Below are 41,216 nucleotides of genomic sequence, written 5' to 3' on the forward strand. Positions count from 1 at the left end.
GAACACGTCCTTTTAAATGATGATTGTATTATAAGCTAAATCTCATTTTTACGTATCCACTTTTTAGACTAACCTCAAGTTTGCTCGATTTTCCTTTGTGAGTTGTCCTTTACTAGCCTTCTTATGGACATTTTGCTTCATTTTCCTAGGTGAGTTGTCCTTTATAAGGATTCCTAAGGACACTTTGCTCGATTTTCCTTTGTGAGTTGTCCATTACAAGTCTTCTTATGGACACTTTGCTTCATTTTCCTATGTGAGTTGTCCTTAAAGGCATTATTTCTATATCCGAATATGTAAAGTCCTTTTAAATTGCCTTAATTTTCCCCCCGTCTACAAGAAAACTGCTTCCCGTCATATAGGAGTTTGCTTCCGATATAAGGAAGATAACGACATTAGCGAATTCTTCCGGTTTTCCATATCTTTGCAATGGAATTGTTTGCTTTTCCATGTTTTCTACTTCTTCAAGTGAATAGCCTGTCTTTGAAGCATTTAACTCATCCAGATGCTTCACGCGATCAGTAGCAATTCTTCCCGGGCCTACCGTATTAATCAAAATATTAAATGGCGCTAATTCGGAAGCTAAGGTTTTTGATAATCCGACAATACCGGTTCTAAAAGTATTCGAAAGAATCAAGCCTGGAATTGGCTCTTTTATGGAGGAGGAAGCGATATTTATAATTTTCCCACCATTCACTTTTAATAAAGGTAAAGCTTCACGAATAATTCTTATGTATGATAAAAGGTTCAGTTCAAATGCGTTTTTCCAATGTTCATCTGTCATTTCTTCAAAACTGCCTGCAGGAGGTCCACCGGCATTATTGATTAAAATATCTAGACGGCCGAATACTGCTTTTGTTTTTTCCACCATTTTTCGTATATCCTCAGGATTTGTTATATCACAGCGAATATGACTTACTTTTCCTTTTTCAAGTGCAGCTAATTCCTGTTCCACACTTTTCAATTGTTCTACGTTTCGACTTGCAAGCATAACATTTACCCCTTCACTTACCAATGAAGCAGCAATTGCTTTTCCCAATCCTTGACTTGAAGCGACAACGAGTGCGGTCTTTCCCTTTAAACCTAATTCCATCTTGAAACCTCCTTTAAATAGTTTGTCTCGACTTTATTATAAATGAATCTCTAAATTGGTTTCATTATTATTGCTCCAAAAACAAAAAAAAGCCGGATGAATTCATCCGGAAAAATAAAGGGGGAAAAATAGGAAATAAATAGTTAGCTCAAGTTTGTAACAGTCTTAGCTATTAACTATCCACGTGTTACTTGAGATTACTTATCTTTTCCACCATTCTCCCCTCTTCAAACCTAAACTTATATTACAGTTTTATGACATAGTTGCTTTTTTTACAGCTTCTATTACTTCTTCAGTTGTTTGAAGCTGAAGAACCTGCTCCGCAAGCTTTTCCATTTCAGCCTTGGAAAGATTTTTGATTTGTGCTCTTGCTTTAAGAATAGATGATGCACTCATAGAGAACTCATCTAGACCAAGTCCAAGTAAAATTGGTATTGCTACCTCATCCCCGGCCATTTCACCGCACATACCTGTCCATTTTCCTTCTTTATGAGATGCATCGATTACCATTTTCACTAATCGCAATATTGCTGGATTATATGGTTGATATAAATAGGATACACGCTCATTCATACGGTCAGCAGCCATTGTATATTGGATTAAGTCATTTGTTCCAATACTAAAGAAATCAACCTCTTTAGCAAATTGGTCTGCCAATACTGCAGTAGAAGGGATTTCCACCATAATTCCGAGCTCAATATTATTAGAAACTGAGACACCGTTACTTACTAACTGATCTTTTTCTTCCAATAAAATTTGTTTCGCTTGACGGAACTCATTTAAGGTTGAAATCATTGGGAACATAATCTTTAAATTGCCGTAAACACTTGCTCGAAGTAGTGCACGAAGTTGTGTACGGAACACATCTTGTTCTTCAAGACATAATCTTATCGCACGGAATCCTAAGAATGGATTCATTTCCTCTGGAAGATTTAAGTACGGAAGCTTTTTGTCGCCGCCAATATCAAGAGTACGAACAACTACAGGCTTTCCATTCATACCTTCTAAAACTGCTTTATATGATTCAAATTGTTCATCTTCAGTAGGAAGTTGATCTCTTCCCATATACAAAAATTCTGTACGATAGAGACCAATTGCTTCACCGCCATTGTCTAATGCACCTTTTAAATCATTAGGCGTACCAATGTTGGCACCAAGTTCTACATGTCGACCATCTTTTGAAATAGTTTTTTCATTCAAAAGCTTGGACAATTCGGCTTTTTGCGTTTCGTATTTTTCTTGTTCTATTTTATATTGATCAACAATTTCTGGAGTAGGATTAATATGTACTTCCCCATTTTGACCATCAACAATGATTAAGTCCCCATTTTGAATGTCCTCTGTAGCTGATTTAGTTCCAACAATTGCAGGAATTTCAAGGGACCTTGCCATGATAGCAGAATGTGATGTTCGTCCACCAATATTAGTAGTGAAGCCTTTTACAAAATCTCGATTTAATTGGGCTGTATCTGAAGGTGTTAAATCCTCTGCCACAATAATGACTTCTTCTGAAATCATGCTTGGATTAGGAATTTTCACTCCTAATAAATGAGATAGTACACGTTTTGTTACATCACGAATATCAGCAGCGCGTTCTCTCATATATTCATTATCCATTTGTTCAAACATCGTAATGAACATATCTGTTGTCTCTTTTAAGGAGCTTTCAGCGTCTAGTTTATTGTTATTGATATTATCTTCGATGGGTGTGATAAGTTCTGGATCGCTTAAAACCAAAAGATGCGCATCAAAAATAGCAGCTTTATCCTCCCCTAATTCAGATCCAGCACGCTCTCGAATAACTTCCAATTCAGCTTTAGCTGCGGACATAGCTGCTTGAAAACGGGCAATTTCCCCCTCTACATCTTCAATGGTTTTCTTGGAAAATGTCAAATCAGGCTCTACTAATCGATATGCTTTTGCAATAGCAATACCGCTTGATGCTGCAATCCCTTTTAAAATGGTTGACATTACTCTGCCAAACCTTCTTTTTTCAATAATTCTTCTAGACTATTTAATGCATCTTGCTCATCGCTGCCAGTTGCGCTAATGTTAATTTGTGCATTCATACCGATACCTAAAGACATTACACCCATAATTGATTTTAGATTTACTTGTTTACCGTTATAACCTAGTTGAATTTCTGAATCAAATTTACTAGCTGTTTGTACTAGCAATGTTGCTGGGCGAGCATGAATTCCTGTATCTGCAACTACTTTAAATTGTTTTTCTACCATTTGAATTACTCCTTTACATTAATAATAAATTAAAGTGTCTTCTTCATATAAAAATAATCCACCTTGCCTCATTCGTCAATTATTTAGCAACAAAAAAAAGTTAAAAAAGCAAGATTTCGTATTTTAAAAAAATTCTCTCCGTTTTCGAAAACCGATCAAATTTATAGAGGACTCAATAAACAGAATATCATCCAAAATAGTGGAAGACAATTCTATTGCTTAAGGTTAATATTTCCTGCTTAATATAAGTTATGAACGAACTAGTAAAAAATATTAATTTTTATGGTACTCTTTCATTTTATGTTTTATTTTTTTCATTTCAAAGCCAAATTGTTCTACGTCTTGCTGCGTGGCGTGGATTGACCCATATCGTACATTTTCATATATAGATATCCATTTCTCTGAAACCTGTATATTTAGTCGGTTTAACCAATCTCTTACAGATTCAGCGCCCCGTCTTTCCAATGAATGTTTGGTTGCGAAATGTTCCAATTCATGGACATATTTACGGATTTGCTGTGTGGATTTTGAGTAATAGCTTGCATGATTTTCTTTTCTATTTTGTTTATCGATTAGCTTGTGAAAAATGCTTTGCGAGATCTCATTTCCTACTTCCACATTTTTGAACTTTCTTTTCCTAAAATGTAAAATAAGCGAAATGACGATTACAACTATTATTACAATTCCTAGTATGATATAGATATTCTCATAGTGGTTTTGCAGGTTTTGTACGTTATTTCCTTCATTATTATCCTGTAACCTAAGCTCAGACGCTTTTTTCGAATAATCCATTAAACGTTTATTTTGTTTGGCAACTCCATATTCAAAGTAATGATTTATAAGATTTATTAGAGGACTTAATAAAGTAAGAATGAACCAATATATTTTATCAAAAACTACTGATAGTCCATTTTTAATAGCACTAGATATTAATGAAGCAGCTAATGAAATGACAATAGGTACAATGATAAGCAAACTACTAAAAGTTACTAAGTTTCTTTTGGAAAAAGACGAACTTTGAATAAATCTTTTTAAAAACGTACCATATGAAAAAAGGAATAATTGAAGCATCGGGAAAATGATCAATAAAGGTCTTGATTTCATGCCCGAAATAAATCCTACAAAATACAGGAAAATAAAAACTAGAATAGTAGCTAATAAGCGGCTACTCAGGAAATTTTCGGAGTCCTCATCCCCCTCCTCAGCGAATAAAACCTTCAATCTCCAAAGAGAAAAGAGAAACAATAGAAAAATTTCAAAGATAGGTATTTGTCCTAACCATGTCCAAAGCACAATGATTGGTATAGAACAGAAATAGAATGCCCGTGAAAATCGCTTTATTTCTCCATTTGAAACTAACAATGTAGTTAAGGAAACCAAAAATAATATTCCTAAAAGACTCCAGCTTATTGATCCTTTTCCATATGTAAATGGAATAGAATACTGAACAAGAGAAAAAATAATCGCTTCACTAAGAAAAAGCCGCTCAACTTCAAAAATTTTCAGAATATCCATTTGGATTTTTGCCGATGATTTTACTTCCATAATTCCATTGCCCCTTGATCTTCTATTGATTTCACAGAAAAAACCATTGAGCCTTTTTTTCCAAATTCCAAAAGGGATGCATAAGCAGAAGACTCGATTTCACCAACATGAATAACATATGGATAGTAGATTCCCTTTTGTGAAATATCCTTGATCATTAAATGATATGGAATGGTAAAGGAAGCAACAGATAAATGAGCTAATAAGTCAAATGCTTTTTGACGTTGTCCTCTGCCTTCTCCTTCATTTAAAAAATAATACAAGGATTTCCCAAAGGTTGTAACATTTATAGCTAATGCAAAAGGAATGTTTTCTCTTACTGCATAATCCACTAGATATGCACAATGACTTATACTTGTTTCCAAACTATCTCTCTTTCCAACTACATTCAAAAACAGCAGCCATGTTTTGGCACCAATAGGAGAAAAAACCTTTGTTTGTAATTGCTGTGTACGGGCACTTGCCTTCCAATGAATGTATTGAAAAGGATCACCATTTTGATATTCCCTTGTCCCAATCGGTTGCAAAGGATCAAAAAAGATGGAGGTTTGATTATATTGATTACCTTGTAAAAAATTGTATTCCTTATTAGAAGTTTGAACTGTCTTTCTTTTAGGAAAAACTAGCTTTTTTACCCCTAACATTTTTTTGTTTTGAAGAATCACTAATCCTGTTCCAAACAAATGCGGAATTTTCACTTCAATATTATGGATTCTGGAAACGCCTCTCCTTACTGCTTTCACAGGGATGATTACTTCCACTTGTTCATTTTTCCAAGCCCTAAATGGAATATTGACTTCTACAATGGAACTAACATCAATAAAAGGATGATTAACTGGTTCCACCTTATTTGAAAAACTAATTTGCAGGTTCCCATTTAAAATTGGTAATCCTTTATTCACAAGTGTAAATTTCCATTCATCAGTATCTTCAACATTTAACCGCACTGTAGACCTATCGTTTTGTAATATTAAGTTGTTTCCCACTAGTTTTAAATACAAATGATATCCAAGTGACATGATACAACCAAAAATAAACAAAAATATTATAGGAGTTGAACCGAAAACAAACGAAAGAATAGCAAATACTCCCATTAATTGTCCTAAGAATAGAACATTTTTTTCCTGGATGATCTCTTTATTCCAAATCATTTAGTATGCTCCATTTCAACCGGGGCTGAAACGGAGTTAAGTACATCGGCTAGTATTTCATCCACGGTTTTTGTTAATGATGCCTCTATTGTAAGATGGAGCCTATGTTTGATGATATTTGGTGCTACAGCTTTTACATCATCCGGAGTGACAAAATTTCTGCCATTGATAAAAGCATATCCTTGGCTTGCTCTTAATAAGGCAAGACTTGCTCTTGGACTCATACCAAATTCTATAGTCGGATGTTCCCTTGTTTCTTTAGCAATTAAAATTATGTATTTCTCAATATCCTCGTGAACCTGAACATTTTTAACCTCTTTTTGCATTTGTCTCAATTGTTCAGGCTGCAAGACAGTCATAAGTTTTTCTAAACCATTATCAGCAGCATGCTTTCTTAGAATTTCTCGTTCTTCCTCGAAAGAAGGAAAATCAATAGTCAGTTTCATAAAAAAACGGTCAAGTTGTGCGGCGGGTAATGGAAAAGTACCTTGTTGGGATTCTACTGGATTTTGCGTGGCTATAACCATAAAAGGCTCTGCAATCGATAATGTTTCTCCATCAATCGTAACTTGCCTTTCCTCCATGGCCTCGAGTAAACTCGATTGTGTTCTAGGGGTTGCACGGTTAATCTCATCTGCAAGTAATATATTTGTCATAACAGGACCTGATTTTAATTCAAATTCCTGAGATTTAGGATTAAAAAAATGAATTCCTGTTACATCGGTTGGTAACACGTCAGGTGTAAACTGAATACGTTTAAATTCAACATTTAAGCAACTAGAAAATGCTTTTGCCAATAATGTTTTTCCCGTTCCTGGAACACTCTCTAGTAAAATATGCCCGCCTTGCAATAAAGCAACGATCATCAAATCAACTTCTTTATCTCTCCCAATGATGACCTTTGCAATTTCACTTTTTAAGTTATTTATGTATTCTTTCAAAATAATTTCCCCCTACTTTGTAATCAAGTTGCATTTAAAATATAACAAATAAAACAAAAATTGTCACCTTTATGAATTTTCTATCATGAATATAGAATATTTTTCTAATAAAATATCTTGAATTTTTCTGAAAAATGGTGCAAACTGTTAACTAAGTAAATTGAAAATTATAAAATTACCTTTTAGATAGGAGAGATGGCATTGAAAAAAGCCGATGTGGGCAATCTGATTGAATTCCGGGATGGATTACAGGGGATTGTTGAAAAGGTAAATGAAAATTCCGTTATTGTAGATTTAACGTATATGGAAAATTACCGTGATCTAGAACTGGAAGAAAAAACAGTTGTGAATCATAAAAACTATAAAATTATAGCCACATCTCTAAAGTGAATAAAAAGAACCAAAGAAATGGAAGCCGTTTCTTTGGTTCTTTTTATTAAATTGCCCTTTTATTTGACTTAAACCATAGAAGAAATATAAATAGTAAGCTAAAATACCCAAATAGAGGATATAAATAGGATAACAAGGTGCCGTAATGGAAATAGCTCAAACAATAGATAATGATTAATACAAACGTAATTATCCAAGCCCGGTGTACGGAGATGTATTTACTAAATTGTTTTTCCAACCCGTAAATATTGCCAATCAATGAAGTAAAAATTTCACCGAATATAATTAATACATATATAATGTAGATTCCGATAAAGGAGTTTTTAATGACTGCAGCCATTGGAATTTCATAAAGCTGTACATTAGGTAATGTGATGAGAGTAAAATGACTTGAAACCAAAATCAATGTTAAAAGGATGCCTCCAATGATTCCCCCTAATTTTACGATTTTTTTGTCCTTTACCTCCGTTGCTATTGGTACAAGAACAGCTTGTGCTAACGACAAATTAAACGCCGCATAGGAGAATGGAGAAACAACCGCTTTCCATAAATGCAGATCCTCCGGAATATTAATAAAATATTGAATAAATTGCAAATGCGTAATCGATTTAGTCATTACGATAAAATTAAATAACAGCATAATGGGTACAACGAAGGTATTCACCGCAAAAATTCCCTTTGATCCAACAGCCATCACTAAAATTGTTAGTCCAATAGTGAAATATACCCCCACCCATTTTCCTAAAGCTAATTCCTGCTGAAAAACTGCACCAGCACCAGATAACATCACAGCGCAAACACCTAATAGCATGATCATCATAAAGATATTCATAAATTTAGCTAATACTGGTCCAAACAAATATTCATTTAACTCTTCATATGAATTTGCCTTTAATTCAATTGCTTTCACCATTAATTTTGAGCCTAAAAGGATAAATAAATACCCTGCAGCTAATATTGCCATAAACCCAACAAAACCGTATTTAGTAAAAAATTCAACAATTTCTTTACCAGTCGCAAATCCAGCTCCAATAACTGTTCCAACATAGACAGCCGCAACTTGAAAAGCACCAACCCATTTATTCACATTACATCTCCTTTCAAATAAACGACACTATTAAATGCTCTTTTCTTAAACTTTGTTCCTCTTGTATACGAAAACACTAGACTACAACCTTATTTCTTTTAAAAACGAATAAACTTTATTAGAAAAGATGCCCCGAAGCCAAGTACTATTTAGGAACTAAAACAAATTGCGCAAAACATCAATTTTTCCAAAACATCACTATTAAAAGATATGTACAAGCAAGCTAAAATAAGACAGGCAGTCTGAAATAATAATAGCAATTATCAGATGGAAAATTTTTTCAGTCAAAAATAGTCAATGTCAGTTTACAAATTTATTAGAGTGATGTATACTTAGTTCACAAGGTCAGATTTAGTCAAACAATTCCTTGTTAAATACAATAATCTGTTAGAAAGGTTTGTTTTTTAAAACCTTTTTCTTTTAATTAATTAGTCAAAGTTAGTCAACGTCAAATTCGTTGCATTTCTTTTCTTTAAGGAGGAATGATGTGAATGCTATGTCAAAAATGTAATCAAAACGAATCCAATATTCAATTACATGTAAATGTTAATGGAAACGGGCAAGATATATATTTATGCTCAACTTGTTATCAACAAGAAAAAGCGAAAATTGGTAATTCCCTTGGAGGCGCGCCTATGATGAATGGATTTAACGGCTTCGGTTCTCTAGAGGACCTTTTTAAAGGCATGTCCATACCTGAAAATCAATCAAATTCCACTGTGAAAACGCAGCATCAAAATGGCGGGGGCGGTTTCTTAGACCAGTATGGTCGTAATTTAACAAATATGGCGAATGCAGGACTAATTGACCCAGTCATTGGCCGTGATAAAGAGATTAAACGTGTCGTCGAGATTTTAAATCGGAGAAATAAAAACAATCCTGTATTAATTGGGGAGCCTGGTGTCGGTAAAACAGCTATTGCCGAAGGGCTTGCATTAAAAATTACAGAAAATGATGTACCTGCAAAATTAAAAAATAAAGAGGTATATTTATTAGATGTTGCTTCATTAGTAGCTAATACAGGAATACGCGGACAATTTGAACAAAGAATGAAACAGCTTATAGCAGAGCTTCAAAGAAGAAAAAATATATTATTATTTATCGATGAGGTTCATTTACTTGTCGGTGCAGGTTCTGCGGAAGGATCCATGGATGCAGGTAACATCTTAAAGCCGGCTCTTGCACGTGGTGAGCTGCAAGTTATTGGCGCAACTACTTTAAAAGAATATCGACAAATTGAAAAGGATGCAGCATTAGAAAGAAGATTTCAGCCTGTTCAAGTAAATGAGCCTACTTTAGAAGAAACAATGCAAATATTAAATGGTTTAAAAGCTAAATATGAACAATATCATCAAGTTACGTTTACAGATGAAGCCATTAATGCCTGCGTCGATTTATCACATCGCTATATTCAAGACCGTCACTTACCTGACAAGGCGATTGATTTAATGGATGAAGCCGGTGCCAAATTAAACTTATCCATTGATGTTATGAATAAAGAAGAAATTCATGCTCGATTAAATGAAATTCATCATGAAAAACAAGTAGCACTTGAAAACGAGAAGTATGAAGTAGCTGCAAAATTACGTGATGAGGAAGCAAAATTAGAAAAACAAATTACTACTAATGTTGAAGTTGAAAACCCAGTTGTAGAAGCAGTCCATATACAAGAAATTATTGAAAAGAAGACTGGCATTCCTGTAGGGAAACTTCAAGCTAATGAACAAGCAAAAATGAAAAATCTTGAAGAACATTTAGCTGGTAAGGTAATTGGTCAAGAAGAAGCCGTTTGTAAGGTTGCAAAAGCAATTCGCCGCAGCCGGGCCGGACTTAAAGCTAAAAATCGTCCAATCGGTTCCTTTTTATTCGTTGGTCCGACAGGTGTTGGTAAAACAGAGTTAACGAAAACACTTGCGGAAGAACTATTTGGCACAAAGGATGCCATGATTCGACTCGATATGAGTGAATACATGGAAAAACACAGTGTTTCTAAATTAATCGGTTCGCCACCTGGATATGTTGGTCATGAAGAAGCTGGACAATTAACAGAAAAAGTACGCCATAACCCATACAGCATTATTTTATTAGATGAGGTTGAAAAGGCACACCCTGATGTTCAGCATATGTTCTTGCAAATCTTAGAGGATGGTCGTTTAACAGACAGCCAAGGCAGAACAGTAAGCTTTAAAGATACTGTGATCATAATGACAAGTAATGCAGGTGCTGGCGTGAAGCCTATCCACGTTGGATTTGGAAATAATGAAGCAATGAAAGAAGCAAGTATTCTTGAATCATTAGGAAGCTTCTTCAAACCAGAGTTCCTAAACCGTTTCGACGGTATTATCGAATTTAAAGCATTAGAAAACGAACATTTATTAAAAATCGTAGATATCATGCTTGCTGAGTTGCAAGTAACATTGAAGGAGCAACAATTATCTCTTGAAGTTATGCACGAGGTGAAAGAAAAAATTGCGATTATGGGCTATCATCCTGCTTTCGGTGCTAGACCATTACGCAGAGTTATTCAAGAACAGCTTGAAGACAGCATTACTGATTATATTCTTGATCATCCAGAACAAAAATCATTAATCGCTAAGATGAATGAAGATAAAATTACAGTTGTTGCAAACTAAATACTAAGTTCAGAATACACAAATAGGTTCCAACCATATAAATAGTGGTTGGAACCTATTATTTTTTATATAATCTATGGTATCTCTGGTTAAACTGCACGAATTTTTGCTCGAATCGACCGAAAACGGTAATGAACGGCACGAAAGTCCCCTCGAACGGACCGAAATCAACGATGAACGGACCGTTTTAGGTATTTAGCACTATATTTTCAAATAAAAACCACCCACGAATGGGCGGTTTTTATTTTTTTATAGTTTTTTATCATCCACTTGATCAAGCCAGCTTTGAATCGTGTCAACCACTGATTCTACACAGCCGTCATCAAATGGTGAAATAAGATTTGCTTCTGCAACAAGGCCAGTGAAAGATTTGCTTCCCCCTTGTTGACATAAATGAAGATAGTCTTTCCATGCTTCCTCGTGATTTTCTTGTGACTTTTTCCAGAATTGGAATGCACAAATTTGTGCCAAAGTATAGTCGATATAATAGAATGGCGAATTATAAATATGACCTTGTCTTTGCCAGAATCCACCTCGATTTAAATAATCGTTATCATCATAATCACGGTGCGGCAAATATTTTTCTTCAATATTTTTCCAAGCTGTTTTTCTTTCAGCAGGTGTAGCATTTGGATTTTCGTACACAAAATGCTGGAATTCATCTACTGCAACACCATATGGCAAGAATTGAAGTGCTCCACCTAAATGGGAGAATTTATACTTCTCTGTATCCTCTTTAAAGAATAGCTCCATCCATGGCCATGTAAAGAACTCCATACTCATGGAATGAATTTCACATGCTTCATATGTTGGCCAATTGTATTCTGGAATCTCGTAATGACGACTTGAGTAAACCTGGAATGCATGGCCAGCCTCATGAGTTAATACATCGATGTCTCCAGATGTACCGTTAAAGTTTGAGAAAATATATGGAGATTGATAATTTTCAATGTAAGTACAGTACCCTCCGCCTGCTTTGCCTTTTTTCGCTACTAAATCCATTAAATTCTTTTCATTCATAAATGTAAAGAATTCATCTGTTTCCGGAGATAGCTCTGCATACATTTTCTTGCCGTTATCAATAATCCATTCTGGTGATCCTTTTGGAGTAGCATTTCCAGAAGTATATTCAAAGCCTTCATCATAAAATTTCAATGCATCTACACCAATTCGTTCCTGTTGACGTTTTCTAAGCTTCGTTGTTAACGGTACAATATAATCCTTCACTTGATCACGGAATTTAGCTACCATTTCTGCATTATAATCCGTACGTGCCATACGGTAATATCCAAGTTCGACGAAATTTTTATATCCGAGTGTCTTTGCGATTTCATCTCTTACTTTTACTAATTGATCATAAATAGAATCAAATTCTTCCTCATGCTCAGCGTAGAATCCAAATCTAGCCTCATTTGCTTTTTTACGCATATCACGGTCTTTTGATTCCGTAAATGGTTGCATCTGTGCCAGTGTTCTTTCTTCCCCTTCAAACATGATTTTCGCTGATGCTACAAGCTTCGTATACTCAGAAGAAAGCTTGTTTTCCTTTTGCAAAAGCGGAATGATATCAGGAGAAAATGTTTTTAACTGTGCCTCTGCTAATGCAAAAAGCTGAGTTCCCCATTTTTCTTCTAGCTCTGTACGGAATTTAGAGGAAACGAGTGCTTGATAATATTTTGAAATAAACCCTTCTACAATAGGAGCAATTTCATCCATATAATCATTTTCAGCTTTGTAGAATTCGTCATTTGTATCTACAGTATGACGAATGGAGCAAAGATTAAACATTGTTCCCAATTCGTTGCGAATTTGATTAATACGATTCATCGCTTCACTTTGCTCTGCGCTGCTTGCAGCATTTTCAAACTTTTCAATCTCAGATTGAAATGCAGCTTCTACCTCTTCCATGTTTGGTCTTTCATATTTATAATCTTCGAATTTCATATGTATAAACACTCCTTGATAATAGAATACTCTCATAATATTCGCTATCCTTGTACAAAAGTCCTCTATTATTGAAAAAAACTATTATCTTAATTTGGTTATTTTCAAATATAAAAAGCATCTCATAATGAGACGCCACCGCTAAACTAAGTTTCGCGTATTATATCCAATCTTTTTTAATAGCTTGATGGCCATCTCTTTTTCTTCTGAGTCCAAGACAGACATCATTTTCTCAATTCTACTCTGATGTTCTGGAAAAATGGATGCGATTAATTCCTTCCCCTTTTCTGTTATATGTGCGAATGTTACACGCCGATCATCCGGACAGGACACTCGCATTATTAACCCTCGTTTTTCTAATTTGTCGACTACATAAGTAATACTCCCACTTGCAAGAAGAATCTTCTCACCAATTTGTTGCAGCGGCTGTTCTCCTTTATGAAATAGTAATTCTAATACTGCAAATTCTGTTGGATGGAGCCCACATTCCTGTATAAATTGATTAGAATATTCATTTAACGCACGAAAAGCTCGTGATAAAACAATAAATAATTTTAAATCTTGTTGTTCGTCTTTTTCCATATCATCAATTCCTTTATATCACAACATAAAATTATTGATATTATAAAGATTTTAGAAATAAATGTCAATTTTTTTCTTGTCAAGTAAACTAGTATTTTCAAGTAAAAGTACTAGTATGTGGAAGTTATCATAATTCTTCCAATAATAATGAAAGGTTACCCTCATATGGGATAACCTTTGTTAATAGTTTTGGAATAGATGGTTGTATTGAAGTTATTACATGTGAGGTTATATTCCTTAGGATTTCATTACCGTTGGAGGTTTTTCGTAAGTTGTTTAAACATAAACCATCATTATTTGTCTATGATTTTTCACCTTAATACATTCTTTTTACTTGACTACGATTAATAGATTGACCTGTTTTGCAATATATGATGAACGACATTTCTCTCACAATAACTTTTGCTTGTATATCATTTCCTACTTGAAATAAATAATGATATTCATTTAGAAGTACATCTAATTGTTGACTGCAAGCTATCGTTTTTTTGTCCGTTAATCCATAACATTGTCCAAGGTCAATCATTTCTTCCCGTTTCTGTTGAATCTGAAATAAAAAACTATCTTCTGTTACCGTATCACTATACACAATTACTGTCTCCTTCAACTGCAATATTATTCTATTACCGAAATATTAATTCCCTTGAGAATTATCGCAGGTATTGACGAAAAAGTAAATAGATTCGCAATAATAGACAAAGGTTCTAAAAAACATTGAAATTTCTACATTGTTCACATATATATTCGACAAAAATAGCTATTTTCGTCTTTTTCAACTCTATCAGCAAATACTATCATTACGAGGGATTAGATGTTTTTTAGAATCTTTTAGAAGAAATGGCATATAAGCTCATTTATTAAAAAGAAAAAAATGCCTTCATGATAAAAAGAACCAAGAATAAAATTACTCTTGGTAGTTGTTTGTATAATAATTTATGCTTCTATTTCATCTTTCTCGTAAATAGGAACCCATCCCGCTTCTGTAACAAATATTCTTACTGCAACCACTTTGCGGTCTTCAGATAATGTAAAGTAATGACGAACATTTTCTGGGACAGAGATTAAATCGCCAGGATTTAGATGTACTTCAAAGAAATTATCATCAGATCCTTGAATAATAAAAACACCATGGCCGCTTACAATAAACCGCACCTCATCATCTGTATGATGATGCTCTTGTTGGAAATTTTGTAATAATTGTTCTAAATTTGGTGTATGCTTTGCCAAAGAAATAATGTCATGAGCTTGATATCCTCTTCTTGCGGAAATATCAGCAATCTCTTCTTTAAATACAGCTAGTATTTCTTGTTTTTCTTCCTCGGAAAGAATGAATTTTTCTTGAAGATGTTCAGGCAGCTTTGTAATATTCCAGCTTTCATAAATTACGTCTTGATCTTGCAAGTATTTCACTACTTCCTCTTGGTTATCAATCACTCTGTTAGTACCTTGTATCTTAATCGTTGTCATAATTTAGTTCCTCCTATTTTACTATTTTCTAATTGCAGAATGGTAAGATGATATTGAAATAAAAATTCAGCAGCCTCTAGCAACTTCTTAGCTTCAAATCCATTTTTACCCCATACAGTAATACCATGATTTTGAATTAAAACTGCCCCTTTATCTTCGTGTACATATTGAGAAAACTCCCTAGCTAATTCAGGAATATCGGAGTGATTTCGAATAATAGGAATTTTCAAAACAGATTTTTCATCCCATAAATCAAATGCTTTTATTAGCTCTTGACCTTTGAACACCACCTCTTTCTCTGAAGAATACAACTCTGAAATAACATTATTGGCTACTGTATGTACATGCAGACTGCACCCAGCACCTGTTCTTTGATAAATTTCACAATGAAGCAATGTTTCAGCAGAAGGTTTTAAATCTGTTGCCTGTACTGATTCTCCATATTGATTCACTAATAAGAAATCTTCAGTAGTTCTTTTTCTTTTATCCTTCCCGCTTGCCGTTACTAGAAACTGGACTGGATTCTCCTGAACCTTAATAGCGAGATTTCCACTAGTACCCATGAACCAATCCCTTGCTGCTAATTCATCCTTTATATCAGCCAGTTCATTCCATCTTTCATCTTGGATGGTCATACCCTCACCTCCAATTCTTTTTCTAAAATATCTATACAATCGTTGAAGGTTTGGAATGGATAATAATGAAGTCCAAATTCTTTACATTTATCCGCGAGAAAATCCCTTGCCAAAATAATATCAGCGACTTTAGCAGCTTCTAAGTCTGTTATCGAGTCACCTATTACAATTTTTAATTGTTCCTCATTAGTAAGCTTTCGAATGATAGAAGTTTTACAGCATCCGCATCCATTGGAACAATACTCGTCACATGGATTTGGCCACTGAATTTGTATCTTATCACTGCTGAAATCGCCATGATTGCAATAAACATCTTGAAATGGTCCGAATGACTCTAGCATTGGATATACAAAGAAGTCAATTCCACCGCTTACAATATAAAAAGGAATTTGTTTTGAATCTGCATAATGCACAAAATCTTGAAAGCCATCCCTAATCGTTGCATTTTCTCTAACAAATTGAATAATTTTCTCCTTATTTGCAGAGGGCAATAAGGAAAACATTTTGCCAACACCCTCTTGAATCGTGATCGTTTGAGAAAGTACTTGGTCCTTAATTTGCTCCCAGCCAATAGGAGCAAAATGCTTCATAATGGAAATGATATTATCTGAATTTGTTATTGTCCCGTCGAAATCGCAAAAAATTACCGGCTGCTTCACTTCGCTGCCCCCCATAATGCAAGTGCTGTCTTTAACTCAGGAAATTGGGATGCTGCATCGTCTAACGGCTGATTTTGCATGACTGCATGGATAGCCTGCCTAAATGCTTTTGCACCGCCAATAGCACCCTTAGGATGTCCGTGAACTCCTCCACCTGCATTAATAACACTATCTATACCAAAATCTTTATAAAGAAGCGGCACCAGGCCAGGATGAATCCCTGCGGAAGGAACAGGGAAAGCTGGTTTTACAAAGCTTTCTTCTGTTAAAGCTTTACCTATCCCCAGTGCAGCGTTTTTTTCCAATGCTACACTTCCATATGGAGATGGAAAAAGCGAGAAATCCGCCCCAGCTAAACGGAGCAATTTACCTAATAGCAAGGAATGGGAAACACCGTATTCTTTTGATTGTGTTATCGCCCCACTAAAGGATGGATGTGCCATTAACGGCAAACTAATCTCATCATCTTCTCGTAATTCCTGTAAAACATCTAAGCCATAGGTGAAAACATTAAATAATAATACATCTGCACCTAATTCTTTGGCTCTTCTCGCTTTCTTAGTTAGCTCAAAAGTTCTGCCAGTTAAGTTAACTGCATATAGGGTTCGATGTCCCGTTTCTTGAAACACAGTATCCAAAACTCTTCGTCCCATTTCGATCCGCTTTTCAAAAGGTGCGGTTTCGTTATCAAATAAAATCTCATCATCTTTAACTAAATCAACACCACCAAGTGCTTGTAAGCGAAGCTGACTAGCTAAAAATGGGATATCCCTGCCGATTACACCTTTAAAAATACTCATAAGCAGTGGACGTTCAAATATATTAAGCTTTTCACGAATGCCTTGTATTCCAAAACGCGGGCCCGGAAAATACTTTGCAATATCACCTTCAAACTCTAAATCTACTAATCTTACTTTCCCATCTAACGAGAGTTTTCCAAAAACCGTCGTCAAAATAGCTGGTATATCCGCACTAAAGTTTGCCGATGGATATGCGATTTTTATGATAGCTTTCGCTTCTTTTTCAGAAACCGTGTTAACCTCTTCCACAGATATGACTCTGCCTTTGTGCTTTATTAACTGTTCCTGTTCAAGGATCGGCAAATTTGTCCATGATCCAATGGTTAATCCTAATGCAATATCTTCCGCCTTTTTATCAAAAGTGTTCGGTTCTCCGTATATGGAGTAGTATGCGATTACTTCACTCAAGTTATTTTCCCTCCACATTAAAAATTGAAAAAACCTCTTCAAAAGAAGAGGTTTTACAGGAAAACTTCTTCTTATCTCTCAGCCTATAGCTGCAAGAATTAGCACCGTGTCTAAAACTATTAGATCGGTTGCCGGGCTTCAAAGGGCTTGTCCCTCCACCTGCTCTTGATAAGAATCAATTTATTTTTTGTTTTATATTGATGAATTACTTTTCACTTCAAATTATTATGAATTATGCCACCACTTTTTGGCCTTGTCAATTAAAAAATATTTAATTTTTCTATACGATTTACTGCTTCTATCAATCTTGATTCGGTCGTTAAAAGACCTACTCTTACGTAACCTTCCCCATATTCTCCAAAACCGATACCAGGTGCAACTGCAACATGGGCCTTCTCCAATAACAAATCCGAAAATTCAATCGAAGAATATCCTTCAGGAACCTTTAACCATGCAAAAAAAGATCCCTTTGGTGCTTTAACGTCCCATCCAATGTTTTGCAGCCTATCAATAAAAGCATTTCTCCGGCTCTCATACATCGTAGTTAATTTATCGACGCATTCTTGTGATTCTAATAACGCAGTAGCAGCAGCTTCTTGAATTGCTCCAAATAAGCTGACATACAAATGATCTTGCAATAAATTGATTGCTTCGATCACACTAGCGTTTCCTACAGCAAAGCCTACTCGCCAACCTGCCATATTATACGTTTTGGATAATGTATAAATTTCTATTCCCGTATTTTTTGCTCCTTCGGCTTGCAAGAAGCTCACAGGCTTTTTACCATCAAATCCTATTGCACCATAAGCAAAATCGTGAACCACACAAATATTATGCTCTTCCGCAAATTGAACAGTTTCATCAAAGAAAGACAAATCAGCACATACACCTGTTGGGTTATTTGGATAGTTTAAAAACATCAATTTTCCCGAATCAGCTACTTCTTTTGGAATCGAATTAAATTTTGGCAAGAAATGATTTTCCGCAAGCAAAGGCATATTATACATGGCGGCTTGAGCTAACGCTACCCCAGACATATAATCTGGATAACCAGGGTCCGGTACAAGAACAGTATCACCGGGATTCAGCAAGCATTGGGAAATCTCTACAAGACCTGCTTTTCCGCCAAATAAAACTGCCACTTCAGTTTCCGCATCAATTGTTACCCCGTATTCACGTTTGTAGAATGTTGCTACCGCTTCTTTTAAATAACTATATCCTCTAAAAGGGGAATATTTATGATTATTAGGATTTGAAGCTGCCTCCTGTAATCGCTGAACAATAAGGTCCGGTGTAGGCTGATCCGGATTTCCCTGCCCAAGATTTATCACATCATGCCCCTTCGCTTTCTCCTTCTCCACCTTTGAAACTAAGGAGGCAAAAAATTGCTTTGGTAAGTGGGTCAGAATATCGGATGTCGGAAACGTTTTCATAGAATCACCCTTTTAATATATATTTATCAAGTTTTGAACAGTAATTGTATTGAATATTTAATTGCTTTTAAATTTTTCTTTCAAAATCTAATTACAAATGTTATAACGAAAACAAGACGATGTAAAGGAATTTTTCGAGGAGTGGTATTGATGAAGTGGAAGATTGCCTGCATTCAAATGGATATTGAGTATGGCTGCCCAGATAAAAATTACACAACAGTTAGAAAATGGATTCAAAAAGCTGCAGAGGAAAAATGTGATATTGCCGTACTGCCCGAACTATGGACTACTGGATATGATTTAACTCGATTATCCGAAATTGGCGATGAAAATGCAGCAGAATCTTTGAGTTTTCTGCAAAATGCAGCGAAGGAATATAAAATACACCTAATTGGAGGATCCGTTGCGAAAAAAACAGACGATGGAATCTTCAATACGATGCTAATTGTGGATCGTAATGGACAATTGGTTAAAGAATACGATAAGCTGCATCTTTTTAAATTGATGGATGAGCACCTGTATCTTCAAGGTGGGAAAGGAGACGGATTATTCGAACTGGAAAATGAAACATTTGGCACAGTTATTTGCTACGATATTCGTTTTCCGGAGTGGATTCGCAAGCATGCGTTAAATGGAGCAAAGGCGATCTTCGTTTCAGCCGAATGGCCAAATCCTAGGTTACATCACTGGAAAAGCTTATTGATAGCTAGAGCTATTGAAAATCAATGCTACGTTATTGCCTGCAATCGTGTTGGCAGTGACCCTAAGAACCATTTTTTTGGACATTCGCTTATTATCGATCCATGGGGGGAAATCATTTCAGAAGGAACAGAAAACGAAGATCTAGTCATGGGAGAAATTGATATAGAAACCGTTTCAAAAGTCCGGAACACAATCCCTGTTTTTACTGATAGATTGCCAGAATTCTATTAAATTTATTTTTTTTATTGACAAATAGAATTTCATGTTTGTAAAATAGCTTTAATTGAATATTTGATTATTACCTAATTTTCTCTTATCAAGAGCAGGCTGAGGGATTTGGCCCTATGAAGCCCAGCAACCGACCGTAATACCGTTGTAAAACGGGGCGCTATGTTTTTGCGCCGGGATTTTCCCACGAAGGCACGGTGCTAATTCCAACAGAAGAATTTCCTTCTGGCAGATAAGAGGTGCGAAGATGACTTCAAGCCTCTTTCTATGTGGAAAGAGGCTTTTCTTATTGTTGAAAAGCCTCCTAAACAGAAAATTTCTAAATAGCATTAATGCTTTTATCAGGAGGAGGAATTAAAATGGCAATAGCAAAGGAAAATACATACACGCCATTAACGGTGGAATCAGTGATTGATTTAGCTATCCATTTACAATTATTCAATAATAAAGAAAACTTGATTTGTAAAGAAATAGGTGATGGAAATTTAAATCTAGTTTTTCATATTTTTGATAATGAAAGTCAAAAAGGAATTATCGTAAAACAAGCACTGCCATATGCTAAAGTTGTAGGTGAAAGCTGGCCACTAACCATCCATCGCTCAGAGATCGAGGCCAATGCCTTAAAAATTCATGGTGAATTTGTGCCGCATCTTGTACCAAAGGTTTATCATACGGACAAAGCTTTAGCGATTACTGTTATGGAAGATCTATCTCATTTAACAATCGTACGTACTGGCTTACTAGATGGACAAAATTATCCACTTCTTTCTTCGCATGTCGGTGAATATTTAGCAAAGACATTGTTCTATACATCAGACTATGCTCTTCACCCATTCAAGAAGAAGGACTTGGTGACACAATTTTCCAACCCAGAGTTGCGTAAAATTACTGAAGACTTAGTCTTTACAGATCCATTTTTCGATATAGATACAAATGATTATGAAGAAGAACTTAAGGAGTCCGTCCATGAGATTTGGAAAGATTCATCGTTAAAATTCGAGGTTGCCAAGTTAAAGAAACAATTTTTAACTGAAACGGAGGCACTTCTACATGGAGATTTACATACAGGCAGCATTTTTGCCAGCAAAAAAGAAACAAAGGTCATTGATCCTGAGTTTGCTTTTTATGGCCCATTCGGCTTCGATGTAGGACAATTCTTAGCGAATTTAATTTTTCAAGTTATCATAAGAAAAGGTGAGCAAAGAGAAATAATTCTTGATCATATTGAAAAAACATGGGAGACATTTCAATCTATTTTTATCAGTTCATGGCAGAAGGATTGCCTTGAACCATTTGCAGAAGTTGATAGCTACTTGCCTTATATCCTTGAAAAAATATTCACTGATTCCATCGGTTTTGCAGGATGTGAATTAATTCGCAGAACAATTGGACTTTCACATGTTAAGGATTTAGATGAAATTACGGAGAAAGATGTACGAATTGCCGCCAAAAAGAAAGCATTGAAACTGGGCAGTGTATGTATTCATAATCGTAATTCGATAAATAGCATCCAGGATTTTATTCCACTTATAAAACATAACATCAAAGAAATATAACACAAAAGGAGTATATACATGGTTCACACATTACGGATTCCCATTTCTGTAGAATGGAAAGAAGATCATATTAAGCTTCTAAATCAACAGAATCTTCCCCATCAAACAGATTATATTGACTTATTAACAATTGAAGATGTGTATGATGCAATCGTTACGCTTAAAGTTCGTGGTGCGCCAGCCATCGGAATTGTGGCGGCATATGGACTTGCGATGTCTGCTCAAAAATATGACACTGCAACAATAGAACAATTTAAATTGAAGGTCGAAACAGAAAAAAAATATTTAGCTAGCTCAAGACCTACTGCAGTCAATCTATTTTGGGCACTTAATCGTATGAATAAATCGCTAGAAAATGTTCGCTCCATAAATGAAGCAAAAACAACGCTTCTTCATGAGGCTTTTCAAATTCAAGCAGAGGATGAGGAAATGTGCAGACAAATTGGTGAGAACGCCTTAACTTTGCTAAATCCTGGTGATTCAGTTATGACCATTTGCAATGCCGGTTCTATTGCTACTGCAAAATACGGAACAGCACTTGCTCCCTTTCACCTTGCAAGGGAAAAAGGAAAACAATTTCATGTATACATTTGTGAAACCCGACCTGTTTTACAAGGTGCAAGATTAACTGCCTGGGAATTACAGCAATCTGGTGTGGAAACTACCTTAATTACTGATAATATGGCAGCACATACAATGAAATCAAAAGATATAAAAGCAGTAATTGTTGGAGCAGATCGAATAGCTGCTAATGGGGACACAGCTAATAAAATTGGAACGTTCGGGCTTGCACTTATAGCAAAAGCACTTGACATACCATTCTATATTGCGGCACCTTCATCAAGTTTTGATTTATCCATTAACACTGGTGATGAAATTACGATTGAGGAACGACACGCAAACGAAGTCCTTCAAATAGCCAATACGACCATTGCTCCGGAAAATACAAATGTGTTTAATCCAGCATTTGATGTTACTCCGAATCATTTAATATCTGCGATTATTACGGAAAAAGGGATACTTTATCCTGATTATACTGAACAAATCCGCAAAAATATCGTATAAAATAGAAACTAGCCTACCGCTAGTTTCTTTTAATTGGGATATATAGATGAAATTTGGTGCCAACTCCAACTTTACTTTCAACCTCTACTTTCCCTTTATGTTCTTTGATAATTTTATAGCTCACCATTAATCCTAATCCTGTCCCGCGATCCTTCGTTGTATAAAAAGGTTCCCCTAGTCGTTTTATCTTCTTTTCGGGTATTCCTTCGCCTTCATCTTCGATAACTATATGTATATACTGATTTGGCTTGTTATCAATCTTTATCGTAACAAATCCACCTGAAGGCATTACTTCAATGGCATTTTTGATGATATTAATGAAAACCTGCTTCATTTGATTGGGCTCACAAAATACCTCTGGAAGTTCTTCTTCATATTCGTTCTTAAATTGAATATTATTCATTAATGCCTGACCATTCAATAGCTCCAATGTATCATTCATTATCATTCTCATATCATGGTATCTAAATTGGATAGCTTGCGGCTTGGCAAGGATTAAAAACTCCGTTATGGTAGATTCAATTCTCCTTAACTCAGACATAATGACCTTAAAATACATGGAATGATCTTCCTTCATACTCATTTCCAGTAACTGAATAAATCCTTTTAGAGCAGTCATTGGGTTTCGTATTTCATGGGCAATACCAGCGGCTAATTCGCCTACTACACTTAGTGTATCCGATTTTTGTAATTGCTCCTGCAACCCTATTTTTTCGGTGACATTTCTAATGACAGTTAAGCTTAAGTTAGAGGTAACATTTCCTTTAGAGCTAAATTCGAAATACATGTTACCATTTCTAGTCGGAATAGTTACCATAGAATCCGCAGTTCCTTGTCTTTCTAACTCTGCGATATGTGCCTCAATTTCAACTTTAATCCTCGGATTAATAATTTCCCAAATATCTTTTCCAATAATATCTTCTCTTTTAGAATTTAGAATATCTGCAGCTACAGGATTTACATCCACGATTTTCTTTTGTAGATTCCATAGAATCATCCCATCAAATGCCTCTTCAAAAAGACTTCTATATAGCTTATCACTTTTCTTTAAATCGAAGTTTTTTTCATTATCAAATGCTAATTGACTCTCCTTTATTAGCTCATCACTAATATCCATTCACACTCTCTCCTAATTATTCGTCTATACATGAAATTTCTATATTTACATGCTAAAATTCCCAAAAAACATTTATTATAGTTTGTTATATCCAATACTTTCGGTACCTTACCAAAAATTCCTGCGTATTTAACCATTTTTTTAAAATAATATCAGACATTGAGGTTTTTGCGGACATTCGTTAAAATAAATTGATTGGGCTGTTTTTGTATAAATTGTTGCTTTTCGCTCTTTGAGCAAAATACTAAAAAACGAAAGTTCCGGTGCATCTTTTCTTAAATAACATCTATTTTAAAATAAGCTGGGAAATTTATGAGGTTTTGATTAAAATAAACGCCAAAGTATAAGAAAAGAGCAATTGATCACAAACAATTATTTTATTTACCATTAAACAATCGCCCACCGAATAGGAAAGTAGAGGAAGATTAAAAAAAGATGAACATTATTGTTAGTACATTAAACGCAAAATATATCCATACTAATTTAGCGATTCGCTATCTAAAAGCATATGCAGAACCTGAATTCAATGTAAAAATAACTGAGTATACTATTAAAGATCCTATAATGAATATTGTATCAGATTTATTTTCAAAAAAACCAGATATATTAGGATTCAGCTGCTATATTTGGAATATAGAAGAAACGATACAAGTTATTAAAGTGATCAAAAAAATTATGCCACAGTTAAAAATTGTGCTTGGCGGTCCGGAAGTAACCTATGATTTTACCTACTGGTTAAAACGATTGCCCGAGGTTGATTATATAGTAGTAGGCGAAGGGGAAGAAACATTTAAACAACTACTGAAAGCACTTGATGGACAAATGAGTATAGAAAATGTCCAAGGCATTTCCTTTATGAAAGATGAAAAAATAGTCATAAATCCAGCTCCAAGTAAAATTGACTTAAAACAACTCCCATCCCCATTTCGCTTTGATGAAGATTTATCACATCTTTCTAAACGCGTTATATATGTAGAAACTAGCCGTGGTTGTCCATTTAACTGTCAGTTTTGTCTATCTTCCATTGAAGTGGGAGTCCGTTATTTTAACAGAGATAGAATTAAAGATGACATTCGTTTCTTAATGGATCACGGTGCAAAGACCATTAAATTTGTCGACCGAACTTTTAATATTAGCCGCAGCTATGCTATGGAGATGTTCCAATTCTTAATTGATGAGCATAAACCAGGTACTGTTTTTCAGTTTGAAATCACTGGTGATATTATGAGGCCAGAGGTTATTAGCTTTTTGAATGAAAATGCTCCAGAAGGTTTATTCCGATTTGAAATTGGAGTTCAATCAACAAATGACCTTACTAATGATCTAGTAAAGAGGAGACAGAATTTTGAAAAACTAACTAGAACCGTTACGATGGTGAAGGAAGGCAAAAAGATTGACCAGCATCTTGATCTTATAGCCGGTTTACCAGAAGAAGATTATCAATCCTTTCGAAAAACATTTAATGATGTCTTTGCATTACGACCAGAAGAATTACAGCTTGGATTTTTAAAAATGTTAAGAGGTACTGGGGTAAGAATTAGAGCAAAGGAACATGGCTATGTCTATATGGATCATGCTCCATATGAAATTCTCGAAAATAATGTCTTATCATTTGAAGATGTAGTCAAAATAAAGCAAGTAGAAGATGTATTAGAAAAATATTGGAATGATCACCGAATGGATGAAACAATTGAGTATTTGGTGACCCAAATATTTGAAACACCATTTGATTTTTTTCAAGAGTTTGGGACTTTTTGGGAGGAACAAGGCTGGGGCCGTATTGGACATCAATTAGAGGATTTATTTAAAAGGTTAAGTCAATTTCTAAAGAGTATTCATGCGTCCGAGTTTGAATTAGTGCAAGGACTGATGAAATACGATTACTTAAAACAACATCGTTATAAGCCTAGAAAGTCATGGTGGGAACAAAAAATAGGCAAAGAGGAAAGTACACAAGTTTATAATTATATAAAAAACCATCCAGAACATTTAGGAGATTCATTTCAAGCTTTGTCACTTTCTGAAAAAGACCTATTGAAGCATACCATTATTGAAGAAGTTCCATTTGAAAGTAGTTCATTTTTACATTCAAAAATACTGGAAGCAAATCCTTCATATATACTTATTTACTTTGATCCTTTTTCAGGTAAGTCAACAATTTTCCCGGTAAAGAAACAATAATGCCATTTATTTGGCACTATTGTTTCTTTTTTCATTGTCTTTCTTTCTATCCTTGTTTTTGGTAGCTTGACTCAGTTCAAAGAATTTCACAGCATTGATATCTCCAACTTCAGAACCAAGCTCCTCATTTGTCATAATTTCCTGTTCCCTTTTATCCATTGTTTTTTCCTTTCCTACCTTGCTTAGAATTCCGATTTCCATGTTTCGCTGTTTCTTCGCCACTTGAATATTCTGTAGCAAATTCAGACTCAGCTAGGTTTTTTTTTGGTGTTTTATTATTTTTTTCAGCTGCGTTTGCCTCAGCTTTTCTTTTTACCATAATCAAATCCTCTTCTCTTTTGTATTGTAATACTCATTGTTATGTTTTCCAAAAGCAGTGAATTTAATTAAAAGAAGACTTTGTAATTATTATTTCATTCAACAATTTTCCACTTATGTTTCTCATTTTTTATTTCATACTATTACTACACAGCAACACCATTTATATTTTTGAAGGGAGAAAGGATTTATGACAAGAAGCAGTAATAAATTATTAGTTCCAGGTGTCGAACAATATTTAGACCAGATAAAATACGAAATTGCACAGGAATTTGGTGTTAATCTTGGATCTGACACCGTTTCGAGATCAAATGGCTCTGTAGGAGGAGAAATAACAAAGCGCTTAGTAAAACAAGCACAATCAGAACTATCTGGTTTTAATAAATAAAAAAACGGAAAGGGAATTAAAATTATTTCCCTTTCCTTTCATTTTTGCTTTTAATATGATTGCTATGGCCATGGTTATGGTTATGGTTATGGTTATGGTTATGGTTATGGTTATGGTTTTTATCCTCATGTTTGAACTTAAAATGTTTATTCGAATGATGAGTCCGATGATGGTTTTCTTTAATAGCTTTAATTTTTTTATTCTTTTTATAATGTTTTTTCTTTTCGATTTGATTCTGATGACTATATTTTTTCTTTGGTAATATCTTCGTTTTATTTTGTGTTTCTTTTATTTTTTGTTTTTTTTCAGCTTTAACATTCGTGATGTTCAAATTTTGTGAAGGATTTACATGTTGTAATTCGTTGTTCATGGAGCTTTTGCTCTTAACATTTTTTTTGTTTTTTTTCTTCATCATATATTGACCAGTCGATACACCGCTTTTTAAAGCATCTTTTCTCTCATTCATCGATGCATTGACAACTTGTAGACTTGCATGAAAGCTTTCTGCTACAGGAGCCAAATCCTGAACTTTTCTCTCTAATTTCATCTTATTCTTTGCTTCGTGATCATTTTTCAGAACAGATGCAATGACGACTTTTGAGTCATCAGTTATGTAGCCAAGCGATTTACTTTGGAGTAGAACTTTTTTAGCCACATCTTCAAAGTTCTGTCTACCTTCTACATTTATTTTCGATAATACTCTTTTTCCATCTCGGTTAAGTGCATGTGCATCAATTACTTGCAAATATTTATTTAATACAAGTTCAACACTAGGGTTCGCATCAATGGATACATACGCATATGCCCTATTTTGATTTAGCACGTTAAAAAATATTAAACAAATAATAAATATACCTACAGCTGCAAGACTACCGATTTTAGCGGGAATAAAAGCCCGTGGGAAATGAAGTTTTTTTATATAAGGGTCAAAGGCAATCTCCTGCCCAATATTAAAGTCGTCATGAGGCTTCATGCCTTTTACAAACTCTCCATCTGGAGTTAGCATGACAAAATATTTTTTCTTAATTTCGAGTATAACTCCTTTTCTCATCCCACTAACCTTCCTTTTATATACTCCTTCAAATAAAGAAAGTCACCCGTTAATATTAATACAATTGCGATAATATATTTACGGTTTCGTTCGAGCGTCTTCCGACTTACATTTACTCTTTTTTCAAGTAATTTCATTGGCAGCTTTTTATTTTGTGTTAATTGTTCTAAAAGCTCATGATCATCTACAATTTCATTCGCTGCCATGAAAGCATTGATTCTTGCATCTTCATGTTTAGGGGAATGTTTGATTAAATCTTTAAAAGAAAGCTTATACATTTTCAACGATTCTTCGAAGCGAATAATTTCTTCTTTTCTTTTTTCTTCATCCCGTTTAATATGAAAATCCTCAATGGATAAGTTGTTTTCTATTGATTGCAAATTACCGTTTGTATCGTTATCATTGATGCCTAATTGTGTATTGTATTCCTTATATTTAGAATTACTCCGAATATAATCAATAACTTTCCGTTTTATAATAACTTCTGCAAATGCAAGCAAGGATGAACCTCTATTTTGGTCATATTTCATAATAGCTTCATGAAATGCTATAAGACCAATGCTAAACTCATCATCACTATCATCTATATAGTGTTTGCAAACGGTAGAAACCGTTTTCTTTATAAAAGGCTTATACTTCGAAAGCAATTCACATAAGGCTGCTTCATCACCGTTTTGAATAGATACTACTATTTCTTCCAGTGACATATTTTTTTCTTTTGATAGCAGATTCAGCATTGATTTCACCCCATCCTACTATTATAGCATGGATAGGAAATTAGATTCTTTTTCTATGTAATTACAAAATTATTTCAATCAATATAAATGTACGACAAAGGTTACTTATTTGTGAGGGTGGAGATAAAATAAAAAACTGCTGATCCCAGCAGTTTTTACATATCTTGACTTATTTCTATCGTATTTTTTTTCGCAGTTATATATCCTGTTAAAACAATCATTATTACTACAACCCAGAATACTATTTTCCAAGTTAAAGATTCTGGAAAATGAGAATCCACAATTCCTATCTTTTCGTTAGCCAAAGTTAGGATAGTGAGTTTTACCCCAACCCAACCTACAATAAGGAATGCGGCTGTCTCTAGTCCTGGATACTGGCGCATGAGTTTTACAACAGCATTTGCAGCAAACCTAATAATAACGAGTCCTACTATCCCTCCAAGCAACATCACCGTAAATTGACCTCCATCGATTCCGCCAATATGAAACCATCCTGTAGGTTTTAAAGTGATGGCGAGTGCAACAGATGCAAGCATTGAATCAATTGCAAAAGCGATATCGGCTATTTCGACCTTTAAGACTGTCATCCAAAAGGAAGATAGACTTGCCTTAGGTTTCTTATTATCCTTTGCTATTCCCTTTTTACTTTTATAAAGGTGATGGCCAGAAATATAAAATAAATATAGAGCACCAACTGCTTGTATTTGCCAGGCATCTACTAAGAAGGATATTATGAATAGGGCTAGAAAGCGAAACAGAAACGCACCCAATAAACCATAAAAAAGTGCTTTCTTTTGCTTTACCTTTGGTAAATGTTTAACCATCACTGCCATTACAATTGCATTATCGGCCGCTAAAATCCCCTCTAAACCTACTAAAACAAGTAATACCCAACCATACTCCAACAGCAATGAAATGTCCATATGAATGATTGCCTCCTATTTTTCACTATTAAAACAATAATCCTATAAAGGACGCAAAAAAGACCTCTGCCCTTTATAGGCAAAGGTCTTGCTAGACATATGTAAAATGCCAACAAAGCCGATGAATTTCTTCATGTAATGACGACTTTGATTAGATGTATTCACATCCAAAGCTACTCCCCTTTGACATTGTCAAAGTAATATTATTTTTTCTTATTATAATGCATGAAAAATAGTTTAGCAATAAATAACTTCACCTTTATTTAAATTAATGGTTAGGTGGTAGATTTATACGTTTTATTCAAAATCAAACGAATGATATGCCCAATAAGCAACCCTGGTATTAAAAAAATAATAGGCAGAAAAATAGGTCCGATTAACGTATTATGGATTTTAATCAGTGGTGAATACATGAGGCCAACTGTTACAAAATATGCTCCAAATGCGAAAGGAAGATAACTATATTTTTTAACCCTATCTTGTGATAGTTTATACGCATCCCACATTGCATACATATATAAACATGGATAGAACATGAGCCACTGATAATTTATTTTTTCACTAGCTAAAACAGTTTGCCCTAAGAAACTAAGCATAATACCCTCGTTAAAATTACTTTTTACATTAATAAGAAACTCTAAAAAAATGAACAATATTCCTTTAACTATTGACCCAGATAACAGTTGCGCAAAACCTGGTAATGCAATACTCCATAAAATAGCTTCTAGTGGCTCCACTTTCTTCATTTTTTAACCTTTAAATGTCTTTGTTTGGTCAACATCTAGCGGATAGGAATCCTCGTCCATTTCATTAAGTTCATTGTCAACGATACCTTCGGGTCCATTTAAATAAGTAAGCCAAAATTCGGCCACATCAAATGAAGATTTCTCTTTTGAGCTCATAAGATTCTCCTTTCGTAGTCATAAAAGAAGTCATCCATAATTTTCCCTACGTTACCGTATTTTATGCAATTGTAAAAAGAAAAAACAGGTATTGTTTTGTATACCTGTTTTTCTTCGTAATTATTCCATTGGGTTGCTAAGTTTAATATCTGGATGTTTATCTTGAAACCACCGTAATGCAAAATCATTTTCGAACAAGAATACTGGTTTATCAAAGCGATCCTTTACTAAAAGACTACGGGAACTTGAAAGAGATTCATCTACTTGGGATTCATCAATCCAACGTGGAATTTTAGATCCAATATGTTCCATAATTACTTCAGAATTATATTCATTCTTCATCCTATGTTCAAAAACTTCAAACTGTAATTGTCCAACTGCCCCTAAAATATAATCTTCCATTCTGTAGGTTTTATACAACTGTATAGCTCCTTCTTGAACAAGCTGAAGAACACCTTTATGGAAATGTTTTTGCTTCAACACATTTTTGGCAGATACCCTTACAAACAATTCCGGAGTAAATTGTGGCAATTTTTCATATTGAAGCTTATTCTTTCCAGAAGATAAAGTATCACCAATTTGATACGTACCAGTATCATAAATTCCAATGATATCTCCACTTACCGCATTATTGACCGTGCTACGATCATCCGCCAAAAATTGAGTGGATTGAGAAAGTTTGATGGATTTACCTGTTCTTGATAAAGTAACATTCATCCCCCTTTCAAATTCACCCGAACAAATGCGCAAAAAAGCGATCCGATCACGATGGGCGGGGTTCATGTTTGCCTGGATTTTAAAAATAAATCCGGAAAATTCTTCAGAAGTCGGTTCAATAAGACCTTCATTAGAACTACGCGACTGTGGTGAAGGTGCAAATTGCAAATATGTCTCTAAAAATGTTTGCACCCCAAAATTCGTAAGTGCACTACCGAAGAACACAGGTGTTAATGTACCGTCTGCGATTTTCTCACGAGAAAATTCATTTCCTGCCTCATTTAATAACAATATTTCTTCCAATGCTTGTTCGTATAGTCCGGATTGTTTCAGCTTAGATGTGGCATTACTAATTTCACCATCTTCATTAAGTGAGATAAATCTTTCATTATCATCCACCCGAAATTGCTCGATCCGATTATAATATCGATCATATATCCCAAGAAATTCTTTACCCATACCAATCGGCCAATTCATCGGGTATGACTCAATCCCTAATACTTCCTCAAGCTCAGCTAGAAGCTCGAGCGGACTTTTCCCTTGGCGGTCCAGTTTATTGATAAAAGTAAAGATTGGTATCCCTCTCATTCGGCAAACCTTAAACAGCTTAATCGTTTGATCCTCAATCCCTTTTGCAGAATCAATAATCATAACAGCACTGTCTACCGCCATTAATGTTCGATAAGTATCTTCACTAAAATCTTGGTGCCCAGGAGTATCTAATATATTTACACGGTTTCCGTTGTATTCAAATTGCATAACGGATGATGTAACGGAAATACCTCTTTGCTTTTCGATTTCCATCCAGTCAGATGTGGCAAATTTTCCTGATTTCTTCCCTTTTACTGTTCCAGCAGCACGTATAGCACCACCAAATAAAAGCAATTGCTCTGTTAAGGTTGTTTTTCCGGCATCTGGATGTGAAATAATTGCAAAGGTTCTTCTCGATAAAACCTCTTCTTTAAAAGTCATGATGTAATTTCCTTTCGTTCCTATAATCATTTATTCTTTGCTTAATAGTGTATACAGTCAAACCGCCATATACGTACAAGTTCACTAAAATTAATTGTTCAGAGTAATACTCGTACACATGTACGCATAATGCTAAAATCAACAATAATCACTTAAATTGCTTAATATAAATTTATCTGCAACATCACCAATTATCGGTTATTACATTTCTCTTGTCCACCCATATATTTTTAATGCTAGTTCCAATGCTACTTGTTCACCGCCAACCTTCTCTTTTAGGCTCTCAGACCATTGTGTTACAAGCATATCCTTACTATCGTCATATGTAAAATACGTTGACCATTCTATAACGGGAACAGCAACAACAAAATAATCATCCTTTTTATTTTCATAAATATAAAGATCTTCCTGCTTATTTAAAATTGCCGTCTTCCTGATTTTCATTTTGTGTACCTCCTAAAAGCTAGTGAATGGAAACGATGCTTATTTTAATTCATTTATTATATTTTCTGGCAGTTTTTCTGCTACTCTACCCTTTCTTCCTGTTGTTGTGTCTGCCTGCAGCAATGAGTTTAGAACGGCCTCCTCTGTTGCCTCTGCAACTGCTTGAAAAAGCAAATTCATAATTGGATGATCTTCTCTTAATATACTTATGTTTTCCTTACCGTTCTTTTGTTCATGTGAGATTGTTGTTGCATTAGAAAAAGCAATCACAACATCCCCGCTGCCATGATGAATATTACTTCCAATTCTGCCAAGCCCAATTGGACATCTTTTTGCTAATCGTTTCAGTTGTCGATCAGACAGCGGGGCGTCTGTCGCAAGGATCATCATAATCGATCCGTCCGGTCGCTCACCTTTATCTTCCTGTTTGATTATATCAAAATAAAATTCATCTTTCTTACCAAAATTACTTTGAACAAGAATTCCAACTGTAAATGTTTCATTTTCTGTAAATGGAATAATTCGAGATGCACAACCAATACCGCCCTTATATCCAAAACACATCGTTCCTGTACCAGCACCGACTGCACCTTCTTCAGCTTTGTCTTGTGATGCCGCTTTAATTGCTTCAATAGCATGCTCAGGTGTAACAGACAATAGACGTGCTGTATTCAAATAACTATCATTACATTCTCCAACTACAATATTAATGGAACTAGTGGTATCTCCAATTTCCGGATTTTCTTGTAGCATATATTGTAAGGATCCTTGCAATACATTCCCTACACAAAATGTATTAGTTAGTAAAATTGGAGATTCTAGAAGTCCTAGTTCATCAATTTGAACAAGGCCAGCTGTCTTCCCAAAGCCATTGATTACAAAACTTGCTGCCATCACTTTTTCCTTAAATGGATTTCCACTGTGCGGAAGTATTGCAGTTACACCTGTTCGTATACAGTCTTCAGCATTTACATTTTCCTTTAAAGTAACATGTCCAACATGAACACCTTTTACATCCGTAATGCAATTCTTTTCACCCGTTAATAACGATCCGATTTTGATTCCAGCAACACTAGCTTTCATACTATTCTCCTTCTAGGACTACTCCCTGCATCCAAAGAATGCAGGGAAAACATATTATTATAAACAAATAGTTATAATATCGTCCTTCATTAATATTTGACTAGGTTTACATGATTCTTGATTAATTAATACCGATTGATCTTTTATTTTTTGAACAATTTGCGAACGACTCCAATCTGGAATACGTTCTGCCAATGTTTTATCAATTCTATGCCTATTTCCAATAATATGTTGGATAATAATCGAAACAGTACAGTTGCCTTGTTCCATAAATTTATTCCATTCAATATTCATTTCATCAATAATCGGCAGATGACTTTCTTCTTTTGTTTCGAATACTTTTACATGATCTGTAAAAGCTTTATATATTCTAAGTTTCCGGTTCCATGTATGATTTTTTTCGCACTTATAAATAGCATAGCGATAGATATTCTTCCCATTTGCATTATGTCTTCGAATAAGTGTGTCTTTATATGGAACTGTTTTTCCACAATTTTTGCAATGCTTGTAGATTATTTCTTCTGCTTCATCATGAGCAATATTCCAATACATTTGAATTTCTTGCATTTTCCTTCACCTCAAATAAGATAAAGGAACGCAACATTATTTGGATAAATTTAGTATGAAGTTTTGCAAATATAAAAAAGAGATTCCCAAAAGAGAACCTCTGTACACTTCGATACTACAGATTTGTTCCGTTCCTTTGTAATGGGATAAATAGACAGACCTCTCCCCAGGAGAAAAACAGTGTTTTCCAGTGAAGTCATATCCAGTTATTGGGTCCATTACAAAGTAGATGTTGGCATAAAGTCGAATCTTTCCTTTCTATCCAAATAAACTTAACAATATTTTACCATACTGTAAAAGTTTCATCTATATCTATTTTAATAATTCTGAATAAGCGCTATAAAGTAAAGCTTCCTTAGAGTCAACATTATTATCCTCAATCCATGTCTTCAATTGTTGTATTTCTATTTCTCTTTCAGAAGAAGATCTATTCGAAAACCGATACAAATCCAAAATATTAATTATGTTGGCAATCGTAAAATTCTCAATGACCCATTTTTTATCATAGGATGAGGATAAATCTGTTAACGCTTTATGAATGCATTGTGCCAATTGATTCTTTTCATTACTTATATGATTCCAACGTGCATGCACAGGTATGAACTTTATTTGGTAGTAAGACGGCTCTTCAATTAATCCATCCACTTCCTTAATACAGATTCCTCTAACTAAAAAATCATTTCGTATCTCCATTCTTTCCTTGTCGAACTGATCTGACAACATCTTAAGTGTAATCATTTCAACTGAAAGCATTTGTTATTGGGGATGAGAAAATGGTTGAAATGAAGCATATTTTAGAAAAATGTGAGTCAATGCTTGATAAGAATCAATTACCATTCGCCCATAGGCTCTGAAACTAAACGCAAACGTTTTTTAGTATAGCTATCCATAGTATTAAATTTTATCATTTCTTAAGCAATAAAAAGAGGTGTCCTTATGAGTAAACATCTAGGACACCAATATTTAAAATCATTATGTCAGATAACCATTTCAGATTGAACATATGCAAATAATAATTTTTCTGTATTTGCAATTGAGGTTTCGTGTGTTCTTTCAAATGCATGTGAAGATTCGATTCCAGGACCTACTAATCCATGAACGATGTCAAATCCTGCCCTGATGGCAGCGGAAGCATCTGATCCATAGAAAGGATAGATATCAACTTTGTAATCAATTTCATTTGCTTTAGCTAAATTGACTAAATGCTTTCTCAAACCATAATGATAAGGACCGCTTGAATCTTTCGCACAAATCGATACCGTATACTCATCGGATGCTTGACCATCACCTAGCGCTCCCATATCCACCGCTAGATATTCGACTGTTTCCGGAGTGATATTTGAGTTTCCGCCATAACCAATTTCTTCATTATTAGAAATAAGGAAATGGGTTGTATAAGGAAGCTCCAAATTATTTTCCTGAATATATTTGATTAACCTTAATAAAATAGCAGTACTTGCTTTATCATCTAAATGTCTTGACTTTATATAGCCGCTCTCTGTTATTTCAACCCGTGGATTAAAGGATACAAAGTCCCCTTCTTCAATACCTAGTGCACGTACCTCTTCCGCATTTTTCACTTTTTCATCGATTCGAACTTCAATATTTTCCTCATTTCTTTCCGCTTTTCCTGCATCCTTATAGACGTGAACAGATTGTTGATGCATCAAAATGGTACCAGTATAGATATCTCCTGCAGAGGTCTCAATTTCACAATATTCTCCTTCCACAGAGTTCCAACGGAAGCCGCCAATCATCGTGAGTTTTAAACGCCCGTTTGCTTTTACTTCCTTTACCATTGCACCAAGCGTATCAACATGTGCTGTTAGCATTCTATGCTTCCCTTCATTTTTACCTGGAATGGTAACTAGGAGACCTCCTTTACGGTTTCTTTCCATCTTAACTCCGTACTCTTCTAAAAAGTTTTCGCAAAAATCGATAACCTTTGATGTATTCCCAGATGGACTAGGAATGGAAACAAGTTCTTTTATTAATTGCATTGTTTCTCTTGCGTTACCGTATGTATTCATTATTATTTCTCTCCTTTATCCTACCATTAACGTATAGCCGTTAGTCGAAGGTTTCACTGTATGACATTATTATATTGGAAAATTCGGAAACAATACAGTCAAAAAGCTTATATGCACGAATTGTTTTTATACTATAATGTAATTAGAAGGATATAGGAGGAATTTTAATGGAAGAACATCATTTTCATTTAAAAATCAATTGGCCTGAAGGTAGAAATAGCGTTGGAGATTTAGAAACAAAAAACCTAAAAACAAAGATTTCTATTCCTCCAGAAATGGATGGCCCAGGTGTTGGCACGAATCCTGACGAAATGCTTTTAGGTGCAGCTGCCACATGCTATATTATTACGCTTGCCGCCATGCTAGAAAGAAGGAAAATAAGTGTAAGCAGTCTAACCATTGAATCCGAAGGCATAGTAGAGGTAGAAAAAGGTGTCATTACATATAAAAAAATCATTCATCGCCCACATATTGTATTAAATAAGGGAAATTTAAATGAACAACTAGAAAAAGTAAAGCAATTAACGGAAAAAGCCGAAAAAAGCTGTATGATTTCTAGGGCAATTCAAGGTAATGTGGAAATTGGATTGGAGGCAATCATCGAAGAAGAAAAATAAATATTTCCTTTCATGCTTACCTTATTATTTAACTGAATATGGATAAACTAACTGCATAAATGATGGTTAGGAGGTTTATATTCATGCAAAAGAAAAAGCACAATCAAGAACCTACAGTTGCTCCTGGGATAAACGATGCTGAGGAACTTGATCGTGTAGCTACGGAAACAGAAGTTGAAGCAGGCGATTATACAAGTGTCACCACTTTCTCCTGGGATGAAGTAGATCCAAGCGATGACTGACGATATGTCAGTCATTTTTTATTTTAAAAGGTACTGATTCGAAGGACGATGCAGAATCGATTTGATCTCTGTCATCTACAAGACTTCTTGTTCCGATTATTGGAGAGTCATCCCCCATAAGTTGACCAAACCCCTGGTTTTTTTTATCCGAATTATGCCAATCTGCCAATAAGTTTTGACCGATATTTACCGCAGAACAATTTTCAAAGGAATTAATTTTCAAAACAAAAATATTAATGTTAATAGAAGGTGCAGCCAAGATCATATCCCTCCTTATCTTCTGTGTATATATATGAAATAGTGATGTTATTTATGAAATTTTCTCAATTTATACTTTAGAGATTACCACCAATGTGTATATTATTCTAATCAAGAATCGAAATTATTAGAAATGGGGTGCACAAGAAATGGACGTAGATAAAATAAGGCAATGGTTACAATTTGCCCAACAAGTTCAAGGAAGTGGAGACTTTTGGAACTCTATTTTCGATTCTAACTACCCAAACTCGAACGGACAACAAGCACCAACAACGAACAAGCCTTCACCACCCTTTACAATGGAACAAAATGTCGTTCCAAAAATTTCTTTCCCGATGGTCGATATTCTTTCAGATGATCAGTTTATATATATCATTGCTACATTACCTGGAGTTGCTAAAGAAGATTTAAATCTTGCAGTGACTAATGACACAGTAATTTTAAAAGGGATTGTACGGCCTGTAATTCCAAATGCACAATCTATTTCTGTAGAAAGACAATATGGTCCATTTGAAAGGGCAATTAGACTTACAGAATCAATTGACTCATCAAAAATCAAGGCTAAATACTTTAATGGATTATTGATTATTACTCTTGAGCGGACAATTAGAAATGCAGAACCAATCGATATTGAATAAGACTTTTTAATTAAATTCAAATTAAGGTGTGGGGAATGGCATGTCATTAAAACAAATATTCCACTATTTTATAAAAAACGATTCTTCTCTAAAACAAATGAAAAAAAAGATCATCCTATTAGAAAATAAATTAGCAAAGTATGAAGAATTGGAAAGCTTAGTTAATGAAATTCAAGAGCTCAAAAAACAAAAAAGGGAAAATTCCCTTCAACCACCTATTGTGGTCGAACGACTAAATGTTGAAAAGCTCACCGTCGATAAAGTTGAATTAAATAACACTTTTGGTCAATTAGGGATAAAAGATTTACAAGGAAGATTAAATATCGGTGCTACATACGGTGAAGGAAGCTTTTATGATCATTTGAAAACGGAAGGTAATAAAGAAAATAAAGAAGAAAAATCATCAGAAGAAAAAAGACAACATGAAAAAAATGTACAAGCTCCTAAAATAAATGTAAGAGCTCGATAACTTGTTAGAGAATCTGCAAGTTTTTTAACTCGTGAAAAACCGACAAGCATTTGTCGTTTTTTTTCTATTGCTTAAAGGGCTATTTTCAATAGTGGACATGTATATTGTCAAAACGATTAGTAAAACTTATAAATAAGTTTTTAATCACATTTTTACGATAAAGGGGTTACTTTAAAATGAAGCGTTTATTATCCATTGGTATAAAAGGTGTTGCTACTTTTGTTATCTTATATGCAATCTTAGGACTCGCTTATAATATGTCATTTGGAAGAGTTTTATTAATTACCATTGTACTTGGTGCAATCTCCTATATTATTGGTGACTTAATCGTATTACCAAAATCAAATAATGTAGTTGCAACAGCAGTCGATTTAGGAATAGCATTCTCCATTATTTGGGGACTAAATGCATACAGTTTAAATAATCATATACTCCTTTTATATTTTAGCTCATTAGTTGGAGCTTTTGCGATTACAGCATTCGAATATTTTTATCACATATATTTATTAAAGGCATTTATTCATGAAAGACAAACATATTATTACAGACCATCACGTGCAAGATACCAAATGGAATCCTCCGAAGAGCTCCATCCAGATTTGAAAAAAGATAGAGATAGCGAATCAGAAAATAAATAGTGAAAAGGCTGACCCCTAGAATAAGGAAGTCAGCCTTCTCTGTCTAGCTCCAACGCCTATCGGCATTTCCGCTTTTCTAATTAATGATGATTATAGTCATATTGTGAACGATCTACTGGTGTAAAGCCGCTTGGTGTATAGAATCGTAAAAGATCACCGTAAACCACTTTGTCGGAAAGCTGCAGCTTCGTTTGAACCATTTGTTCATCTTTTTTGATTTCACTATTTTTCTTGATTGGTTCACCAGTTTTTGTATCATAGTACTTTCCATTTATTGAAGTAACAGTTGGAGTTACAAAACTTCCGTTACGGAATGGTACAACTTGAGAATGATCCTTCGACAATAAATCGGTCCCTAATTGAATGTAATCTCTTGTATCAATTCCCATTAAATGTTCAAGAGTTGGTAAAACATCAATCTCTCCACCATACTGATGCTTTACCCCGCCTTTCATACCAGGAACATGAATAATTAGCGGTACACGTTGTAACTGGGCATTTTCGAATGCACCAACCTTCTCGCCCATTACTTGTGACATAGCTTTATTATGGTTTTCGGAAATTCCATAATGGTCCCCATACATAATGATAATGGACTTATCATATAATCCTGATTGCTTCAAATAATCGACAAATTCTTTAACTGCCTCATCCAAATATCTTGCTGTTTGGAAATATCTATCAACGGATGGATCACCAGTATTATCAGGGCCAATACTTGCTTCCTCATTTGATATAGGATACGGGAAGTGATTTGATAACGTAATAAACTTAGCATAAAACGGTTGTTGCAATGTTTCAAGCATTGGTATGGATTCCTTAAAGAAAGGCTTATCTTTTAAACCATAGTTTAATACATCACTATCATTCATATCATAGTAACTTGCATCGAAGAACTTATCGAAACCAAATGATTTGTATGCCTCGTCACGGTTCCAGAAGGTTTTATAATTTCCATGGAACACAGCTGTAGTATACCCTCTTTGATCCATAATAGCAGGCATTGCTTGGAATGTATTTAATGCTTTTGTCGTAAGAACGGATCCTTGTGGAAGACCAAACAAGGAGTTTTCTAACATAAATTCTGCATCAGATGTTTTCCCTTGACCTGTCTGATGGAAGAAGTTATCAAAATACAATGTGTTTTTATTCTTTGTGAAAGAATTAATAAATGGAGTAACCTCTTCACCATTTAATTTATAATTAATTAAAAAGTTTTGGAATGACTCGAGATGAATGTAAATAACATTCATACCCTTACCTTTCCCGAAATATTTAGTGTTAGGTTCAGCATATTCAGCTTTCACATAATTTTGAACCTCTGTCATATCACTGCTGTCTGCAAATGCTTTTTGTGCAGAAGTTTTTGTGTTTTGAATAGCATCATAAATTGTAAAATTATAAGTACCTAAATACTTCACTAAATAGTTTCGGTCAAATGTTCTAGAAAGTAATTCTGGACGATCCTTTTCAGCAAGACCTAAGTTAACACAAAAAGCTAAGATAGCAGCTGCATAGACAGACAAAACTTTTCTGCGCCCTAACCGAATAGGCTCCGGTCTAGCAAATACAGCAATAATAATAAGTATAATGGTATCTAAGAAATACAGCGGATCGTGTGGCCTCAACAGTGCAAGTACACTACCACCCATATCTCCAAAGTTTTTTGTTTGAGTAAGTGTAGGGATCGTAATAAAGTCACTAAAAAACCTATAGTAAACGATATTAGCATATAGTAAGAACGACAATAAAAAATTTATAATAATCATCCAAATATATGCTCTTTTTCCCTTTGCCAATAATGCAAGTCCTAAAAAGAAAATCGCAGAACTTATTGGATTAATAAATAGTAGAAATTTTTGTAGGGAATTACTAATTCCTAAATGAAATTCATTGACATACCCAAAATACGTTTTCAACCAAAATAATAGTACAGCTAAAAAGAAAAAACCAAGATGTTTGTTAAATACACTTTGGCATTTCATTAGAAAGTTTTTCATTTTTGCACCTCTTTTATTACATAACTATGGTAAATACACTAATTATCGGACAAGCGTTAGTGTAAACCAGACCATATTACCTGTCATAACAAAAATTAACAGTACTAACTATGGCATATAAATACTATAAACATGTTCCAATTAATTTTCAATTCAAATACAACTAAAAAGACAAAAGAAAATCTTTTGTATTTCGACAAAATCATTGGATGCGTCATTCCTACTAAACTTTTTAACTTTATTATTTTAATCAAGAAAGGAATAATCGGCAATAGAAAAAAGAGGTATTTTCATAAAGTAATGATATCTTTTCTAAAATTGTCCTGTTTCTGAAACAATTTCTTCTAATTAACAATAATACGAAAGAAAAC

At 34.5% G+C, this 41,216-nt stretch carries 43 protein-coding genes and 3 riboswitches; of the genes, 12 read left to right on the plus strand and 31 right to left on the minus strand.

Features of this window, described 5'->3' with window-relative positions; translation table 11 throughout:
• Positions 1-304: 304 nt before the first annotated feature.
• The 6 genes from AC3WJF_RS16775 to AC3WJF_RS16800 form a co-directional block, all read right to left on the minus strand.
• Positions 305-1,090 (minus strand): SDR family oxidoreductase, encoded by a 786-nt coding sequence (locus AC3WJF_RS16775; protein ID WP_492454241.1) that lies wholly within the window; start codon positions 1,088-1,090, stop codon positions 305-307.
• Between the two features lie 252 nt (positions 1,091-1,342).
• Positions 1,343-3,061, minus strand: coding sequence for a phosphoenolpyruvate--protein phosphotransferase (ptsP, locus tag AC3WJF_RS16780; protein WP_492454243.1), 1,719 nt, complete (start codon positions 3,059-3,061; stop codon positions 1,343-1,345).
• Positions 3,061-3,327 (minus strand): phosphocarrier protein HPr, encoded by a 267-nt coding sequence (locus AC3WJF_RS16785; protein ID WP_492454244.1) that lies wholly within the window; start codon positions 3,325-3,327, stop codon positions 3,061-3,063. Before AC3WJF_RS16785 ends, ptsP begins: the two co-directional genes overlap by 1 nt.
• A gap of 273 nt (positions 3,328-3,600) precedes the next feature.
• Positions 3,601-4,872, minus strand: a complete 1,272-nt coding sequence (locus AC3WJF_RS16790) for a hypothetical protein (RefSeq protein ID WP_492454246.1) — start codon at positions 4,870-4,872, stop codon at positions 3,601-3,603.
• Positions 4,863-6,023 carry a DUF58 domain-containing protein gene (locus AC3WJF_RS16795; RefSeq protein WP_492454248.1) on the minus strand — a complete coding sequence of 387 codons (1,161 nt, stop codon included), beginning with the start codon at positions 6,021-6,023 and terminating at the stop codon, positions 4,863-4,865. The genes AC3WJF_RS16790 and AC3WJF_RS16795 overlap by 10 nt, the downstream gene beginning before the upstream one ends.
• A complete protein-coding gene (locus AC3WJF_RS16800; protein ID WP_492454249.1) occupies positions 6,020-6,964 on the minus strand; it encodes an AAA family ATPase in 945 nt (314 codons plus the stop codon). The genes AC3WJF_RS16795 and AC3WJF_RS16800 overlap by 4 nt, the downstream gene beginning before the upstream one ends.
• A 201-nt stretch (positions 6,965-7,165) precedes the next feature.
• Here AC3WJF_RS16800 and AC3WJF_RS16805 point away from each other — a divergent pair, with 201 nt between their 5' ends.
• Complete coding sequence (locus tag AC3WJF_RS16805) at positions 7,166-7,354, plus strand: YkvS family protein (protein WP_492454251.1); 189 nt, start codon at positions 7,166-7,168, stop codon at positions 7,352-7,354.
• Positions 7,355-7,400: 46 nt separating this feature from the next.
• Here the strand turns inward: AC3WJF_RS16805 and AC3WJF_RS16810 are convergent, their stop codons facing one another.
• On the minus strand, positions 7,401-8,441 hold the full coding sequence (locus AC3WJF_RS16810; RefSeq protein WP_492454253.1) for a YkvI family membrane protein: 1,041 nt from the start codon (positions 8,439-8,441) through the stop codon (positions 7,401-7,403).
• Positions 8,442-8,932: 491 nt separating this feature from the next.
• Between AC3WJF_RS16810 and AC3WJF_RS16815 the strand changes: the two genes are divergently transcribed.
• The gene (locus AC3WJF_RS16815) at positions 8,933-11,074 is read left to right on the plus strand and encodes an ATP-dependent Clp protease ATP-binding subunit (RefSeq protein ID WP_492454255.1); all 2,142 of its coding nucleotides are present in this window, start codon (positions 8,933-8,935) and stop codon (positions 11,072-11,074) included.
• A 249-nt stretch (positions 11,075-11,323) separates the two neighbouring features.
• Here the strand turns inward: AC3WJF_RS16815 and AC3WJF_RS16820 are convergent, their stop codons facing one another.
• The 8 genes from AC3WJF_RS16820 to AC3WJF_RS16855 all read right to left on the minus strand — a co-directional run bounded on the left by AC3WJF_RS16820 (position 11,324) and on the right by AC3WJF_RS16855 (position 19,002).
• Entirely contained in the window at positions 11,324-13,018 is a 1,695-nt protein-coding gene (locus AC3WJF_RS16820; RefSeq protein WP_492454256.1) for a M3 family oligoendopeptidase, read from the minus strand.
• Positions 13,019-13,159: 141 nt separating this feature from the next.
• Positions 13,160-13,600, minus strand: a complete 441-nt coding sequence (locus AC3WJF_RS16825; protein WP_492454258.1) for a MarR family winged helix-turn-helix transcriptional regulator — start codon at positions 13,598-13,600, stop codon at positions 13,160-13,162.
• Positions 13,601-13,916: 316 nt separating this feature from the next.
• Entirely contained in the window at positions 13,917-14,189 is a 273-nt protein-coding gene (locus tag AC3WJF_RS16830; protein ID WP_492454260.1) for a Spo0E family sporulation regulatory protein-aspartic acid phosphatase, read from the minus strand.
• 344 nt (positions 14,190-14,533) lie between these two features.
• Positions 14,534-15,067: a cupin domain-containing protein gene (locus tag AC3WJF_RS16835; RefSeq protein ID WP_492454262.1), complete on the minus strand. Its 534-nt coding sequence runs from the start codon at positions 15,065-15,067 to the stop codon at positions 14,534-14,536.
• Positions 15,064-15,702, minus strand: a complete 639-nt coding sequence (locus tag AC3WJF_RS16840) for a methylthioribulose 1-phosphate dehydratase (RefSeq protein ID WP_492454264.1) — start codon at positions 15,700-15,702, stop codon at positions 15,064-15,066. The genes AC3WJF_RS16835 and AC3WJF_RS16840 overlap by 4 nt, the downstream gene beginning before the upstream one ends.
• Positions 15,699-16,361, minus strand: a complete 663-nt coding sequence (locus AC3WJF_RS16845; RefSeq protein WP_492454265.1) for a 2-hydroxy-3-keto-5-methylthiopentenyl-1-phosphate phosphatase — start codon at positions 16,359-16,361, stop codon at positions 15,699-15,701. The genes AC3WJF_RS16840 and AC3WJF_RS16845 overlap by 4 nt, the downstream gene beginning before the upstream one ends.
• Positions 16,358-17,569 carry a 2,3-diketo-5-methylthiopentyl-1-phosphate enolase gene (locus AC3WJF_RS16850; protein WP_492454267.1) on the minus strand — a complete coding sequence of 404 codons (1,212 nt, stop codon included), beginning with the start codon at positions 17,567-17,569 and terminating at the stop codon, positions 16,358-16,360. Before AC3WJF_RS16850 ends, AC3WJF_RS16845 begins: the two co-directional genes overlap by 4 nt.
• A gap of 68 nt (positions 17,570-17,637) precedes the next feature.
• Positions 17,638-17,744: riboswitch (SAM riboswitch) on the minus strand.
• Positions 17,745-17,829: 85 nt separating this feature from the next.
• Entirely contained in the window at positions 17,830-19,002 is a 1,173-nt protein-coding gene (locus AC3WJF_RS16855) for a pyridoxal phosphate-dependent aminotransferase (protein ID WP_492454269.1), read from the minus strand.
• A gap of 150 nt (positions 19,003-19,152) precedes the next feature.
• On the opposite strand from AC3WJF_RS16855, the gene AC3WJF_RS16860 reads away from it, so the two are divergent.
• From AC3WJF_RS16860 to mtnA, 3 genes are all read left to right on the plus strand, one after another.
• Positions 19,153-19,935: a carbon-nitrogen family hydrolase gene (locus AC3WJF_RS16860; RefSeq protein ID WP_492454271.1), complete on the plus strand. Its 783-nt coding sequence runs from the start codon at positions 19,153-19,155 to the stop codon at positions 19,933-19,935.
• 79 nt (positions 19,936-20,014) lie between these two features.
• Positions 20,015-20,171: riboswitch (SAM riboswitch) on the plus strand.
• A 120-nt stretch (positions 20,172-20,291) separates the two neighbouring features.
• Positions 20,292-21,488, plus strand: a complete 1,197-nt coding sequence (mtnK, locus tag AC3WJF_RS16865; protein WP_492454272.1) for an S-methyl-5-thioribose kinase — start codon at positions 20,292-20,294, stop codon at positions 21,486-21,488.
• An 18-nt stretch (positions 21,489-21,506) separates the two neighbouring features.
• A complete protein-coding gene (gene mtnA / locus AC3WJF_RS16870) occupies positions 21,507-22,553 on the plus strand; it encodes an S-methyl-5-thioribose-1-phosphate isomerase (protein ID WP_492454274.1) in 1,047 nt (348 codons plus the stop codon).
• A 19-nt stretch (positions 22,554-22,572) separates the two neighbouring features.
• Here mtnA and AC3WJF_RS16875 read toward each other — a convergent pair whose 3' ends face one another.
• Positions 22,573-23,670, minus strand: coding sequence for an ATP-binding protein (locus AC3WJF_RS16875; RefSeq protein ID WP_492454276.1), 1,098 nt, complete (start codon positions 23,668-23,670; stop codon positions 22,573-22,575).
• Between the two features lie 435 nt (positions 23,671-24,105).
• Between AC3WJF_RS16875 and AC3WJF_RS16880 the strand changes: the two genes are divergently transcribed.
• Positions 24,106-25,851 (plus strand): B12-binding domain-containing radical SAM protein, encoded by a 1,746-nt coding sequence (locus AC3WJF_RS16880; protein ID WP_492454277.1) that lies wholly within the window; start codon positions 24,106-24,108, stop codon positions 25,849-25,851.
• A 6-nt stretch (positions 25,852-25,857) separates the two neighbouring features.
• Here AC3WJF_RS16880 and AC3WJF_RS16885 read toward each other — a convergent pair whose 3' ends face one another.
• On the minus strand, positions 25,858-26,010 hold the full coding sequence (locus tag AC3WJF_RS16885) for a hypothetical protein (RefSeq protein ID WP_492454279.1): 153 nt from the start codon (positions 26,008-26,010) through the stop codon (positions 25,858-25,860).
• Complete coding sequence (gene ykzP / locus AC3WJF_RS16890) at positions 26,003-26,170, minus strand: protein YkzP (RefSeq protein WP_492454281.1); 168 nt, start codon at positions 26,168-26,170, stop codon at positions 26,003-26,005. The genes AC3WJF_RS16885 and ykzP overlap by 8 nt, the downstream gene beginning before the upstream one ends.
• Before the next feature lie 189 nt (positions 26,171-26,359).
• On the opposite strand from ykzP, the gene AC3WJF_RS16895 reads away from it, so the two are divergent.
• On the plus strand, positions 26,360-26,557 hold the full coding sequence (locus AC3WJF_RS16895; protein ID WP_492454283.1) for an alpha/beta-type small acid-soluble spore protein: 198 nt from the start codon (positions 26,360-26,362) through the stop codon (positions 26,555-26,557).
• 22 nt (positions 26,558-26,579) lie between these two features.
• On the opposite strand, the gene AC3WJF_RS16900 is transcribed toward AC3WJF_RS16895, so the two are convergent.
• From AC3WJF_RS16900 to AC3WJF_RS16950, 11 genes are all read right to left on the minus strand, one after another.
• Positions 26,580-27,608 carry an anti-sigma factor domain-containing protein gene (locus AC3WJF_RS16900; protein ID WP_492454284.1) on the minus strand — a complete coding sequence of 343 codons (1,029 nt, stop codon included), beginning with the start codon at positions 27,606-27,608 and terminating at the stop codon, positions 26,580-26,582.
• Positions 27,605-28,354, minus strand: a complete 750-nt coding sequence (sigI, locus tag AC3WJF_RS16905; protein WP_492454286.1) for an RNA polymerase sigma-I factor — start codon at positions 28,352-28,354, stop codon at positions 27,605-27,607. Before sigI ends, AC3WJF_RS16900 begins: the two co-directional genes overlap by 4 nt.
• A 146-nt stretch (positions 28,355-28,500) precedes the next feature.
• Positions 28,501-29,268 carry a TerC family protein gene (locus AC3WJF_RS16910; protein ID WP_492454288.1) on the minus strand — a complete coding sequence of 256 codons (768 nt, stop codon included), beginning with the start codon at positions 29,266-29,268 and terminating at the stop codon, positions 28,501-28,503.
• 31 nt (positions 29,269-29,299) lie between these two features.
• Positions 29,300-29,462: riboswitch (yybP-ykoY riboswitch) on the minus strand.
• 81 nt (positions 29,463-29,543) lie between these two features.
• Complete coding sequence (locus tag AC3WJF_RS16915; protein ID WP_492454290.1) at positions 29,544-30,014, minus strand: hypothetical protein; 471 nt, start codon at positions 30,012-30,014, stop codon at positions 29,544-29,546.
• Positions 30,015-30,017: 3 nt separating this feature from the next.
• Positions 30,018-30,170: a hypothetical protein gene (locus AC3WJF_RS16920; protein WP_492454292.1), complete on the minus strand. Its 153-nt coding sequence runs from the start codon at positions 30,168-30,170 to the stop codon at positions 30,018-30,020.
• Positions 30,171-30,290: 120 nt separating this feature from the next.
• Positions 30,291-31,859 (minus strand): peptide chain release factor 3, encoded by a 1,569-nt coding sequence (locus AC3WJF_RS16925; RefSeq protein WP_492454294.1) that lies wholly within the window; start codon positions 31,857-31,859, stop codon positions 30,291-30,293.
• Positions 31,860-32,060: 201 nt separating this feature from the next.
• Complete coding sequence (locus AC3WJF_RS16930; protein ID WP_492454296.1) at positions 32,061-32,303, minus strand: YueH family protein; 243 nt, start codon at positions 32,301-32,303, stop codon at positions 32,061-32,063.
• A 39-nt stretch (positions 32,304-32,342) separates the two neighbouring features.
• Positions 32,343-33,386: a DmpA family aminopeptidase gene (locus tag AC3WJF_RS16935; RefSeq protein ID WP_492454298.1), complete on the minus strand. Its 1,044-nt coding sequence runs from the start codon at positions 33,384-33,386 to the stop codon at positions 32,343-32,345.
• Between the two features lie 57 nt (positions 33,387-33,443).
• On the minus strand, positions 33,444-33,953 hold the full coding sequence (locus tag AC3WJF_RS16940) for a S4 domain-containing protein (protein WP_492454300.1): 510 nt from the start codon (positions 33,951-33,953) through the stop codon (positions 33,444-33,446).
• 312 nt (positions 33,954-34,265) lie between these two features.
• On the minus strand, positions 34,266-34,706 hold the full coding sequence (locus AC3WJF_RS16945) for a type I restriction-modification system subunit M N-terminal domain-containing protein (RefSeq protein WP_492454302.1): 441 nt from the start codon (positions 34,704-34,706) through the stop codon (positions 34,266-34,268).
• A gap of 224 nt (positions 34,707-34,930) precedes the next feature.
• Positions 34,931-35,983: a M42 family metallopeptidase gene (locus AC3WJF_RS16950; RefSeq protein ID WP_492454304.1), complete on the minus strand. Its 1,053-nt coding sequence runs from the start codon at positions 35,981-35,983 to the stop codon at positions 34,931-34,933.
• 167 nt (positions 35,984-36,150) lie between these two features.
• Between AC3WJF_RS16950 and AC3WJF_RS16955 the strand changes: the two genes are divergently transcribed.
• On the plus strand, positions 36,151-36,600 hold the full coding sequence (locus tag AC3WJF_RS16955; protein WP_492454305.1) for an OsmC family protein: 450 nt from the start codon (positions 36,151-36,153) through the stop codon (positions 36,598-36,600).
• 83 nt (positions 36,601-36,683) lie between these two features.
• Positions 36,684-36,842, plus strand: a complete 159-nt coding sequence (locus AC3WJF_RS16960) for a hypothetical protein (protein WP_492454307.1) — start codon at positions 36,684-36,686, stop codon at positions 36,840-36,842.
• Between the two features lie 7 nt (positions 36,843-36,849).
• On the opposite strand, the gene AC3WJF_RS16965 is transcribed toward AC3WJF_RS16960, so the two are convergent.
• Positions 36,850-37,107, minus strand: a complete 258-nt coding sequence (locus AC3WJF_RS16965; protein ID WP_492454309.1) for a hypothetical protein — start codon at positions 37,105-37,107, stop codon at positions 36,850-36,852.
• A 142-nt stretch (positions 37,108-37,249) separates the two neighbouring features.
• On the opposite strand from AC3WJF_RS16965, the gene AC3WJF_RS16970 reads away from it, so the two are divergent.
• The 3 genes from AC3WJF_RS16970 to AC3WJF_RS16980 all read left to right on the plus strand — a co-directional run bounded on the left by AC3WJF_RS16970 (position 37,250) and on the right by AC3WJF_RS16980 (position 38,845).
• Positions 37,250-37,738, plus strand: coding sequence for an Hsp20/alpha crystallin family protein (locus tag AC3WJF_RS16970; protein WP_492454311.1), 489 nt, complete (start codon positions 37,250-37,252; stop codon positions 37,736-37,738).
• Positions 37,739-37,778: 40 nt separating this feature from the next.
• Complete coding sequence (locus AC3WJF_RS16975; RefSeq protein WP_492454313.1) at positions 37,779-38,207, plus strand: hypothetical protein; 429 nt, start codon at positions 37,779-37,781, stop codon at positions 38,205-38,207.
• A 176-nt stretch (positions 38,208-38,383) separates the two neighbouring features.
• The gene (locus AC3WJF_RS16980; protein ID WP_492454315.1) at positions 38,384-38,845 is read left to right on the plus strand and encodes a YndM family protein; all 462 of its coding nucleotides are present in this window, start codon (positions 38,384-38,386) and stop codon (positions 38,843-38,845) included.
• 80 nt (positions 38,846-38,925) lie between these two features.
• Here the strand turns inward: AC3WJF_RS16980 and ltaS are convergent, their stop codons facing one another.
• A complete protein-coding gene (ltaS, locus tag AC3WJF_RS16985) occupies positions 38,926-40,845 on the minus strand; it encodes a lipoteichoic acid synthase (protein ID WP_492454317.1) in 1,920 nt (639 codons plus the stop codon).
• Positions 40,846-41,216 lie beyond the last annotated feature (371 nt).

The organism is Heyndrickxia sp. FW510-T9 (assembly GCF_058781025.1).

Coding starts and splice junctions, on each gene's coding strand:
- AC3WJF_RS16790 (WP_492454246.1), bottom strand. CDS start 4,872: ATGGAAGTAAAATCATCGGCAAAAATCCAAATGGATATTCTGAAAATT.
- ltaS (WP_492454317.1), bottom strand. CDS start 40,845: ATGAAAAACTTTCTAATGAAATGCCAAAGTGTATTTAACAAACATCTT.
- AC3WJF_RS16940 (WP_492454300.1), bottom strand. CDS start 33,953: ATGCAAGAAATTCAAATGTATTGGAATATTGCTCATGATGAAGCAGAA.
- AC3WJF_RS16955 (WP_492454305.1), top strand. CDS start 36,151: ATGGAAGAACATCATTTTCATTTAAAAATCAATTGGCCTGAAGGTAGA.
- AC3WJF_RS16840 (WP_492454264.1), bottom strand. CDS start 15,702: ATGACCATCCAAGATGAAAGATGGAATGAACTGGCTGATATAAAGGAT.
- AC3WJF_RS16980 (WP_492454315.1), top strand. CDS start 38,384: ATGAAGCGTTTATTATCCATTGGTATAAAAGGTGTTGCTACTTTTGTT.
- ykzP (WP_492454281.1), bottom strand. CDS start 26,170: ATGGTAAAAAGAAAAGCTGAGGCAAACGCAGCTGAAAAAAATAATAAA.
- AC3WJF_RS16880 (WP_492454277.1), top strand. CDS start 24,106: ATGAACATTATTGTTAGTACATTAAACGCAAAATATATCCATACTAAT.
- ptsP (WP_492454243.1), bottom strand. CDS start 3,061: ATGTCAACCATTTTAAAAGGGATTGCAGCATCAAGCGGTATTGCTATT.
- AC3WJF_RS16835 (WP_492454262.1), bottom strand. CDS start 15,067: ATGACAACGATTAAGATACAAGGTACTAACAGAGTGATTGATAACCAA.
- AC3WJF_RS16775 (WP_492454241.1), bottom strand. CDS start 1,090: ATGGAATTAGGTTTAAAGGGAAAGACCGCACTCGTTGTCGCTTCAAGT.
- AC3WJF_RS16885 (WP_492454279.1), bottom strand. CDS start 26,010: ATGGATAAAAGGGAACAGGAAATTATGACAAATGAGGAGCTTGGTTCT.
- AC3WJF_RS16795 (WP_492454248.1), bottom strand. CDS start 6,023: ATGATTTGGAATAAAGAGATCATCCAGGAAAAAAATGTTCTATTCTTA.
- AC3WJF_RS16915 (WP_492454290.1), bottom strand. CDS start 30,014: ATGAAGAAAGTGGAGCCACTAGAAGCTATTTTATGGAGTATTGCATTA.
- AC3WJF_RS16925 (WP_492454294.1), bottom strand. CDS start 31,859: ATGACTTTTAAAGAAGAGGTTTTATCGAGAAGAACCTTTGCAATTATT.
- AC3WJF_RS16975 (WP_492454313.1), top strand. CDS start 37,779: ATGTCATTAAAACAAATATTCCACTATTTTATAAAAAACGATTCTTCT.
- AC3WJF_RS16820 (WP_492454256.1), bottom strand. CDS start 13,018: ATGAAATTCGAAGATTATAAATATGAAAGACCAAACATGGAAGAGGTA.
- AC3WJF_RS16825 (WP_492454258.1), bottom strand. CDS start 13,600: ATGGAAAAAGACGAACAACAAGATTTAAAATTATTTATTGTTTTATCA.
- mtnA (WP_492454274.1), top strand. CDS start 21,507: ATGGTTCACACATTACGGATTCCCATTTCTGTAGAATGGAAAGAAGAT.
- AC3WJF_RS16935 (WP_492454298.1), bottom strand. CDS start 33,386: ATGAAAGCTAGTGTTGCTGGAATCAAAATCGGATCGTTATTAACGGGT.
- AC3WJF_RS16910 (WP_492454288.1), bottom strand. CDS start 29,268: ATGGACATTTCATTGCTGTTGGAGTATGGTTGGGTATTACTTGTTTTA.
- AC3WJF_RS16930 (WP_492454296.1), bottom strand. CDS start 32,303: ATGAAAATCAGGAAGACGGCAATTTTAAATAAGCAGGAAGATCTTTAT.
- AC3WJF_RS16860 (WP_492454271.1), top strand. CDS start 19,153: ATGAAGTGGAAGATTGCCTGCATTCAAATGGATATTGAGTATGGCTGC.
- AC3WJF_RS16875 (WP_492454276.1), bottom strand. CDS start 23,670: ATGGATATTAGTGATGAGCTAATAAAGGAGAGTCAATTAGCATTTGAT.
- AC3WJF_RS16945 (WP_492454302.1), bottom strand. CDS start 34,706: ATGCTTTCAGTTGAAATGATTACACTTAAGATGTTGTCAGATCAGTTC.
- AC3WJF_RS16895 (WP_492454283.1), top strand. CDS start 26,360: ATGACAAGAAGCAGTAATAAATTATTAGTTCCAGGTGTCGAACAATAT.
- AC3WJF_RS16950 (WP_492454304.1), bottom strand. CDS start 35,983: ATGAATACATACGGTAACGCAAGAGAAACAATGCAATTAATAAAAGAA.
- AC3WJF_RS16970 (WP_492454311.1), top strand. CDS start 37,250: ATGGACGTAGATAAAATAAGGCAATGGTTACAATTTGCCCAACAAGTT.
- AC3WJF_RS16965 (WP_492454309.1), bottom strand. CDS start 37,107: ATGATCTTGGCTGCACCTTCTATTAACATTAATATTTTTGTTTTGAAA.
- AC3WJF_RS16855 (WP_492454269.1), bottom strand. CDS start 19,002: ATGAAAACGTTTCCGACATCCGATATTCTGACCCACTTACCAAAGCAA.
- AC3WJF_RS16960 (WP_492454307.1), top strand. CDS start 36,684: ATGCAAAAGAAAAAGCACAATCAAGAACCTACAGTTGCTCCTGGGATA.
- AC3WJF_RS16785 (WP_492454244.1), bottom strand. CDS start 3,327: ATGGTAGAAAAACAATTTAAAGTAGTTGCAGATACAGGAATTCATGCT.
- mtnK (WP_492454272.1), top strand. CDS start 20,292: ATGGCAATAGCAAAGGAAAATACATACACGCCATTAACGGTGGAATCA.
- AC3WJF_RS16815 (WP_492454255.1), top strand. CDS start 8,933: ATGCTATGTCAAAAATGTAATCAAAACGAATCCAATATTCAATTACAT.
- AC3WJF_RS16920 (WP_492454292.1), bottom strand. CDS start 30,170: ATGAGCTCAAAAGAGAAATCTTCATTTGATGTGGCCGAATTTTGGCTT.
- AC3WJF_RS16900 (WP_492454284.1), bottom strand. CDS start 27,608: ATGAGAAAAGGAGTTATACTCGAAATTAAGAAAAAATATTTTGTCATG.